Source organism: Streptomyces geranii (assembly GCF_002954775.1).
GTDB lineage: Bacteria > Actinomycetota > Actinomycetes > Streptomycetales > Streptomycetaceae > Streptomyces > Streptomyces geranii.
In genome coordinates, this window is the sequence record NZ_PJME01000064.1 from 1 (window position 1) to 48,180 (window position 48,180).

The window sequence follows — 48,180 nt, forward strand, 5'->3', positions numbered from 1 at the left end:
CCCCCGAGCCCTCACTCGCCTGTCCCCCGACCCCGTCGTTCTCCACCGTCAGCACCACACACCCGTCCCCCACCCGCACCCGGACCCCGCACCACCCCGCATCCCCGTGCCGCAGCACATTGGTGGTCGCCTCCCTGACCACCCACCCGAGCGCCGACTGCACCTCGCCCGGCAGTCCTACCGCCGACCCGGTCACCTCGCAGGAGATGCCGGCGGCCGTCAACACGCCCTGTGCGCCCAGGAGTTCCGTGCCGAGGTCGGCCTCCCGATACCCCCGTACGACATCCCGTACCTCCCGCTGCGACTCGCGCGCGATCCGCTGCACCTCGATCATCTGGTCGACGGCCTCGGGGCGTTCGCGGCGGGCGAGCTGGACCGCCAGTTCGCTCTTGAGGGCGATCACCGCGAGGTTGCGGCCCATCACGTCGTGCAGGTCGCGGCCGAACCGGAGGCGCTCCTCGGCGACGGCGAGGCGGGCCCGGGTCTCGCGGGCCTCGTCGAGTTCGTACACGACCTTGAGCAGCCAGACCGAGAGGGCGCTGGTGAAGGTGATGAACCCGGCGGTGAACAGCACCACGCCGCCCGTGAAGAAGGCTTCGTTCGCCGGGAAACCCACCAGGAGGGACATGGCGACCGAGCCGACGGCCAGGCCGGTGACCATCGCCAGCATCCGCCTCCGGCCGCTGATCCCGAGGGTGATGCTGCCCGCGCCGAAGCACACCACCCCGATGAACAGCGAGGCCGCGCCGGTCTCCAGCTCGTCGCCGCCCTCCCAGTGCCTGCCCAGGAAGAGGGCGCCGGTCCCGATCAGCGCGGTGACGGCGCCGAGCACGGCCAGCAGCCGTACGGGCTGTTCCCGGGTCCCGCAGATCCAGTCCAGCGCCCGGGAGGCGGTGACCGCGCTCAGCACGGCGTGCGCGCACACCAGCAGCGACAGCCAGAGCGCGAGCCGCAGGTCCAGCAGCCCCAGCACGGGCAGCCCGATCGCGCTGACCTCGACGAAGGCGATCATGTGGAACGTCCAGCGGGTGTACGTCTCCACCTTGGCCGGCGTGCTCTTGCGCCGCCACCAGCTCCCGGGCCTGCGCATGTCCTGTGCTCCCCGTCCCGTCAGTGCCGAGGTTCCCAGCGGAACCACCGTCGTACAGCAAACACCGACAACACGGTCCAGGCCAGGCCGGTCAGTACGGCGCCCAGGGCCTCGTACGCCGACAGGTCACCGGTCCAGGCGCCGCGTACGAGGGTGATCGCGGGCGTCAGCGGGAGCAACTCGCAGAAGGACGCGAGCCGTTCGGGCAGCACCTCCAGCGGGACGGTGATCCCGGAGCCGAGGAACGAGACCAGCATCAGCGGCAGCGAGGTGACCTGCGCGCTCTCGGTGGTCCGGCTGAGCGTGGCGGTGAGCGCGGCCAGCGCCACACAGATCGCCAGGCCCAACAGCAGCCCGATGAGCGCGAGTTGGGGCGCGGGCGGCATGCCAAGATCGAGCATGACGGCACAGCCGAGAGCCAGCAGCACACTCTGTACGAAGCCTGTCACGACCGCCGGGAGCGCCGCCCCGGTGAGTATCTCGACGTCGCGCAGCTCGCCGGTGCGCAGCCGCTTGAGGACGAGTTCCTCGCGCCGGGCGGTGTAGACGCCGACGAGGGCCGCGTACACGGCGAACAGCAGCGAGAAGCCGACCGAGGCGGGCAGGATGACCGTGCCCGCACTGAGCCCGGTCTCCTTCAGGTCCATCCCGTCGGAGGCGGACCACACGCTGAACGGCAGCACCAGCGGCACGAACAGGGCCGCGACGAGCGTCCCCTTGTTCCGCAGGAAGAGCGTGGCCTCGGCCCGCGCCAGCGCCCGCATCCGCCCCGCCGGAGTGGTCCTGCTCTCCGTCGTACCGGCATCACCGACGTCACCGACGCCATCGACAACCGTACTCACGCGACACGCTCCTCGACCACGGTGGAACCCTGGGTGTCCGCGGACGCCTCCCGCGCGATCCGCAGGAACGCCTCCTCCAGCGACGCCGACCGCACGTCAAGACCCCGCAGCTCGACCCCGGCCTCCTCGGCCCACACCAGCAACCGCGTTGCCGCGAGCTGGAGTTGGTGGGTGCGCAGCCGTACGACGCGCCCCTCCTCCTCGTACCCGCTCACGCCGAGCGAGCCGAGCGGCGGCAGGTCGCCCACGAAGTACCCGAGGGGCAGTTCGAAGGAGATCCGGGACGGCTGCGAGGCGGTCACCTCGGCGGGCGTACCGGCGGCGGCGATGCGCCCCTCGTGCAGGATGGCGAGCCGGTCGGCGAGATCCTCGGCCTCCTCCAGGTAGTGCGTGGTGAGCAGTACGGTCGTCCCGCCGGCCTGCAGTTCCCGTACCAACTCCCAGGTGTCGCGCCGCCCTTCGGCGTCGAGACCGGTCGTCGGTTCGTCGAGGAACAGCACCTCGGGGTTGCCGAGGAGAGCGAGCGCGAGGTCGAGCCGCCGCCGTTCGCCGCCGGACAGCTGCTTCACCCGTACGCCGGTCCGCCGCTCAAGGCCGACGAGCGCGAGCGCCTCCGCCTCGGGGCGTGCGCCGCTCGTGCAGCCGGCCCACATCCGCGCGGTCTCGCCGACGGTCAGGTCGGACGGAAAGCCGCCCTCCTGGAGCATGACGCCGGTGCGCGGCCGTACGGCGGCCCGCTCGGTGTAGGGATCGTGGCCCAGCACCCGCACCTTGCCCCCGGCGGGCGGCGCGAGGCCCTCCAGCAGTTCGACGGTCGACGTCTTGCCCGCGCCGTTCGTGCCGAGCAGGGCGAAGATCTCCCCGCGGCCCACGGAGAAGGACACCCCGCGCACCGCCTCGAACCCGCCCCCGTACACACGCCGCAGGTCAGTGACCTCAATCACGTGTCCGTGTTCGTTGGTTTCCATGACTTCAGCTTCCCGGCCGGGAGGCGGGGTCGGCAGTGCGTGGTGTCATCACTGCACATGACAAATGTCAGACGTAGAGGAAACGTGCACACGAAGAAGACCCCGGTCCGATGGACCGGGGTCTTGATCTGGAGCGGACGACCAGGTTCGAACTGGCGACCTCAACCTTGGCAAGGTTGCGCTCTACCAACTGAGCTACGTCCGCATTGCCTCCAGCCAGCTTTCACTGACTGGCGCGAGCACCAGCGTACCTGATCGACAAGACCGACCAGACCGGCGATGCAGAGCGGGTGACAGGAATTGCACACTGCGCCTTCCCCCTGGAAGGAGGATGTTCTGCTACTGAACTACACCCGCAAGCCTCCGTGAGCCGGGCCTTTCGGCCTTGCCCCTCGGCGTGCTCCAGACTCTAGCTGATCAGCAGGGGGGCAACGCAAGTCGGTTGCGCCGAGGGGCTCCTGAGGCACTACTGGCCTGCCACCCGCCGCCTACTGGGCGGCGGTGAAGGCCTCGTACACCTTCTTGGGGATACGACCGCGAGTCGGCACGTCCATCTTGTTGGCGAGGGCCCAGGCCCGCACCGCCGAGGGGTCGGGCGCGACCTCCGTCTGCTTGTACGCCTTGCCGGAGCGCGACCGCTTGCGACCGGCCTCCACGTACGGCTCCAGGGCCTTACGCAGTTTCTTGGCATTGGTTTGATTCAGGTCGATCTCGTACGACTTGCCGTCGAGTCCGAAGGCGATCGTTTCCGCCGCTTCCGAGCCGTCGATGTCGTCTGAGAGTGTGACCACGACACGCTGAGCCACGAATATCGGTCCCTTCGTACGGCTGTTATTGGGCAAAGTATCGGCTTTTGCCTTTTCCTTTGTACAGTGCCCGGCATTGCAATGGGAAGCCCGACTAAATCTGCCCGCGTGTCTCCCTGCAATAGACATCCTGGGGCCGAACTCGGATCTTTCCCAGAATTTTTGGCGATGACCCCGCTCTGATACCGGATCGTGATGCCTGCCACACGGCCGTCCGTAGTTTCCTACTAATCTACCCGCGTAGAAATTTTGTGCGGGTAGTCTGAACCCACCTGTAGGAACCTCGCCAGGGACCTTGCTCAGCACCACAACACCGGGAGTGCCAGTGGCACGCGTCGTAGTCGACGTCATGCTCAAGCCGGAGATCCTCGACCCCCAGGGCCAGGCGGTGCAGCGTGCACTGCCGCGTCTCGGTTTCGAAGGTGTCTCCGACGTACGTCAGGGAAAGCGATTCGAACTGGAAGTTGACGGACCGGTGGACGACGCCGCGCTCGCCCGCATCCATGATCTTGCGGAATCCTTCCTCGCCAACACCGTGATCGAGGACTTCACCGTGAAGGTGGAGGAGATGGTGGGGGAAGAGAAGTGACTGCTCGTATTGGAGTCGTCACCTTTCCGGGTTCGCTGGACGACCGGGACACTCAGCGCGCGATCCGTCTGGCGGGTGCCGAGCCGGTAGCACTCTGGCACAAGGACAAGGACCTCAAGCAGGTCGACGCGGTGGTTCTGCCGGGCGGTTTCTCGTACGGCGACTATCTGCGCGCGGGTGCCATCTCCCGTTTCTCGCCGGTGATGGAGTCGGTCATCGAGCAGGCGAAGTCGGGCCTGCCGGTTCTCGGCATCTGCAACGGCTTCCAGATCCTCACCGAGGCGCACCTCCTCCCGGGCGCGATGCTCGGCAACAACCACCTGCACTTCATCTGCCGCGACCAGAAGCTGCGGGTGGAGAACGCGGACACCGCCTGGACGGCTGATTACGAGGCCGGCCAGGAGATCCACATCCCGCTGAAGAACATGGACGGCCGGTACGTCGCCGACCAGCACACGCTGGACGAGCTGGAGGCCGAGGGCCGGGTCGCGTTCCGTTACGTCGACTTCAACCCGAACGGGTCACTGAACGACATCGCGGGCATCACCAACGCCGCCGGGAACGTCGTGGGCCTCATGCCGCACCCGGAGCACGCGGTCGAGCCGCTGATCGGCTCCGGCCGCACCGACGGCCTCCCCTTCTTCACCTCGATCCTCAAGAAGCTGGTCAACGCATGAGCCGGACGCCTCTGGACACGGTCGAGCACGCGGCCGAGACCCCCGACGTCGAGCTGCCCTGGGCCGAACTCGGCCTGAAGAAGGACGAGTACGAGAAGGTCGTCGAGATCCTCGGCCGCCGTCCGACGGGCGCCGAGCTGGCGATGTACTCGGTGATGTGGTCCGAGCACTGCAGCTACAAGTCCTCCAAGGTCCACCTGCGCCAGTTCGGCGAGAAGGCCCCGCACTCCGACGCCCTGCTCGTCGGCATCGGCGAGAACGCGGGCGTGGTCGACGTAGGCCAGGGCTACGCGGTCACCTTCAAGGTCGAGTCGCACAACCACCCTTCCTACGTGGAGCCTTACCAGGGCGCGGCCACGGGCGTAGGCGGCATCGTGCGCGACATCATCGCGATGGGCGCGAGGCCGGTAGCTGTGGTGGACCCCCTCCGTTTCGGCGCGGCGGACCACCCGGACACCAAGCGCGTCCTCCCGGGCGTGGTCGCGGGCATCGGCGGCTACGGCAACTGTCTGGGCCTCCCGAACATCGGCGGCGAGGTCGTCTTCGACGCCTGCTACCAGGGGAACCCGCTGGTCAACGCCGGTGCGATCGGCGTGATGCGGCACGAGGACATCCACCTGGCGAAGGCGTCGGGCGCGGGCAACAAGGTCATCCTGTACGGGGCCCGTACGGGCGGCGACGGCATCGGCGGCGCGTCGATCCTCGCCTCGGAGACCTTCGACGACGCGAAGCCGTCGAAGCGCCCCGCGGTGCAGGTGGGCGACCCCTTCCAGGAGAAGCTGCTCATCGAGTGCACGCTCGAAGCCTTCAAGGAGAAGCTGGTCGTCGGCATCCAGGACCTGGGCGCGGCGGGCCTGTCGTGCGCGACAAGCGAGTTGGCGTCGAACGGCTCGGGCGGCATGCGCGTGACCCTGGACGACGTACCGCTCCGCGACTCGACGCTCTCGCCCGAGGAAATCCTCATGAGCGAGTCGCAGGAACGCATGTGCGCGGTCGTGGAGCCGGAGAAGGTGGACCGGTTCCTGGAGATCTGCGACAAGTGGGATGTCATCGCGACGGTGATCGGTGAGGTCACCGACGGCGACCGCCTCGAAATCTTCTGGCACGGCGGCAAGATCGTCGACGTCGACCCGCGTACGGTCGCGCACGACGGCCCGGTCTACGAGCGCCCGTACGCCCGCCCGGACTGGCAGGACGCCCTCCAGGCGGACGACGCCAACAAGCTTGCGCGCCCGACGACTTCGGAGGACCTGAAGGCACAGGTCGTCCAGCTGGTCTCCTCCCCCAACCAAGCCTCCAAGTCCTGGATCACCTCCCAGTACGACCACTTCGTGCAGGGCAACACGGTGTTGGCCCAGCCCGAGGACTCCGGGATGATCCGCGTCGACGAGGCGACCGGCCTCGGTGTGGCCATCGCGACGGACGGCAACGGCCGCTACGCCAAGCTGGACCCGTACGCGGGTGCCCAGTTGGCGCTGTCGGAGGCGTACCGGAACGTGGCGACGACGGGCGCGAAGCCCCTCGCCGTGTCGGACTGCCTGAACTTCGGTTCGCCCGAAGACCCGGCGGTGATGTGGCAGTTCGCGGAGGCGGTACGTGGACTCGCGGACGCCTGCCAGCAGTTGGGGACGCCGGTGACGGGCGGCAACGTCTCGCTCTACAACCAGACGGGTGACGTCGCCATCCACCCGACGCCGGTGGTAGCGGTCCTGGGCGTGATCGACGACGTCGCCCGCCGCACCCCCGTCGCCTTCCAGGAGGAGGGGCAGCTGCTGTACCTCCTCGGGGACACGCGCGAGGAGTTCGGCGGCTCGGCGTGGTCGCAGGTCGTGCACGACCACCTCGGTGGCCTGCCTCCGAAGGTCGACCTGGAGCGCGAGCGCCTGCTGGCGGAAATCCTTATCTCGGCCTCCCGCGACGGCATGATCGACTCGGCGCACGACCTGTCGGACGGCGGTCTGATCCAGGCGGTCGTGGAGTCGGCGCTGCTGGGCGAGAAGGGCGCGCGTCTGGTCGTACCGGACGGCCTCGACGCCTTCACCCTCCTCTTCTCGGAGTCGGCGGGCCGCGCGCTGGTCGCGATCCCGCGCTCGGAGGAGCTGCGCTTCAACGACATGTGCGGGGCGCGGGGCCTGCCGGTGACCCGGATCGGCGTCGTGGACGGCGATTCGGTGGAACTGCAGGGCGAGTTCACGCTGACGCTGGCGGAGCTGCGCGAGGCACACGAGGGGACGATTCCGGCGCTGCTGGCGTAGTCGGCGGCGGGATCAACTCGGTTGGCTGAGGCCCCCGTTCGGACAGCTGTCCGAACGGGGGCCTCTCCGCGCGCGGGCTCAGGACGGGCGTACCGGCAGGGTGACGGTCGCCGGTCGCAGCCCCTCCGCGCTCGCCGTGAGGGTGAGGTGGCCCGGGGTCTTGGCCGGGCGGAGGATCGCGATGGCGCGGCCGTGCCAGGTGTGGCGGTAGATGCCGGGGGTCGGAGTACCAGCGGCTGTTCTGCCCGCTGCTTGCGATACCGGCAGACCCCGCCGACCGTGTACCCGGTCGAGCCGCCGTTCTGACTGCGCCGGGGGTCGAACGGGCCGATCACTGTCGGACGTTTCGAACTCCTTCGCCGACATGCGTGCGCCCGTTGCCAACCGTCACGCCGTACCTACCGTGGTTCGTCATCGGGATACGTGAAGACATACACGCCCCAGTCCGTCAGCAACTGGTACCCCAGCCGCTGGTAAAGGGCGTTGCTCGTCGGGTTGTTCGGGTCCGTGTACAGCACGACGTCCGTGGCGCCCGCCGCCAGCGCCGCCCGGGTCACCTCGGCCGTCGCGGCAGCCGCGTAACCGTGTCCGCGCAGGTGGGCCGGGGTGTAGACGGGGTCCACCCGGACCTGGCCGCCGACCAGGGGGTTCACGCCCGCCATGGAGACGGGGGTGCCGTCCGGGGTCTCCCAGTAGGTGTAGGTCTTCTCGGCGAAGCGGGTGCCGGCCCAGGTGTCGGCGTCGATGGTGACGTCCTCACCGAAGAACTCCGCTGCCTCACGGCACCACTGCATCAGGTGCTCGTGGTCCGCCTCGCCCACGGGCCGGCCCCGTCCCGCCGGTACCGGCTGCGGCGGGGTGAGTGTGCCGAGGCGGTACAGGTGGATCCGGGTGCGGAAGGTGGACGTCGAGCCCGTGTGCCGCTGCCAGGCCTCGGCGAAGGTCGTGGCGGTGTCGATCACCGCGCTGACGCCGGGCGGGCGTTGCCCCACCGCGACCAGGTGGGCGGCGAGCCCGTCGGCCTGGTCGTAGGTGAGGGGAGTGACGCTCAGGAGCCTCTCCGGGGTGAGCCGGAAGAAGGCGGCGGTTACCTCGCCGCCCTCCTCCAGCCGGCCGAAGACGGGGTCCTGGGCGACGCTCGCGCCGGGCCCGTTCGTGCGCACCTGCTCGATGGTCGTCAGGGTGGTGGTGTGCAGAGCGGGCCTTGAGCGGAGGAACTCCCCGGCCCGGTCGCAGAATTCATGGACGTCTTCGGTGAGGTGCCAGCCATCCGATCGCATGGTTCATGATTTCGGCTCCACGTGATCACCGGCAACGCGATTGTTCACGCCGAGGCGCAGGCCGCGCACGTGTACGTGGACCGGCCCGGCCCGGTGCCCTGGTCGACGGTGGACACCGCGACCAGCGGTGCGTTGCCGGGCTGCTGGCAGCGGGCGCAGATGTTGGTCTGGTGCAGGCACTGCGAACACATCCGGCCGGTGTTCTCCAGGGTGCCGTAGCGCAGGAACGGGGCGCGGCCGACCTTGCAGATGTCGCAGAGGGGCTCGGTCACGACCCTGGCGGTGACGTCGCCGGCCCGGCACTGACGTTCGGTGCAGTCGGCAAGACGAACCCAGAGGATGTCGTCCTCGCCGTCGCCCTCCGGGTAACCGGAGCCGACCTGCACGACGACACCCTCGACGGACTCGGGCGCGGCACGTCTGCCGAGGGCGGGCGGGACGTAGGAGATGCCTTGGACCTGGTCGCCCACGGCGAAGGGCTGAGGGGTTGTCATGGGGACAACGGTTCCCTCGTTCCAGCGGCGACGCAATCGAACGTAGAAATTCCACGAGAACTGGCAAATGCCGGAAAGTTGGCATGTGGCTGCGCAAGGACGGAAGTGACTGTCACACTCGGTGCACAGGCCGTGACTTGGCGGGCACAGGGCGTCAAGTGGCAGGCATAGTCGTACTGTTGGCGGGCATGACCGCAGAAGGGGCGGGCACGGTGGCAACGAAGACGGGGCCGACGATCCGGCGGATGCAACTCGGTCAGGAGCTGCGGAGGCTGCGCCAGAACGCCCTTCGGGATGACGGCGAAGGCAACGGCATGACGTTGGCGCAGGCGGTGAAGGGGCTCGGGTTCACGGAGTCGAAGCTGTACCGCGTGGAGAACGGCCTGACGGGTCTGCCCAAGGTCCAGGACCTGAAGGAACTCCTCGACCGGTACGGGGTGACCGATCCGGACGACGTCGAGTTCCTGCTGGAGATCCACAAGAACTCGCTGCACCGGGGGTGGTGGTCGCCGTACCGGAGCCTGATGCCTTCGGGGTTCGGCATGAGCGTGGGGCTGGAGGGCGACGCCAAGATCCTGCGCGTCTACCAACCGGACGTGGTGTACGGGCTGTTCCAGACGCAGGCGTACATGCGGGCCCAGTTCGAGGTCGCCAAGCCGGTGGACGAACGCACCACGGAGTTCGTCGAGCGGAACATCGAGATCCGTATGCGCCGCAAGGAAGCGATCACGCGCTCCGACCGGCCGGTGGAGGTGCACGCGATCCTCGAAGAGGCCGTGCTGCGCCGGGTGTTCGGTGACGTGGACGTCATGCGTGAGCAGTACGAACACCTGGCTGAACTCGCCGCGCTGGATCACGTGACCGTGCAGATCCTGCCGATGGCCGAGCCCGTCTACCGGGCCAGGGACAACTTCGTCCTCATGGAGTTCGAGCCGCCCCTGCCCCGGGTGGTCAGCATGGACATCCAGGACACGGTGAGTCTCACGGACAAGGACACGGACATCTGGAGGTACGCCCGCAGGTTCGATGTCATGCGGGCCGGAGCCCCCGGACCTCGGGAAACCTCAGGCGTCCTCGAACGACTAGCACAAGAGATGGAACAGAGATGAGCACCCACCACGGCGTCTGGTTCAAGTCCTCGTACAGCAGCGAAGCGGGGGGCAACTGCGTAGAAGTAGCCCCCCTGACCCCCACCCACATAGGCATCCGAGACTCCAAGCACCCCGCCGGAGGCCCCACCCTCCTCCTCCCCCCAAAAGCCTTCACCGCCCTCCTCACCCACCTCCGGAGCTGACGCCCCCCATGCCCCCCGCCAGAAAACCAAAACCCCGCACCTACGACCCCGCCAAAACCCGCGGAGCGGTCCTCACCCAGTACGCCAACATCCGCACCGCCGCCCTCACCCTCACCCCCGCCCAACTCGCCCTCCCCACCCGCCTCGGCGACTGGACCGTCCGCGATCTGGTCGCCCACATCACGATGGCCGTCGGCAGCGTCAACCGTGCCCTCGGTCAGGACGAGCCCGCGAAGGCCGACATCAGTGTCGTCGACTACCCCTCCGCCACCGCCGCCTTCGCCGAGGCCATCGCGGCGGGCAGTCACGCACTCGCCGAGCGCACCCCCGACCTCAACACCCTCCTCACCGACACCGAGGAACACCTCACCGAACTCCTCGAAGGCGTCGCCGACACCCGCGTCCTCGCGGTGCGCGTCGGCGCAGTCACCCTCACCGACTTCCTCGTCACCCGCACCGTCGAACTGGTCGTCCACACCGACGACCTGAACGACGCCGTCCCGGGACTCGACATCCCGTACGACCGCCAGGCCCTCGCCACCTGCACCCGTCTCCTCGCCGACGCCCTCGCCGCGAAGGCCCCCGGCGGCTCGACGGAGGTGCGCGTCCCGCCGTACGCCGTCGTGCAGTGCGTCGAGGGACCGAGGCACACCCGTGGCACCCCGCCCAACGTCGTCGAGACCGACCCGCTCACCTGGATCCGCCTCGCCACCGGCCGGCTCACCTGGACCGACGCCCTCGACAAGGCCCAGGTCAGCGCGAGCGGCGAACGCGCCGACCTCGGCGAACTGCTCCCCCTCATGTCCTGACGCCGAAAAGCAGCCGGACGGGAACCGCCCACCCGCCCCTTCCGTCCCAACGGCATGACAACGCAGCAGCGCGCGAAGGCGCGGCGACTCACGAGCGTGAGCCTCGGCATCCTGACCCTGACCGTGCTCCCCCTCGCCGCGGCCTGCGGCAGCGAGAAGGACGGCGGCGGCAGCCAGACCATCGGGACGGGAGCCGGGACATCGGATGTCACCGGTGTCCGCTGGACCGTCGACGACCTCACCCTCGACGGGAAGAAGTCCGAGGCCCCTTCCAGTGCCTGGCTGAAGATCGACAAGAACGGCAAGGTCAGCGGCAACCTCGGCTGCAACGGCTTCGGCGCCCAGGCCACCGTCGACGGTACCGAGGTCTCCTTCGCGCAGTTCCTGTCCACCGACATGGCCTGCGGAAACGACCCGATGACCTTCGAGAGCAACTTCTCCAAGGCGCTCAGGGACGGCACTCTCACCGCCAAGTCCACCGAGACCGCCAAGAGCACCCAGCAGCTCACCCTCACCACCAGGGCCGGCGCCACCATCCACCTCACCGAGGAGAAGGCCGCCCCCCTCTACGCCACCAAGTGGACGATCACGACACTCGGTGCCACCAGCGACAGCAGCGACACCGGGGACAGCAGCGGCACCGGCACTGACGACAGTCAGGCCGTCTCCCCGCTCCCCTCCTCCGCCGACGCCTACCTCGTCCTCGACCAGGAGAAGGGGACCGTCACCGGCAAGGCTGGGTGCAACAACGTTTCTGCCGATGCGACCGTCAGCGACGGCACTATCACTTTCGGCAGCCCGTCGACCACCCGAAGGATGTGCGACGCCTCACTCATGCAGGCGGAGAAGAAACTCCTCGGCCTCTTCGACGGAACGGCGACGTACAAGATCGACCACCGCACCCTCTCTCTGACCAGCGCAAACGGCACCACAGTCAGCGCGACGGCCGCCGACTGAGCCCCTACCGCAGCCGACGGCCCCGCACGGCCCCCGAGTCACAGTCCGGTTCCCTAATTCGGACCAGTGGTCGATCTCGCCTACACTCGGTGCCGTGCCACGTGGTGACGGTCGACTCAGTCATGATCTGCTCCCCGGCGAGAAAGGCCCTCAGGACGCTTGCGGCGTCTTCGGGGTCTGGGCCCCCGGCGAAGAGGTCGCCAAGCTCACTTACTTCGGGCTCTACGCCCTACAGCATCGAGGCCAGGAATCCGCGGGTATCGCGGTCAGCAACGGCTCGAAGATCCTCGTCTTCAAGGACATGGGCCTTGTCTCCCAGGTCTTCGACGAGACCTCGCTCGGCGCCCTCAAGGGTCATATCGCGGTCGGTCACGCCCGCTACTCGACCACCGGCGCCTCCACCTGGGAGAACGCCCAGCCGACGTTCCGCGCGACCGGCCACGGCTCCATCGCCCTCGGCCACAACGGCAACCTCGTCAACACGGCTCAGCTCGCCGAGATGGTCGCCGACCTGCCCAAGCAGCACGACGGCCGCACCCCGCGCGTCGCCGCGACCAACGACACCGATCTGCTGACGGCCCTCCTGGCCGCCCAGAACGACGACGACGGCAAGCCCCTCACCATCGAGGAGGCCTCCGCGCGGATACTCCCGCAGATCAAGGGCGCCTTCTCCCTCGTCTTCATGGACGAGAACACGCTCTACGCCGCCCGCGACCCGCAGGGCATCCGCCCGCTGGTCCTCGGCCGGCTGGAGCGCGGCTGGGTCGTCGCCTCCGAGTCCGCCGCCCTCGACATCTGCGGCGCCGCCTACGTCCGCGAGATCGAGCCGGGCGAGTTCGTCGCCATCGACGAGAACGGCCTGCGAACCTCCCGATTCGCGGAAGCGAAGCCCAAGGGCTGTGTCTTCGAGTACGTCTATCTCGCCCGCCCCGACACCGACATCGCCGGCCGGAACGTCTACCTCTCCCGCGTGGAGATGGGTCGAAAACTGGCCAAGGAAGCCCCGGTCGAGGCCGACCTGGTGATAGCGACCCCGGAATCCGGCACCCCGGCGGCCATCGGCTACGCGGAGGCCTCCGGAATCCCGTTCGGCGCCGGTCTGGTCAAGAACGCGTACGTCGGACGTACGTTCATCCAGCCCTCCCAGACCATCCGCCAGCTCGGTATCCGGCTCAAGCTGAACCCGCTGAAGGAAGTCATCAAGGGCAAGCGGCTGGTCGTCGTCGACGACTCGATCGTGCGCGGCAACACCCAGCGCGCCCTCGTCCGCATGCTCCGGGAGGCCGGCGCCGCCGAGGTCCACATCCGGATCTCGTCCCCGCCCGTCAAGTGGCCCTGCTTCTTCGGCATCGACTTCGCGACCCGCGCCGAGCTGATCGCCAACGGCATGACCATCGACGAGATCGGCACCTCGCTCGGCGCCGACTCCCTCTCGTACATCTCCCTCGACGGCATGATCGAGGCGACCACCATCGCCAAGCCGAACCTGTGCCGCGCCTGCTTCGACGGCGAGTACCCGATGGAACTCCCGGACCCCGAACTGCTCGGCAAGCAGCTCCTGGAGACCGAGCTGGCCGCGGGTCCCGCAGCCACGGCCGCGGCCGACGCGATCCGTCGCCCGTAAGCAGCCGCAAGAGCAGCCGTAAGACCTGCTCCACGAGCAGTACGACACGAAAGTTCTCACCCTCATGTCTGAGACCACTGGGACCCCTGGTGCCAGCTACGCAGCCGCAGGCGTCGACATCGAAGCGGGCGACCGCGCCGTCGAGCTGATGAAGGAGTGGGTGAAGAAGACGCAGCGCCCCGAGGTCCTCGGTGGCCTCGGCGGCTTCGCCGGCCTCTTCGACGCCTCCGCCCTCAAGCGCTACGAGCGCCCGCTGCTCGCCTCCGCGACCGACGGCGTCGGCACGAAGGTCGACATCGCCCGGCAGCTCGGCGTGTACGACACCATCGGCCACGACCTGGTCGCCATGGTGATGGACGACATCGTGGTGTGCGGCGCCGAGCCGCTCTTCATGACCGACTACATCTGCGTCGGCAAGGTGCACCCCGAGCGCGTCGCCGCGATCGTCAAGGGCATCGCCGAGGGCTGCGTACTGGCCGGATGCGCTCTGGTCGGCGGCGAGACGGCCGAACACCCGGGCCTCCTCGGTCCGGACGACTTCGACGTCGCCGGCGCCGGTACGGGCGTCGTGGAGGCCGACCGGCTGCTGGGCGCGGATCGTATCCGTACGGGTGACGCGGTGATCGCCATGGCGGCCTCCGGGCTTCACTCGAACGGGTACTCGCTGGTCCGGCATGTGCTGCTGAAGCAGGGCGGACTGTCCCTGGACGCGCACATCGAGGAGTTCGGGCGCACCCTCGGCGAGGAACTCCTCGTACCCACCAAGATCTACTCGCTGGACTGCCTGGCCCTCACCCGCACCACCGACGTGCACGCCTACTCGCACATCACCGGCGGCGGTCTGGCGGCCAACCTGGCCCGGGTGATCCCGGACACCCTCCACGCGATCGTCGACCGCTCCACCTGGACCCCGGACCCGGTTTTTGACCTGGTCGGCAGGACGGGCGCGGTAGAACGCCTGGAACTGGAAAAGACCCTGAACATGGGCGTAGGCATGATCGCCATCGTCCCCGAGGACTCGGCGGACGCAGCCCTGACCACCCTGGCGGACAGGGGAGTCGAGGCCTGGGTGGCAGGCGAAATCACCGAACGAGCCGACCACAAGACGGGCGCAGAGCTGGTAGGTGACTACGCAAGCAACTAAGCGGCCAGGGAACGGCCAGGGGACGGCCAGGCGGCGCAGCCGCCGGCCGTCAGGGGCGCGGGGAACGGCGCGAGAAACCACAACGTACCCGCACCCGCCAAACCCACAGCACCCCCCGCCCCACTGGGCGCCCCCGCCCAACCCAAGTGGAACGGCAACGCACCAGAACCCGGTCCGGCTAAACGCCCCGGACCGGGAGAGGTGCAGCTGATGCCTACAAGTACAGGATCTGTGTCGACATGTTCAGCGCGCCGCAGGCAGACGTAAGACGTCAAGCCCCACGGCGTTGTTGCGACGAGGGGCCTGAGGACTGGTCGTCCTCATCCTCATCGTCGTCGTTGTACAGATCCGCGTACTGAGCGTACGGGTCGTCTTCTTCCTCGTCGTCGTCCTCGAACGGCTCGCCATTCGGCGGCTGGCTCGAAGTCGAAGCGCCCAGCTCATTGGCCAGACGCGAGAGGTCAGTCCCGCCGCTGCTGTACTTCAGCTGGCGGGCGACCTTCGTCTGCTTGGCCTTTGCCCGGCCGCGCCCCATGGCTCGACCCCCTCGGATACGGGGCTCGGTGGCCCCAGAGTCTTGACACGCGTTCATGATCTGGAACGGGCTCTCCGCAGAGAGACCGGTCCGTAGGGCTTCCACGGTACCTGAGCCCACGCCCATACGGTACGTCGCCCGCAGCACGTGCCTGTGCACAGAACCCGCGAGGCGCCCTGTCCCCGCTGGTCAACCGCGATTTTAACCACTTCTTGGCAGCCGACCCGCCGACGGGGGTGAGAGTTCTCTCCAACACCCCGCCGGCAGGTACCTCCGGGCTCCGCGGACCTACCGCTTCCGCCGGGCCTCCGCCATCCGCTGCTCGGCGATCCGGTCGGCCGCGGCGGCCGGCGGAATCCCGTCCGCCTTCGCACGTGCGAATATGGCCAGCGTGGTGTCGTAGATCCCGGCCGCCTTCGCCCTGCACCGCTCGAAGTCGAACCCGTGCAGTTCGTCGGCCACCTGGATCACGCCACCGGCGTTCACGACGTAGTCGGGCGCGTAGAGGATCCCGCGGTCCGCGAGGTCCTTCTCGACACCGGGGTGCGAGAGCTGGTTGTTGGCCGCGCCGCACACGATCTCGGCGGTCAGCACCGGCACGGTGTCGTCGTTGAGGGCCCCGCCGAGTGCGCAGGGGGCGTAGACGGACAGCCCGTCGACCCGGATCAGCTCGTCGGTGTCCGCGACGGCCAGGACCTTGTCATGCCGCTCGGTGATCCGTCGTACGGCGTCCTCGCGCACGTCGGTGACGAAGACCTCGGCGCCCTCGGCCACCAGGTGCTCGACGAGGTGGTGCCCGACCTTGCCGACGCCCGCGATGCCGATCCGCTTGGCGCGCAGCGACGGATCGCCCCACAGGTGCTGAGCGGAGGCCCGCATCCCCTGGTAGACGCCGAAGGCGGTCAGCACGGACGAGTCGCCGGCGCCGCCGTTCTCCGGGGACCGCCCGGTCGTCCAGCGGCACTCGCGCGCGACGACATCCATGTCGGCCACGTAGGTGCCGACGTCGCACGCGGTGACGTACCGCCCGCCGAGCGAGGCCACGAACCGGCCGTAGGCGAGGAGCAGTTCCTCGCTCTTGAGGGTGTCCGGGTCGCCGATGATCACGGCCTTGCCGCCGCCGTGGTCGAGACCGGCCATGGCGTTCTTGTACGACATCCCGCGCGCGAGGTTCAGCGCGTCGGCGACGGCCTCCGCCTCGCTCGCGTACGGGTAGAAGCGGGTACCGCCGAGCGCGGGGCCCAGGGCGGTGGAGTGGATGGCGATGACGGCCTTGAGGCCGGAGGGCCGGTCCTGGCAGAGCACGACTTGCTCATGACCCCCCTGGTCCGAGTGGAACAGGGTGTGCAGTACATCAGCAGACGCGCCGGTTACGTCGGTCACTGTGGTGACTCCAGGGTAAGTAGCGGCGGTTGGGGCCGGTGCCCGTACGGGTGGCGGGCTTCCGTGGGCATGAGAGTAAAGCCCCTTACCGGCCTCCGTACGCCATCCGTCCGCGCAGTGCCGAGGATCACCCACCGGTGGCACGGGACCGTACGACGGTTTGCATAATTTTCCCGTGCTGCTGTCTGCGGGTTCGGCTCGTCACGTGGGTTTTCCTGGTCGTCCAGGGGGGAGGGAGCAGGCGTGCCCAAGGTGTCCTCGGTGATCGTTCCGTACGCGGCCTACTTGCGCGTCTACGAGCCGCTGGCGGCGTTTCCGGAGCCGGAGCGCGGCCACTGGGCGCGCTACGCCCGGCGGCCCGACCGGCCCTCGTACCAGGACGAACTGCGCCGCTCCCTGGCCGACCTGCTGCCCACGCCGCCGGTCGCGGTGCCGGTGCACGAGAGCGCCGACGCGTTCGTGACCGAGGTCGACGGCGTGCTGTGCGTCTGCCCCTGGCGGACCCGGCTGCGCGGCTGGCAGGCGCTCGGAGAGCTGGCCGGGGAGCTGCCCCTGCCGGTGCTGGACGCCGTCCTGCCGCCCCTCGTGCGCGACCAGGCGACCCAGGACTACGAGCGCTGGCTGGCCCGCAACCCGGACGCCCGTCCCTGGATCCGCACGGCGACCTGGCAGGTGCCGCTGAACTGGTTCGTGCTGGTCACGGACGAGGAGCGGGAGTACGCCAAGGGCTCGGGCGCCGACGGCGGGGTGCCGCCCGTGCTGCGCTACCGGACGCCCATGGTGCAGGCGCGGCGGCGGGTGGCGCGGGGGCTGCGGACCCTGCGGGACAGCCTCGACGAGGGGCCGCTGATCGACGGTCTGGTGGACGTGGGGCGCTGGCTGGAGGAGTTCCATCCGCGGTCGCTGGTCGAGCTGGACTACGGCGGGCTCGTGCATGTGCTGCCGGCCGGTGATCTGGCGGGCGACCACTCGGCGGCGGACGTGGCGGCGGGCATCGAGGCGCTGCGCGAGGGGGACGGCGAGGCGGCCGGGGAGGCGTACGGGCGGCTCGTGGAGCGGTGGCGTGCGGTGCGGGACCGGCGGCAGGCGAACTGACGGTTCGTCAAAAAAAGGACTCCCTGGAACGTGAGTTCCATTTGTATGGGACGCTCTTGGGGCTGCCGTGGGACGTAGGTCCCGATCCGGGCGTTTGTGTCAAGCGTGACGGACCGCACGTACAGGTGGCTTGCGTCCCTTGCCCCTCCTCGTGCCAAAATAGGACAAGGAGTCCGGGGGAGGCTCTATCTGCCCAGCTATGGGTGGAATCTCGGCATTGCGCGCTATGGGGGGTCTCGTGACTCCTGATCGCCACTGTGACTGATCGTCACAGTGGCGTGACTGTCCGCTATGGCATGGTCCATTGGCTTCCGTCGCCGATGGACGCCTGGGAGGGCAATTCCATCGGTTTGGCCTACGCGGTTGGACAGATGGTGTAGTTGTAGTGCCGAGGACAAGCCGTTCGTCCTATAACCGACTCGACCCGCGTCCGCCATTTCGGGCAACGCGGGTCAAGGTGCAGAATTTAGAGGAATGAACCGAGAAGGTTCGGTTCTCCCGAGGAGGCCGCTCATGACCGCTCGCACCCCTGATGCCGAGCCGCTGCTGACCCCGGCTGAGGTCGCCACCATGTTCCGCGTCGACCCGAAGACGGTCACGCGGTGGGCGAAGGCCGGCAAGCTCACATCCATCCGCACGCTCGGCGGACACCGCCGCTACCGCGAGGCCGAGGTTCGTGCCCTGCTTGCGGGTATTCCGCAGCAGCGCACCGAGGCCTGACCAACTGAATAGTCGGACGAACCGGCAGGTCCCCCAACTATCGGCCGAGTCGTCCGGCGGGCAAGACCAGCAACAACAGAGTCACCTGCAACACCCGAGTCACCAGCTCCACCAGCAACAGCTTCAACGACGTGGGTCTGCCCCAACAGACCTGACGCTCAAGGCAGTTCCATCAGTTCCATAGCTTCAAGCGTGCGTCGTAGAGATCGCGCTGGACTCCGCCGGGTCCAGCGCGATCTTTTTTGTGCCCATCGTGCGGGGTGGCACGGGGTGCTGTGAGCGGGCTTGTTGGAGTCTGGGGAAGGTAGTGCAATTGCACATATTAAATTGACCGGTTGTAGGAGGTCGGTAAGAACCCAGGTTTTGAAAACTCATGCAGTGACACCCGTCACAGGCCGCACGCCTTGTTAACGGTGTGGCAGGAATGCTAATGGGAGGCCCTGTTGGCACCGGGTGCCTCGTCGGTCTCGTCGGCCTCGGTGTCCTTCCCGGCGTCCGCGTCGGAGTGCTCCATGGCGAGCCGCTGTAACCGATGGCAGATCGGACAGTGCCGCGTGAGATGGCGGTACCCGCTGGCGGCCGACAGATGTGCCCGAAGCAGGGCGCGCGTCTCGTGCCGCCGCGTGGATGCCGCCATACGCCACCTCCAGAGGGGGGACAGGGCGTCGGGGCCCCTGTTCCCTGGGTACCCGGGGCGCACGGCTCCGTCAATACGGCGACAACGCGAGAGGGCCCGAGTCGTGAGACTCGGGCCCTCTCGTACTTCACTGCGGTCCTGACGGGATTTGAACCCGCGGCCTCCACCTTGACAGGGTGGCGAGCACTCCAAACTGCTCCACAGGACCAGGTTTCGCGGCACTTGATGTTGCGCTGTGCTGCGAAAAGAGACTGTACAGGAGGGGGAGCCCAGGGTCGAACTCACCCACCGTGGCGGGGGCGTTACGGCGCCTGGGCGTCGATCGCCTTCACGATCCGCTTGTCCGACACCGGGTACGCCGTGCCCAGCGCGTGGGCGAAGTAGCTGACCCGCAGCTCCTCGATCATCCAGCGGATGTCGGTCACCGCAGAGGGCACCGGGCGGCCCTGTGGCAGCTGTTCCAGCAGCCAGGCGTACTCGTCCTGCATCTCGTGCACCTTCTCCATGCGGGTGGTGTCCCGCTGGACGTTGGTGGGCATCTGCTGCAGGCGCCGGTCCACGGCGACGAGGTAGCGCATCAGGTCGGGCAGCCGGCGCAGACCGGCCGCCGTGACGAAGCCGGGCCGTACGAGGGCGTCCAGCTGCTTGCGTACGTCCGTCAGGTTCGGGAGCAGGACAGCGCTCCGTACGCCCTTCAGGCGGCGCTCACAGGCCTGCCAGGCGGCCAGCACCTGCTGCACCTGGCCGACCGCACGGACCGTCGTGTCGACGATCTCCGCGCGCACCTTCTCGTAGAGCTTCCGGTGCGACTCCTCGTCCCACGCCGGGCCGCCGAAATCGGCGATCAGCTTGTCGGCCGCGGCCATCGCGCAGTCGTCGAAGAGTGCCTGGATCGAACCGTGCGGATTCGCCGACAGCGCGAGCTTCTGAACATTCGTCAACTTCTCGGAAGCGAACTTCGCTGGATTGACCGGGATGTTGCGCAGAATGAGCCGCCGGGCGCCCTTCCACATCGCCTGCTGCTGCTCCGCCTCGGTGTCGAAGAGGCGTACGGAGACGGTGTCGCCGTTGTCCACCAGCGCCGGGTACGCCTTCACCGGCTGGCCGGCCCGGCGTGTCTCGAAGAGGGGGGTGAGGGTGCCGATCGACCAGTCCGTGAGGCCGGTGCGTTCCAAGGACTCGCCGCCCGCGCGCTCCGCGGTGGCCGCGGCGGCCTGGGAGATGGCCTGGCGGGCCTTCGGTTTGAGCTGGAGGCGCAGCACCTCAAGGTCCTTGTCCTCGGCCAGCTTTCGGCGCCGCTCGTCGACGATCCGGAAGGTGACGCGGAGGTGGTCGGGGACCCGGTCCTGGTCGAAGTCGTCGGCGGAGAAGGGGACTCCGACCATGAGCCTCAACTCGCGGGCCATGGTGGTGGTCAGCGGCTCCTGGAGGGGCTTCGCGGTGTCCAGGAAGCGCTTGGCGAAGTTGGGCGCCGGGACGTAGTGGCGGCGGATCGGCTTGGGGAGGGAGCGGATCAGCTCCGTCACCAACTCCTCGCGCAGGCCCGGGATCTGCCAGTCGAAGCCCTCGTCGGTGACCTGGTTCAGCACCTGGAGCGGGATGTGGACGGTCACCCCGTCCGCGTCCGCACCCGGCTCGAACTGGTACGTCACCCGGAACTTGAGCGGACCCTGCAGCCAGGTGTCCGGATAGTCGTCCTTGCTGACGTCCCCGGCGCGCTCGTTGATGAGCATCGCCCGCTCGAAGTCGAGGAGTTCGGGCTCCTCGTGCCGCTTGTGCTTCCACCACGAGTCGAAGTGGGCGCCGGACACCACGTGTTCGGGTACCCGCTGGTCGTAGAAGTCGTACAGCGTCTCGTCGTCGACCAGGATGTCCCGGCGCCGGGCCCGGTGCTCCAACTCCTCCACCTCGGTGAGGAGTCGGCGGTTGTCGGCGAAGAACTTGTGGTGCGTCCGCCAGTCGCCCTCGACCAGCGCGTTCCGGATGAACAGCTCGCGGGAGACCTCGGCGTCGATCCGCCCGTAGTTCACCTTCCGCTGGGCGACGATCGGTACGCCGTACAGCGTGACCTTCTCGTACGCCATCACCGCCGCCTGGTCCTTCTCCCAGTGCGGCTCGCTGTAGGTGCGCTTGAGGAGGTGCTCGGCGAGGGGCTCGACCCACTCGGGTTCGATGCGCGCGTTGACCCGGGCCCAGAGCCGCGAGGTCTCCACCAGCTCCGCCGACATCACGAAGCGCGGGGGCTTCTTGAAGAGCGCGGAGCCGGGGAAGATCGCGAACTTGGCGTTGCGGGCGCCGACGTACTCGTTCTTGCCGGAGGTGTTGCGGGGGCTGTCGCCGGTGGTCGTGGAGGCGCCCCCGGTCGCGGCCTTCGTCGGTACGTCCTTCATCCCGATGTGGGAGAGGAGACCGGCCAGGAGGGAGACGTGGACGCTCTGCTCGGGGGCGTCGTCCTCGTTCGGGTTGATGCCCATCTGGCGCGCCACCGTGCGGAGTTGGCTGTAGATGTCCTGCCACTCGCGGATCCGCAGGAAGTTCAGGTACTCCTGCTTGCACATCCGCCGGAACGACGACGAGCCGCGCTCCGCCTGCTGCTCGCGGACGTACCGCCAGAGGTTGAGGAACGCGAGGAAGTCGGAGGTCTCGTCGCGGAAGCGGGCGTGCTGCTGGTCGGCCTGCGTCTGCTTCTCGGCGGGGCGTTCGCGCGGGTCCTGGATGGAGAGCGCGGCGGCGATCACCATGACCTCGCGCACACAGCCGTTCTTCTCGGCCTCCAGGACCATCCGGGCCAGGCGCGGGTCGACGGGCAGTTGGGCGAGCTTGCGCCCGGTGTCCGTGAGGCGCTTGCGCGGGTCCTTCTGGGCCGGGTCGAGGGCGTTGAGTTCCTGGAGGAGCTGGACGCCGTCGCGGATGTTGCGGTGGTCCGGCGGGTCGATGAAGGGGAACTTCTCGATCTCGCCGAGCCCGGCGGCGGTCATCTGGAGGATGACGGAGGCGAGGTTCGTCCGCAGGATCTCGGCGTCCGTGAACTCCGGGCGGGTCTCGAAGTCGTCCTCGCTGTAGAGCCGGATGCAGATCCCGTCGGACGTACGCCCGCAGCGGCCCTTGCGCTGGTTGGCGCTGGCCTGGGAGATCGCCTCGATGGGCAGGCGCTGGACCTTGGTGCGGTGGCTGTAGCGGGAGATGCGCGCGAAGCCCGGGTCGATGACGTACTTGATGCCCGGCACGGTGAGCGAGGTCTCGGCGACGTTGGTCGCCAGAACGATCCTGCGCCCGGTGTGCTGCTGGAACACCCGGTGTTGCTCGGCGTGCGAGAGGCGGGCGTAGAGGGGGAGGACCTCGGTGAACCGGTAGTTCTTCTTCGTCAGCGCGTCGGCGGTGTCGCGGATCTCGCGCTCGCCGGAGAGGAAGACGAGGATGTCGCCCTTGCCCTCGCCCTGCAGTTCCTCGACGGCGTCGCAGATCGCGGTGATCTGGTCACGGTCGGAGTCGTCCGAGTCCTCTTCGAGGAGGGGCCGGTAGCGGACCTCGACGGGATAGGTGCGCCCGGAGACCTCCACGATGGGCGCATCGCCGAAGTGCCGGGAGAAGCGCTCGGGGTCGATGGTGGCGGAGGTGATGACGACCTTGAGGTCCGGCCGCTTGGGGAGCAGCTGGGCGAGGTACCCGAGCAGGAAGTCGATGTTGAGGGACCGCTCGTGGGCCTCGTCGATGATGATCGTGTCGTATGCGCGCAGCTCGCGGTCGGTCTGGATCTCGGCGAGCAGGATGCCGTCGGTCATCAGCTTGATGAAGGTGGCGTCCTGGTTCACCTGGTCGGTGAACCGCACCTTCCAGCCGACGGCCTCCCCGAGGGGCGTGTCCAGCTCGTCGGCGACCCGCTCCGCGACGGTTCGGGCGGCGATACGACGGGGCTGCGTATGCCCGATCATGCCGCGCACCCCGCGCCCCAGCTCGACGCAGATCTTCGGGATCTGGGTGGTCTTGCCCGACCCGGTCTCACCGGCCACGATCACGACCTGGTGATCGCGGATGGCGTCCGCGATGACGTCCTTCTTCTGGCTGACGGGCAGCTGCTCGGGATAGCTGACGGCGGGCACCCGGGAGCGCCGCTCGGCCATCCGCACCTCGCCCTTGGCGACCTCCGCCTCGATCTCGGCGAGGACGGCGGCACGGGCTTCCGGTTTACGGATCCTGCGCGCACCTTCGAGCCTGCGCCCGAGCCGGTGCGCGTCGCGCAGGGACAGCTCGGCCAGGCGGGGGGCGAGATCGCCGAGGGCGCCGGTGGCACGGGTGCCGGTGGCGGCGTGGGCGGGAATCCCGGGGGCGCCGTCGCCGGGGCCGTGGCCGGGGGCGGAGGCGGGGTGCGTAGACATACGCGGTCCAGGATCTCACCTCGGCCAAATTCCTGGCGAACCCTTTTGCCTTGTCTCAGCCGCCGGACGGGGAGGCCTGGCCGCCGGACTGCGCGGGGACAGGGGCCGCGGGCGCTGCCGGGGCGGCCGGCGCCGCCTGGACCGGCGGGGGCATCGTGCGGGCGCTGGTGTCGCCCAGGGCGATCGACTTCGCGGTGTTGGAGATGGCCTTGATGCTCAGATACGCCGTCGTCATCGTGCTGACGGCCGTGAACGCCGAGGTGAGGATGCCGACGATCACCGCCGAGTCGCCGTGCAGCCGCCATACGCCGACGATCGCGACCCCGCAGATGACGACGTTGCTGACGACCACGGCCACGAGCCCGTACCGGGCGCGGCTCGTCTCCAGCGCGTCATGGTCCTGTCTGGTTCCTGCCTCGCCCTGACTCATGCTGCCCGCCCCGCCTCATCGCTCAGCCAATACGACGAAGGCCCCGTCCAATCGGACGGAGCCTTCGGGTTGTGGCTGGGGCCGGGGTCGAACCGGCGACCTATCGCTTTTCAGGCGATCGCTCGTACCAACTGAGCTACCCAGCCACGAGGTTTCACGTGAAACATGTAACCTCAGCGGTCCTGACGGGATTTGAACCCGCGGCCTCCACCTTGACAGGGTGGCGAGCACTCCAAACTGCTCCACAGGACCTTGCTGTTGTGTGCGAAGCAAGTCTCGCACACCGTGTCGCGTGCTCCCAACGAGATTCTCGCTGTGGTGCTTACGCTGACCGCGACCCCTGAACTGCCGAAGTCGCTGGAAAAGCGTATCAGACCACGAGGGCTGCTCCGCGCACCCGACAGTACGGGTGGAAGCGCAGGTCGGGGGCAGGTTGCGGGCCTCGGGAGGCTTGTCGTGAGGGGTGGTGGGTACTCCCCGTCCCATGCGAATGAGCGTGCTTGATGTGGGTTCGAAGACGGTTCGACTGATGGTCGCGGACACCGGGAGCGGTGTCCCCCTCCCGGTGCACACCGAGAAATGGAAGCTACGGCTCTCCGAACAGCTGGAACCAGACGGAGCGATACCCGAGCAGTCCGTGCGGCAGCTCGTGAGAGCGGTCTCGGCCGCCGACGCGACCGCCCTGCGCTGGGGCGCGGGCGGGCCGATGGCCTTCGCGACAGCCGTCGTACGCGCCGCCCCGAACCGGCTCGACGTGCTGCGGACCGTCCGCGGCGAGACGGGCGTACGGCTGTGCACGCTGCCGGGGGAGGTCGAGGCGGACCTCACCTTTCTCGGTGCCCGGCGGTGGATGGGCTGGCGGGCCGGTTCCCTCGCGCTGTTCGACATCGGCGGCGGCTCCCTGGAGGTGGCCTTCGGGCGGGGCAGGCTGCCCGACTTCGCGGCTTCGCTGCCGCTCGGCGCGGGCCGGCTGACCCGGGAGTTCCTCGCCGACCAGGACCCGCCGTCCGAGGAGGACCTGAGGGCGCTGCGCCGCAGGGTGCGCCATCAGCTGCGGGATGTCGCGGCGCGGCTGCGGTGGGAGGGGCCCCGGATGGCGGTGGCGACCTCGCGGACCTTCCAGCAGCTGGCCCGCCTGTGCGGGGCTGCGCCCGGCAGACAGGGCGTGTTCGTGGCACGGGAGCTGTCGCGGAGAGACCTCCGCAGGAGCCTGCCCCGGCTCGCGTCCCTGACGGCGGCCGAGCGGGCACGGCTGCCGGGGGTCTCGGAGCCCCGGGCGCTGCAGAGTCTCGCCGGCGCGGTGGTGGGACACACGCTGATGAAGCTGACCGGCATCAAGACGCTCACCATCTGCCCCTGGGCCATCCGCGAGGGCATGCTGCTGCGCTGCGTCGAGGACGGCGGCTCCTGGTGGTCGGAGATCGCCCAGGACAGTGACGTAGAGGTGCCCATGGGCATGATTCCGGCGCAGTCGCGGGTGGTGGCGCCGGAGACCGGGGCCGAAAGCACGAAATGACGGTCATCCCACTGATCGCTCAGGGATGCCGCCAGTCGTACGCGCAAGTACCCCCAACGGGATTCGAACCCGTGCTACCGCCTTGAAAGGGCGGCGTCCTGGGCCACTAGACGATGAGGGCTGGGCCGCAAGAAGCATAGGTGATGGCGGGGAGGTTCACCAAAACGGTTTACCGGGGCGGGGCGGAGGTGCGGGAGGGGGTGAGCGCGGGGGTGGGAGCGGGGGTCGCGCCGGGCTGGTTCTCCTTCGGGAGGTGGCGGCTGACCTCGGCGGTCGTGAGCCCGAGACCGCCCAGTTTGATCTCGTCCCAGGCCTGGAGGCGGCGGGTGTCGCGGTCCAGGTAGAGGACGGAGGCCTCGATCTGGTCCGGGTTGCGCTTCTCCAGCGCGCGCAGCCCGCTGCCGCCCGTCGAGCCCTCGATCCGCAGCCGGGTGCCCTTCGGCATCACCTCCATCTCCGCGTGGTGGAGGTGCCCGGCGAGGACGAGGGGGACCGTGCCGTCGGTCCGCCGGGCGGCGTCCGGCTCGTGCACCATCGCGATGTCGACCGGCGTACCCAGGGTCCGCTGGTCGCGGATCGCCGAAGCCAGCCGGTCGCCGGCCACCTCCTGGTCCGCGCCCCCGTCCTCCTCGCCCGCCGAGCGGTCCGGGGTGAACGCCGGGTCGCCGATGCCCGCGAAGCGCAGCCCGCCGACGGTGACCGAGTTGCCGTCGTCCAGGACGTGCACGTTCTTCATGCGCTCCAGATAGCGCTGGGTGAGCCGCGAGTCGTGGTTGCCCCGGACCCAGACGTAGGGCGCCCCGAGGTCCGGGATCGGGTCCAGGAAGCCGTTCTCGGCGGCGGTGCCGTGGTCCATGGTGTCGCCGGTGTCGGCGATCACGTTGATGTCGTACTGCTCCACCAGCGAAGCGATGATCTTCCAGCTCGCCGGGTTGAGATGGATGTCGGAGACGTGCAGGACCCGGATGGTCGCCGGGTCGGGCTGGTAGGTCGGGAGCGTGGACGTGGCGTCGTAGAGCTTCGTCACGTTCGTGACCAGCCGGGCCAGCTCCTTCTGGTAGACGTCGAACTCGGTGACGATGCTGCGCGCGTTGCCCACCAGGGAGGGCGCCGAGGAGAGCAGCCCGGAGAACTTCGGCTCCAGGACCGACTTGGGGTTCCAGGTCGCGTACGCCGTCGCTCCCGACGCCATCAGGAGCGTGAGGGCGAGGCCGCCGGCCGCCAGGGCCCGGCGGGGGCGGCGGTAGACGGCGAGGCCGAGGGCGGTGGCGCCGGAGACGACGGCGACGCAGGAGCGTACGGCCAGGTCGAGGGTGCCGTGGCCGACGTCCTCGGCCACCTCCCGCTGGAGGCCGGAGAGGCGTTCCGGGTGGTCGACGAGGGCCTGGGCGCGGACCGGGTCCAGCTGGTCGACGTTGACGTCGAGGCGGACCGGCGCGGTGTGGCTGCTCAGCTCCAGGGCGCCCAGCGGGGAGACGTTGATCTTCGTGCCGCCGGTGAGGGAGGGGCGCAGGGTCATCGTCGTGTCCATCGGGCCGACCGGTGTGCGTACGTTGCCGACGATCAGCAGCCCGAGCCAGGCACCCATGAGGACCACCGCGACCAGGCCCAGCGCCCGGGTCCAGGGGTGCGGCGGATGCACCAGCTCGGCGGCCGGGTGCGCGCGGCGGGCGCGGTAGCGGCCGGTGAGAGCGGTGAGGGGACGGGGCAGCGGGCGGCGGGCGGTGGTGCGGGGGCTGGCGGGGAGCGGGGAGTCGGCGGGTACGCGTGCCATTGGTCCCGTATGCCCAAGGTGCGGTGCGGCTATGCGGGGCGGGGCCGGTCGTACGGCCGGTTCGTACCGGACAATGGGCGTGTGCTGGAGATGACGCGTGAGGAGTTCGAGGAACTGGTCGCCGAGGCCCTCGACCGGATTCCGCCGGAGCTGACGCGGCTGATGGACAACGTCGCGGTGTTCGTCGAGGACGAGCCGGAGGCGGACGATCCCGAGCTGCTCGGACTGTACGAGGGGACGCCGCTGACCGACCGCGGGGAGTGGTACGCGGGGGTGCTGCCCGACCGGATCACGATCTACCGGGGGCCCACCCTGCGCATGTGCGAGACCCGGGACGACGTGGTCGCGGAGACGGAGGTGACCGTCGTGCACGAGATCGCGCACCACTTCGGGATCGACGACGAGCGGTTGCACGCGCTGGGGTACGGCTGACGGGGTGGTCGTCGGGCCCCTCTCAGGCCCCTCGTAGTCAGGTCGCGGGCCGGTCGCGGGCAAGTCGTGGGCCGGTTGTAGGCGTGTCGGTGGCCCGGGGCGCGCGGGAGCTGGTGTGGGGCGCGTGTCTTCTTGTGGGCGACGGGAGTTGAGCACGTTGACTCCTCGACTCTCCTCCGGAGGTGGCTGCCCGTGCGCCCCTTGCATGTACCTGTCCGACTGGTCGCCACCGTCGTGGCCGTCGCCGCCACCGCCGGATGCATGAGCGTGGGTGACGACGACGGCGCCCGGGTCAAGCCCTCCCACTCCGCTGGGCAGAAGGGCGGCAAGGCACCCGACGGCGGCACCGACGTGACCGGCGGCGGGGGTTCCGGGTGGGCCGGCGGGTCCGCGGGCGACGGCAAGCACGGGCACGAGGAGGGCAAGGGGGGCGCGAAGGGGGCCAGCGGGGCGCCCGCCTCGCCGGGCGCCTCACCGTCCGCCGGGCAGAGCGCCCCCGCGACGGCGCCCGCCAAACCGGGCGGTGGCAGCCCCGGGCCCGTCGAGCCAGGGGCTCCCACGCCGACGAAGGTGCAGCCCACGCCCACCAAGACCGCCGAACCCGAGCCCGAACCGCCTGTGGAATCGCCCACACCGCCGCCGGTCTCCCCGGAGCCGACGGTCGCGGAACCGTCGTCCTCGGTGCAGCCGCAGGCCCAGGCGCAGCTGATGACGCGGGAGCCGGCGCCCGAAGCGGGGGAGCCCGTCTGACGGGCGGTCGGAACCGCGCTGACCTGCGCCGACGGTAGCTGGTTTGCCTAAGGCGGTGGTGGGTGCGTATGGTGGTAGATCGTTTGATCCCATTGCCTGGCGCCTAACAGATGCGCCGCGTGTGGCGCGTACTCTCCCTTGCCGTGGCTGACCGCATTGAGGCGGTCGAATTGCGAAATCACGGAGTTGACGGGCGCGTGCCGACGAGACTCCGGAAGGTTTCGCATTCGCATGTCCATTTCCAGTACTGATCACATCGTCGTGCCCGAGAACGACGAGGTTGTCGACCTCGACGCCGTCGAGACGACCGACACCGCCGCCGACGTCACCGACGTCGACGTCGAGGCGGGCGAGCCGCAGGTCACCTTCGGTGACCTCGGTCTCTCCGAGGGCCTCGTCCGCAAGCTCACGCAGAACGGTGTGACCAGCCCCTTCCCGATCCAGGCGGCGACCATCCCGGACGCCCTGGCCGGCAAGGACATCCTCGGCCGGGGCCGTACCGGCTCCGGCAAGACCCTCTCCTTCGGTCTGCCGGTGCTGACCCGCCTCGCCGGCGGCCAGACCGAGAAGAAGAAGCCCCGCGCCATCATCCTCACGCCGACGCGTGAACTGGCGATGCAGGTCGCGGACGCCCTCCAGCCCTACGGCGACGTCCTCGGCCTCAAGATGAAGGTCGTCTGCGGCGGTACGTCGATGGGCAACCAGATCTACGCCCTGGAGCGCGGCGTCGACATCCTCGTCGCCACCCCGGGCCGCCTGCGCGACATCATCAACCGCGGCGCCTGCTCCCTGGCCAACGTCGAGGTCGCCGTCCTCGACGAGGCCGACCAGATGTCCGACCTGGGCTTCCTGCCCGAGGTCACCGAGCTGCTCGACCAGATCCCCGGTGGCGGCCAGCGCATGCTGTTCTCGGCCACCATGGAGAACGAGATCTCCACGCTGGTCAAGCGCTACCTGACCAACCCGGTCACGCACGAGGTCGACAGCGCCCAGGGCAACGTCACGACGATGTCCCACCACATCCTCATCGTGAAGCCCAAGGACAAGGCGCCGGTCACGGCCGCGATCGCCTCCCGCAAGGGCCGCACGATCATCTTCGTCCGTACGCAGCTCGGCGCCGACCGTGTCGCCGAACAGCTCATCGAGTCGGGCGTCAAGGCCGACGCCCTGCACGGCGGCATGACCCAGGGCGCCCGCACCCGGACGCTGGCCGACTTCAAGGACGGTTACGTCAACGTCCTGGTCGCCACCGACGTCGCCGCGCGCGGCATCCACGTCGACGGCATCGACCTGGTCCTGAACGTGGACCCGGCCGGCGACCACAAGGACTACCTGCACCGCGCGGGCCGTACGGCGCGAGCGGGCCGCACCGGCACCGTCGTATCCCTCTCCCTGCCGCACCAGCGGCGCCAGATCTTCCGGCTGATGGAGGACGCGGGCGTCGACGCCGGGCGGCACATCATCCAGGGCGGCGCCGCCTTCGAGCCGGACGTGGCCGAGATCACCGGTGCCCGTTCGATGACCGAGGTCCAGGCGGAGTCCGCGGGCAACTCCGCCCAGCAGGCCGAGCGTGAGGTCTCGCAGCTCACCAAGGAGCTGGAGCGCGCCACGCGCCGCGCCGCCGAACTCCGCGAGGAGGCCGACCGCCTGACGGCGCGTGCGGCCCGCGAGCGGGGCGAGGACCCGGAGGCCGCCGTGGCCGCCGTCGCGGCGGTGGCCGAGGCCGCCGCTGTCGAGGCCGCCGCCGCTGCCGAGGCGCCGGTCCGCGAGGAGCCGCGCCAGCAGCGTGACGAGCGGGGCAACTACGAGCGCCGCGAGCGCCCGCAGGGCGGCTTCAACCGTGACCGCGACGACCGTGGCGGCCGTTCCTTCGAGCGCCGTGACGAGCGTCCCTCGGGCGGCTTCCGCCGCGACGACCGTCGTGACGGTGGCGACCGTGGCGGCTTCCGCCGGGACGACCGCCCCTCCGGCGGCTTCAACCGTGACCGCGACGACCGTGGCGGCCGTTCCTTCGACCGTCGTGACGAGCGTCCCTCGGGTGGCGGCTTCCGTCGCGACAACGACCGCCCCACCGGTGGCGACCGTGGCGGCTTCCGCCGCGACGACCGCCCGTCGGGCGGCTTCCGCCGGGACAACGACCGCCCCTCCGGCGGCGACCGTGGTGGCCGTTCGTTCGACCGTCGTGACGAGCGTCCCTCGGGTGGCGGCTTCCGTCGCGACAACGACCGCCCGGCCACCGGCGGTGACCGTGGCGGCTTCCGCCGCGACGACCGCCCGGCCACCGGCCACCGAGGCAGCGACCGCCCCTTCAACCGCGACCGCCAGGGCGACCGCCCCGCGGGCGGCGGCTTCCGCGCCGGCGGCCACGACCGCCCGTACGGCCGCCGCGACGACCACCGCGGCACGGGTTCGGGCTCCGGCTCGGGTTCGTCCGTCGGCCGCCGCGACGAGAAGCCGCGCTGGAAGCGCAACGGCTGATCGCCGGCCGACCTTCATCGGCTGATCGCTGACTGAACACCGAAGGGCCCGTACGACTCCGGTCGTACGGGCCCTTCGGCATTGCCGCGCCCGCGCCCGCACCGGACCCGTCTCCGGCAGGCCGGAAATCCCAACTCGCTTACGTGCAGCGGCTGTTACGCTCCGGCGCGGAATCGGATGATCTGGCGGGTAGCCGGATCACGGGGGAGGGAATCCGTTGAGGTCATTGAAGCCGTTGTCCCGTCATGCCTTCGTACGGTGCGGAGTCGCCGTGGCGCTCGCGTCGTCGGCGGTCGTCGGCACGCCGTGGGCGGCGTCCGCCGCCGCGAACCAACCGCCTTCCCAGCCAGCACAGTTGGAGCTGACCACCGGGGGCAAGGCGTGCGCCGACGGCGCGGACCGGCCGTACGTCGGTACGCGGCCGACGCTCACGGCGGTGCTCCGCGACCCGGACGGGGGCCGGGTGAGCGCCGGGTTCGAGGTGTCCTGGACGGACGCCTCGGGCGTACGGCAGGTGCTCGACTCGGTGCAGACGACCGCCAAGTCCAGCGGTTCGACGTTCAGTTGGACCGTGCCGGCCGAAGTACCCGCGTTCACCGAGGTGAGTTGGCGGGTGCGGGCGAACGACGGCACGCTGTGGGGGCCGTGGAGCTCCGAAGGCGGTAGCGGGGCCTGCGAGTTCGTGTACGACACCGAGGCGCCCGCGAAGCCCACGGTGACGTCGCCCGAGTACCCGGACGACAACGGCACTTGGCACGACGGGGTGGGCGTGTACGGCACGTTCACCGTCGACTCCGCGTCGGAAGACGTGGTCTCGTACGTCTACAGCTTCCTTGGCGGGCCGCAGCGCAGAGCCGTACCCGAAGAGCCCGGCGGGCCGGTGGAGCTGAGCTGGCTGCCGCAGTCGGCGGGCCGCTATCTGCTGGACGTCCAGGCCGTCGACCGGGCGGGCAACGTCAGCGCGTCGGCCACCTACTCGTTCCTGGTGGGCGAGGGCCGTACGCCCGTCGCCGCCTGGAGGCTCGCCGACGCGGCCGGTTCGAGCGAGGCGTCGGCGGAGGCGGGCGGCAGGTCCGCGGTCGCGGGCGACGGGGTCGCCTTCGGCGCGGCGGGTCCGGCGCGGACCTCGGTGCCGGGGGCGGTCGTCCTCGACGGTTCGGCCGGCGCGTATCTGACGAGCGGCGCACCGGCCGTCGACACCGGCGGGGCCTTCGCGGTGAGCGCCTGGGTGCGGCCGGAGACGGCCGACGCGGACATGACCGCCGTGAGCCAGGGCGCCGGCGGGGCGGCCGGGTTCGGGCTCGGGACGGCGGGCGGTGCCTGGTCGTTCGGGGTGGGCGGTTCGGTCGTACGGGGTGGGGTCGCGGAGGCGGGTGACTGGGCGCAGCTCACCGGGGTGTTCGACCCGGTGGCCGGTACCGCCCGGCTGTATGTGAACGGGCGGGAGGCGGGCGTGGCCGAGAACGTCACCGGGGCCTCGGCGCCCGGGGACCTCCAGATCGGCCGCACGCTCTCCGGTGAGAGCGGGAACTGGCGCGGGGCGCTGGCCGGCGTACGGGTGTGGGACCGGATCGTCGTGGGCGCCGAGGCGGCCGGGGCGGCGAGGCGGGCCGCCGTGAGCGAGGGCTACTGGGCGCTCGACGAGGCGGTCGGCGGCGGCAGTCCCGAGCGGGACGGCGGGCTGCCGCTGACGCTGGGCGGCGACGCGTCGATCTACCGCGACGACGAGCCCTGCGACTGGCTGGACCCGGACTGCCTGCCGGGCCAGTCCCCCCTCTTCGGCGCAGGCCACCTCCTGCTGGACGGCGAGGGGGACTACGCGGAGACGGGCGGTCGGGCCGTCGCCACCGGGGAGAGCTTCTCGGTCGCCGCGCACGTCCGGATCGACGGGGCGGCGCAGGACCGGCCGATGACGGTGCTGTCGGTGCCGGGGGCGGACAACTCCCTTGCCGAGGTGCGCTATTCGGGGGCGACACAGCAGTGGGAGGTGGGCCTGACGGACGCGAACGGCGAGTCGGTCACCCTCACGGCGGACGCCGCGTGGGCCTCCCCGGACGACGTCCACCACCTCGCGCTGGTGTACGACGACGAGGCCGACGAGATCCTGCTCTACGCCGACGGCCAGCTGTCGGCGCGGGCGTCGTCCTACCGGCCCGGCTGGACGGCCGCGGGTGAGCTGCAGATCGGCCGGTCGCGGGGCGAGTCGGGCTGGGGCGGTCATCTGCGGGGGGCGGTCGACGAGGTGCATGTCTACGCGGGCGTACTGAGCGCGACGCAGGTGGCTCAGCTGGGGGCGGGCGCGACGGACGTCTGACGGCGCGGCGAGGGCAGATACGTTTTCGGCCAAATGAATTGGCCTGTGACGCATGTCATACCCCCAGTCAGGGAATTGCTGGGGGCATGACAGATGACGCCAGAACGACCGGGCTGTCGGACGAGGAACGGCTTGCCCAGCTCGGTTACACCCAGGTCCTCGCCCGCCGTATGTCGGCGTTCTCCAACTACGCGGTCTCCTTCACGATCATCTCGGTCCTGTCGGGCTGTCTGACCCTCTACCTCTTCGGCATGAACACGGGCGGCCCGGCCGTGATCACGTGGGGCTGGGTCGCGGTCGGCCTGATGACGCTCTTCGTCGGCCTGGCGATGGCCGAGATCTGTTCGGCCTACCCGACGTCGGCGGGCCTGTACTTCTGGGCCCACCGCTTGGCACCACCCCGTTCGGCCGCCGCCTGGGCGTGGTTCACGGGCTGGTTCAACGTGCTCGGCCAGGTGGCCGTGACCGCCGGCATCGACTTCGGGGCGGCGTCCTTCCTGGGCGCCTACCTGAACCTCCAGTTCGACTTCGAGGTCACGCCGGGCAGCACGATCCTGCTCTTCGCCGGCATCCTCGTCCTGCACGGCCTCCTCAACACCTTCGGCGTCCGCATCGTGGGCCTGCTGAACAGCATCAGCGTGTGGTGGCACGTGGTGGGTGTGGCGGTCATCGTCGGGGCGCTGACCTTCGTACCGGACGAACACCAGTCCGCCTCCTTCGTGTTCACCGAGTTCGTGAACCACACGGGCTGGGGCAGCAGCGTCTACGTGGTCGCCCTGGGCCTGCTGATGGCCCAGTACACCTTCACGGGCTACGACGCCTCCGCCCACATGACGGAGGAGACCCACGACGCGTCGACGGCGGGCCCGAAGGGCATCGTCCAGTCCATCTGGACGTCATGGATCGCGGGCTTCGTCCTGCTCCTGGGCTTCACCTTCGCCATCCAGTCGTACGACGGCGCCCGGGAGTCCCCGACGGGAGTACCGCCGGCGCAGATCCTGCTGGACGCGGTGGGCGCGACCGGAGGCAAGCTGCTCCTGCTGGTGGTCATCGGCGCCCAACTGTTCTGCGGCATGGCGTCGATCACGGCCAACTCCCGCATGATCTACGCCTTCTCCCGCGACGGCGCCCTCCCCTTCTCCCACATCTGGCACACGGTCAGCCCCCGCACCCGTACCCCGGTGGCGGCGGTCTGGCTGGCGGCGTTCGGGGCACTGCTCCTGGGCCTCCCGTACCTGATCAACCTGACCGCGTACGCCGCCGTGACGTCGATCGCGGTGATCGGCCTCTACATCGCGTACGTCATCCCGACCCTGCTGCGCCTGCGCAAGGGCGAGGCCTTCCAGCGGGGCCCGTGGCACCTGGGCCGCTGGTCGCGGGCGATCGGGGTGGTGTCGGTGGTGTGGGTAGCGGTGATCACGGTCCTGTTCATGCTGCCCCAGCTCGCTCCCGTCACCTGGGAGAACTTCAACTACGCCCCGATCGCGGTCCTGGTGGTACTGGGCTTCGCTGCGGCGTGGTGGGCGGCATCGGCACGGCACTGGTTCCTGAATCCCGAGCATGAGCGGACGCGGGCGCGGGAGGAGGCTCGGAAGGGGGTGGGCAACGGGGTGGCCAAGGGGGTGGATCCGTAACGGGGGCGCTGTTTTCTCAGGTTCCCCCTGCCGGACTCCGATACCCGATCGGAGTCCCGGCCGGGGGCGGCTATGCTCGGGGAAGCAACATCGCCAGGGCCCTTAGCTCAATTGGCAGAGCAGTGGACTTTTAATCCATTGGTTGTGGGTTCGAGTCCCACAGGGCCTACGGCTCGACCCCAGGTCAGGGACTATCCGACCTGGGGTCGATGCGTGTTTCAGGGGTGGCGGGAGCCGAGGAAGATCACGAAGGGCTCTCGATGTTCCGTCTCCGGTGTGCAGGACGATGGGGACCTGTGGTCGCTCATCAGTGCAGCGGCAGATACAACTCCCATGGCCATACCAGCCCGTATGCGTGCAGGGCGTAGGTCAGCAGGTGCCAGAGTGGCTCGATCGCCACGGCAGCCGGAAGCGCGCAGAGCATCGCGATGCCCCACTCCTGCCACCAGGACGGCGTCGTACGTCGGACGTGCCTCTTCATGAGTGCCGCACTTCCTTCATGTCTTCATGGCCGGGGATCGTCCCCGTCGCCATAGACGGGGCGGCCTTTCTGCGCGTTACCGACGCCACCCCTTCCGCCGATCTTCGCCCGAATGGGTGATGGCGGAGCAATCCGGTAACGCTTCGCGGTACGGGCGCGTCATGGGTGGAGTCGATCGGGTCACTGTCAGGCAAGGAGCAGCGCGCCCATGACTCCAGTTCCCCGTAAAAGAGCGCGAGGTAAACCAATTGCGACGTGGGACGACTTCTTCACCGAATACGCCGAGTCGTTGTACCGGTATGCAGGCTATCTGTCGTACGGCAGCGATGGATTCGAGGGCGAGGGGCAGATGAACGTGATTCTCGCCAGGATAAAGAACGACTGGGACAGCATCGACCCGGTGACGGCGAGCGGTTATGCCCGGCGGGCGCTGCTCAATGCCCTGATCTCGTACAAGCGTGTGAACCGCCCTCATATGGTTCCGCTCCAGCAGACGTCGCGGAGCGGCCAGGTGTACTCCGTTGACCTTCCTGATCCGGCCCCCACGCCGGAGGATTTGACGGCCAGCAACGACCTGCTCGCTCGCGCCCTGGAGGTCATTCACGGACTGACCCCCGAGCACAAAGAGGTGCTGATCATGATCTACGCGGGACATACCTCGAAGCAGATCGCCGAGTTGCTCGAACAGAAGCCGGGCACCATTCGCCAGCGGCTGCGCCGGGCCCGTCAGGAGTTCGACCAGGCCTGCGACAGCGAGCTGCTGCGGACCCTGACGCAGAAGGTCACGAAGGGGGTCCGATGATGGCGCCCCGGAACACGGCACGGCCGTCCGCCGATCTCGGCTCCGCCAAGCGATGGGGATGGCGGTTCTCCCGGCTGGAGAGGGCGGTGCGGGCAGCCGAGAAGAGGTACGCGGTCGACCGGGCGGAGTCCCGGCGCAGGCGGGATCAGCTGCTCTCGGAGGCGCTCGGGTCCGGGGTCAGGACATGGGGGGCGGCGGAGTTGGAGCGCAAGCGCGCCGAAGTGAACCTCATGGCCGACCTGATGGCGACGGTGAAGGATCCTGCGACGGCAACTCAGGAAGAGCCGGTCACCCAGGCGTTGCCCTCCCGGCGGAGTTCGGCGGCCGACCGGCAGAAGGTGTCGGCGGGGTCGCCTCCCGCCACTGGGGCCCGGTCGAATGTGGGTGTAATCGACCAGGACTCCCCCGACCGGGCCGAGGAGATGACGAGTGCGCCTGCGGAGAAGTCGTACAAGCCGCGCCGGCATCTGATTTCCGTGATGGCCATCGCAGCCAGTCTCCTCAGTATTCTCTGGGTGACTCACCAGGGAAAGACCGCACGCCACGAGGGTTCGACGCCGAGCGACTCGCCGGGTTTCGCGGTCCGCCCCTACGAGCGCATTCCGATCTCGAACCATGTCCTGGAATTCTCGGCGACCCAACGCCCAGGTCCGGCAGGTGCCTACGCGGCGGCCCTGCAGATCCAGAACGCCGAATACCAGGGCGCGAGCCGAGTGTGGTGCGTGCTCGCTGACCCGAGGTCGAGGGACTGCGCGCGGACCATGAGTCAGAGTTTCCGAACTCACGAGGACTCCCGCCGTACGGTCTTCCTCGTCACCACGTCGGTCGGAAAAATGAACCCCGACCGCACTTCCGCCGAAATAATGCTCCGGCTGGGAGAAGCGGAGCGCCAGGTTTTCCCGTTGGAATGGATCGATGGGCGCTGGCAGGCCGATCCGGTGATCATTCCAGCCGCCAAGGAGAATGGCGGAATTTACACCACGGTCGTGGCGCACGCGAGGTTCAGCCTTTGCGTAGCAGCGGATTGCTAGGCGGTTTCTTCGAACGATCGTGATCGGTGGATCACGGGCTGGGGATCTGTTGCCCTGTCCCGGAGTCGGTCCCTGGCATCGGCTGTCCTGGTGGGGTCCACGCATGGCGCCTCCACCCGTGTCCGCAGCTCCTCGGCAGTGGTCGGCGGGGGCGGGGGTACCCCTGTCCCCGTCTCACCCCGCCGCCGCACCCCCCTGCCGAGCCAACTCCGCGTCATACTCCAACCCCAGCAGAATCGCCAGATTCGTGATCCACAGCCACACCAGGAAGATGATCACGCCCGCGAAAGCCCCGTAAGTCCGGTTGTACGAGGCGAAGTTCGCGAGGTACACCGCGAAGCCCGCCGATGCTGTCAGCCAGATCAGGAGGGCCAGGAAGCTGCCCGGGGTGATCCAACGGAAGCCTCTGCCCTTTGCGTTGGGTGCTGCCCAGTACAGGATCGCGATCATCACCGTCACCACCACCGCCAGCACCGGCCACTTCGCGAACGACCAGACCGCCAGCGTCCGTTCGGAGACGCCCAGGGCCGTGCCGAGCTGTCTGGCCAGGCCGCCCGTGAAGACGACGATCACCGCGCTGACCACCGCCAGCACCATCATGACGGCCGTCACGCCCACCTGGACGGGCAGTGCCTTCCAGGCCGGGCGGCTCTTCGGGACGGCGTAGACCACGTTGGCGCTTCTGAGGAACGCGGCGACGTAGCCCGACGCCGACCACACCGCCAGCAGCAGGCCCACCGCCGCCATCACCGAGCCGATCCCGGAGGCGCCCCGCATCTGGGAGACCGCGTCCCGCAGGATGTCCCGTACCGAACCCGGGGCCAGGTTCTGGATGTTGTTCAGCACCCGTTGCGACGCCGACGGGCCGATGAGGCCCAGCATGGAGGTCAGCAGCAGCAACGCCGGGAACAGCGCCAGGATGCCGTAGTAAGTCAGCGCTGCTGCTCGGTCGGTCAGCTCGTCGTTCCTGAACGCCCTTGCCGTGCCCTTCAGTACCGTCCACCAGGAGTGGCCGGGCGGCACGGCTGTGGTGCGAGGGGCAGGCGCCTGCTCTTCCGTCTCCTCGTGCGTTCGTCGCATCCCGTACAGGTATCCGGCCGGGCGCCGGACATACCCGTACGGCTCGAACTGGGCTCAGCCCACGCTGAGTTCGGTCAGGCCGCCCAACTCCCCCAGCGGCAGCGTGTGCTGGGTCTGCAGGACCTTCGCGCGGAGGTAGCGGACGTTCGCCGGAGTCGTGAACACGCCCGTCGGGACGCGGTCGTGGACGTCCATGCCCAGCGAGCGGAGCTGGTTCGCCTTGTCCGGGTTGTTGGAGAGGAGGTCCAGGGAGTCGATGCCCAGGGCCCGCAGCATCTGGGCCGCCGCCGTGTAGTCGCGGGCGTCCTCGGGCAGGCCCAGGGCGGCGTTCGCGGCGTAGGTGTCGAGGCCCTCGTCCTGGAGGGCGTACGCGTCGAGCTTGTTGTAGAGGCCGATGCCCCGGCCCTCCTGGCGGAGGTAGAGCAGCACGCCCCCGTGCTCGGCTATGCGTTCGACCGCCTCGCGCAGCTGCGGGCCGCAGTCGCAGCGGGCCGAGCCGAAGACGTCGCCCGTGAGGCACTCGGAGTGCAGCCGGACCAGCGGGGTGGTGCCGGGCGCGGGCTCGCCGAGGACCATCGCCACGTGCTCCAGGCCGTCGGTCAGGCCGTGGAAGGTGACCAACTCGGTGTCGACGCTGTAGCCGTCGTGGAAGCGAAGCGGCACCTTGACGCGGGAGCGTGTGGTGGCTGCGGGGAAGTCGGGCATGCGGGTCTCCCGGGGTGGTCCTTGGTCCTGGCCTCTGAAACCTCGGATCTGCTTCAGTTTTGAAGCAGATCCTCACTCGAACAGTGACCCTACCTCATGCTTCAAAGTTAAAGCAATCGATTTCCGGTGCGGCTCACGACCCGCACGACGACGACGGCGGCGATGACGACGATGGTGGCGATGGCGGCGACGATGACGACCGGCGCAGCCATGGCAGGCCCTCCGGCGCCGGTGCCGCCTCCGACCCGTCCCCCTGCAACGCCCGCTCGACCGCCGTGCAGATCTCCTCCAGCTGGCTCACCTGCTCCGGCGTCAGATGGTCGAAGAGCGTCGCCCGGACCGTGGCGACATGCCCAGGCGCGGTCCGCTCCAGCACCGCCATGCCCTCGTCGGTCAGCGCGGCGACGGTGCCCCGCTTGTCCCACTTGCAGGCCTCACGCCGTACGTGACCGTCCTTCTCCAGCCGTGCCACCGCATACGTCAGCCGACTGCGCGTGATCTTCAGCTTCTCGGCGAGATCGGTCATCCGCAGCCGTCGCTCGGGCGTCTCGGAGAGGTACGCCAGGATCGTGTAATAGAGGTGCGGCATCCCGGCGTCCTGCTGGAGCTGCCGGTCGAGCGTGTCCTCCAGCAGCAGGGAGGCCGCGACGTACGCGCGCCACGCGCGCTGCTCCTCGGGGGTGAGCCAGCGGGTCGTCATGCGACCAGTGTAGGTTGTTTAAAACTTGAACCAAAGGTGCCGGGAAAACCGGCACCGGAGGACCGGAAGAGCCGGAGGAAAGCGCGCCCATGCCCCTTCCCTACGTCCTGTTGTCCGCCGCGGTCTCCCTCGACGGCCACCTGGACGACACCGGCCCCGATCGGCTGCTGCTCTCCAGCCCCGCCGACTTCGACCGGGTCGACGAGGTACGGGCGGCCAGCGACGCGATCCTCATCGGCGCCGGCACCATCCGCGCCGACAACCCCCGCCTCCTGGTCAACTCGCCCGAGCGGCGGGCCGCGCGCGTGGCGGCCGGGAAGCCGGAGTACCCGCTCAAGGTGACCGTCAGCGGCTCGGGCGAACTCGACCCGGCCGCCAACTTCTGGCACACCGGCGGCGGGAAACTCGTATACACGACGGACCAGGGCGCCGAGCGGGCCCGGCGCACGGATCTCGGGCCCGACACGGATGTCGTCTCCCTGGGGCCGGGGGCCCTCGACTGGCGGGCGCTTCTCGAACATCTGCACGACATTCGTGGCGTACGGCACCTCATGGTCGAGGGCGGCGGCACCGTCCACACCCAGCTCCTCCAGCAGGGCCTCGCTGACGAACTCCAGCTCGTCCTCGCGCCCCTCCTCGTCGGCGACCCCGCCGCGCCCCGCCTCTTCGGCCCCGGCGCCTACCAGGGCGGACGCCTGCGGCTGACCGGCACCCGGCGGATCGAGGACGTCGTCCTCATGCGGTACGAGCCCACCGCACCCGGCACCGGCCCGCTCCCCGTCGCCGCCGACCGGCACTGGCTGGCGCTCGCCTGCGAACTGGCCGAGCTGTGTCCGCCCTCCCGCACGGCCTTCAGCGTCGGCGCGGTCGTCGTCGCGGCCGACGGTACGGAGCTGGCGCGCGGGCACTCCCGGGAGGGCGGCGACCCCGTCGTGCACGCCGAGGAGGCCGCCCTCGCCAAGCTCGACCCGGCCGACCCCAGGCTCCCCACGGCCACCGTCTACAGCAGCCTCGAACCCTGCGCCCGCCGAGCCTCCCGCCCCGCGCCCTGCGCCCGGCTGATCCTCGACGCGGGCGTCCGCCGGGTGGTGACCGCCTGGCGCGAGCCGGACACCTTCGTGGTCGCGGCCGACGGGAACGGCCTGCTCACGGACGCCGGCGTCGAGGTCGTCGTACTCCCCGAGTACGAGGAGCGGGCCAAGGCCCCCAACACCCACCTCCCCGGCTGATGCGCAACCAGCTGATCGACCGGGTGATCAATCGTGGTGATGGGGATCCCGCAGATGGCGTATAGTTGTGTTCAGCGGCGCGGGGTGGAGCAGCTCGGTAGCTCGCTGGGCTCATAACCCAGAGGTCGCAGGTTCAAATCCTGTCCCCGCTACTGAAGGCCCAGGGCCGGAAACCAAGAAATTGGTTTCCGGCCCTGAGTCATTTCCGGACCCGCCCCACTTTTCCCCCACTTTTCTCCTTAGCCCGGTCGGTCCACCCGGCTCGCCCGCCGTACCCGCGCCCGAAAGCCTGGACGGACGGTACGGAACGGGACGGGTGATCCGGCGGGAGACGAGACGAGTGGCGCGGTCGGGAGAACCGGAGGCGGAGGCCGAGACCGAGGCGGTCGCGGTGTCCCGGGTGCGGACCCTCGTCCGCGTCCTGCCCGCCTTCCTGATCGTCACCGGGGTCGTCTACGACGTCGCCACCCCGCGCGACTTCACCGCGGTCCCCTTCTTCACGGCCGCCCCGCTCATCGCCGCCCCCCTCTCCTCGCTGCGCACCACGGTCGTCACCGGCGTCGCCGCGCTCCTCGCCGAGTACGGCGTCCACACCCGCTTCGGTTTCTCCCTGGACGCCGACACGCTCACCGAGACGTTCACCGTGGCCACGGTCGTCGTCCTGGCCGTCGTCATCAACCGCGTCGTACGCCGCGGTGACCGCCGCCTCGCCACGGCCCGCGAGATCGCCGAGGCCGCGCAGCGCGCCGTACTGCCCGAACCGGCCGCGCGCATCGGCGGGTTCGAGATCGCCGCCCGGTACGAGGCCGCCCAGGAGGGTGCCTTCATCGGCGGCGATCTGTACGCCGTGCAGGACACCCCGTACGGCGTGCGGGTCGTCCTCGGTGACGTGCGGGGCAAGGGGATGGGGGCCGTGGCCGCCGTGGCCGTCGTCATCGGGGCGTTCCGGGAGGCCGCCGAGCAGGAGGTGAGCCTGGAGGGGGTCGCGCAGCGGCTGGAACGGGCGCTGGCCCGCGAGGCCGCCCGGCGCGGCGGGCTGGAGATCAGCGAGGGCTTCGCCACCGCCGTGCTCGTCGAACTCCCGCACGGCGACGGCACCGGGCGGACCGCCGGGATCGTACGCATCGTCAACCGAGGCCACCCGGCGCCCCTGCTCCTCGCCGCCGACGGCACCCTGCGCGTCCTCGCCCCGGCCGAACCCGCGCTGCCGCTCGGCATCGGCGACCTAGGGGATCCAGGGGATCCAGGGGATCCAGGGGATCCAGGGGATCCAAGGGGCCCAGAGTGCCTCGGAGGGGGCCTCGGGGGCCTTGGGGGCATCGGGGGCCTCGGCGGGTGGCCCGGCCGGGCCGAGGAGACCCCCTTTCCCGGAGGCGCGACCCTGCTCCTCTACACCGACGGGCTGTCCGAGGCCCGCGACGGGCGCGGTGTCTTCTTCGATCCGGCCGCCCGGCTCACCGGACGGGTCTTCCGTGACCCGGCGGCCCTTCTCGCCGCCCTCGCGGCCGAGGTGCGCCGGCACTCGGGTGGCGGCACCACGGACGACATGGCGCTGCTCGCCGTACACCGTCTCTCATCAATTGTCACCAAGGGTGAGTGAACGATCCCGCTCCGCATAACATCTGACACACAGTCAAAACTCAGTAGTCACTTAGGGCACGGCCAACTCGCCCGATTTTCACCGGTGGTGACCCGGAACGTCCTCGGGAAAAGCGTTAACGATCAACAGGAACAGCTTGGAATCCGGTGCTCAGGTCTATTAACGTTCGATAACGCAGCGCGGTTGTCCCAGCCGTCACAAGAGTCGGCTCCGTGCGCATGCGCCGAATCCCGCGAGGGAACCGGGGAACCACCAACTTGGGGTGAATCGCTCGTCCGCCCGCCGTGGCAGCACGGTGGGTATACGCGCGTAGGAGACCTTCCTGCTCCGAACCCGTCAGCTAACCCGGTAGGCGAGAAGGAAGGAAAGGAGCACGCCCACGTGGCGTCAAACCCGGCTGCCCCAGAAGCCCCCTTCGTGCCGAGTCAGCGCGGCAGCGACACCGAGGACGGGAAGATCCCGACCTTCGGCTTCGCGAGCCGCCGCACCGACGAGGGCCCCTGGGAGGAGTGGAATCCCAGCGCGGACACCACTCGTCCGGTTCGCGGCCGGCACCGCGTCGGCAAGCAGCGCGGCGGCGGACTCGCCCGCAGCTCCACCGTTCTGGGCGTCGGTGTCATAGCCGCCGTCGGCGGGGCCGGCATGGCCACCGCGCAGACCGGCAAGCCGCCCGTCTCCATCTCCATCCCCGACCTGCCGTCCGTCGGCTCGCCCTTCACGAGCGACGACTCGGACGACGAGCCCCAGGGCTCCCCGAACGCGCTCAGCAGCGTCGGGGTCACCCCCGAGGAGACCGAGCAGGGCACGAGCGACGCGGGTGAGGCCCTGCGCGCCCGGATCATCCTCCAGGCCGAGCAGCAGAAGGACCAGGCCGAGGCCAAGGTCCAGCAGGCCGCCCAGGACGCCGCCGCGAAGAAGGCCGCCGCCGAGGCCGCCAAGGTGAAGCGCGAGGCCGCCGAGAAGGCCGCCGCCGCGAAGAAGAAGGCGGCGGACGAGGCAGCGGCGAAGAAGGAGGCCGCGCGGCTCGCCGAGCTGTCCACCCAGTACACGCTCCCCACCTCCTCGTACACGATCACCTCGACCTTCGGCCAGGCCGGTTCGCTGTGGTCCTCCGGCTACCACACCGGCCTCGACTTCGCTGCTCCCACCGGTACCCCGCTGAAGGCGGTCCACACCGGCACGATCACCGAGGCGGGCTGGAGCGGCTCGTACGGCTACCGCACGATCCTCACCCTCGACGACGGCACCGAGATCTGGTACGCCCACCAGTCCTCGATCAACGTCAGCGTCGGCCAGAAGGTCGCCACGGGCGACGTCATCGGCCGCGTCGGCGCCACGGGCAACGTGACCGGGGCCCACCTCCACATGGAGGTCCACACCAGCAGCTCCGACACGGCGGGCATCGACCCGGCGGCGTGGCTGCGCAGCATGGGCCTCAACCCGTAACTGGTATCCGGGCATCCGGCAACCCGTAAGCGGTACCCGGGCATCCGGTAACCCGTAAGTCGTACGTTCTCTGATTCCGGCGTTCACACGATGTTCGTGAACCGCCGGAATCAGTGCGTCCGGGGTCGTTGTTGACGTTGAGCATGACTGCTACTGCTCTTCGCAAGCTCGGATCATCGGACCTCGAGGTCTTCCCGCTCGCCCTCGGCGGCAACGTCTTCGGCTGGACCGCCGACGAGAAGGCGTCCTTCGAGGTGCTCGACGCCTACGCGGCGGCCGGCGGCAACTTCCTCGACACCGCCGACTCCTACTCGGCCTGGATCGAGGGCAACTCGGGCGGCGAGTCCGAGACGATCATCGGCAAGTGGCTCAAGTCGCGCGGCAACCGCGAGGACGTCGTCGTCGCGACGAAGGTCAGCCAGCACCCCGACTTCCCCGGCCTGTCGGGCGCCAACATCAAGGCCGCCGCCGACGCCTCCCTCCGCCGCCTCGACACCGACCACATCGACCTCTACTTCACCCACTTCGACAAGACCGAGGTGCCCGTCGAGGAGATCATCGGCGCCCTCGACGAACTGGTGACCGCGGGCAAGGTCCGGTACATCGCCGCCTCGAACATCTCGCCCGAGCGGCTCCAGGCCTCGCTGGAGTTCTCCGACCGCGAGGGCCTGGCCAAGTACGTCGCCCTCCAGCCCCACTACAACCTGGTCTCGCGCGACACCTACGAGGGCCCGCTGCGCGACCTCGCGTCCCGTACGGGCCTGGCCACCGTCCCGTACTTCGCGCTGGCCTCCGGCTTCCTCACGGGCAAGTACCGGCCCGGCGCGACGGTCGAGGGCGCCCGGGCGGCGGCGGGCGCGGGCAAGCACGGGGAGACGGAGCGGGGCAGGAAGGTACTGGCGGCCCTGGACGAGATCGCCGAGGCGCGCGGGGTGGCGGTGGCCACGGTGGCCCTGGCCTGGCTGGCCGCCCAGCCGACGGTAGCGGCCCCGATCGCCTCGGCCCGCACGGCGGAGCAGCTCCCGCCCCTGCTCGCGGTCGCGGAACTGGAACTGACGGAGGGCGAGGTGGCCGGCCTTACGGCGGCTTCGGCGTGAGGCGCGTGTGACGCCCTGCCGGCGGCTTGGGTTGGCGTGGGCTTGGGCTTGGCGGGCGGGTGACGTCTGGCGGCTGGGGGCGCCGTGCGGGTTGCGGCGGCTTGGGGCGGCTTGGCGTTGCGGGGTGCTTGCCTGCCGGTGGGGGCGTGGTGCGGCTGCGTGACGGGGGTGGGCTGCGGGCCGCGCCCCTGGCTCAGGCGGGATCCGGACGGCGGGGGCGAAGGGTTGCTTGGCGGATGAGGTCGCGGGGACTCATGGGCGCCGTATCCGTGCTGGTGAGCGGGGTGTGGTGCGTGCGGGCGGCTGTGGCGGGGCGGGGGCGTGAGTCGGGCGGCAGGGGTGAAGGGTGTCCGGCGGATGGGGTCGTGGGGACTCATGATCGCCGTAACCGTGCCGGTGAGCGGGGCGTGGTGCGTGCCGGTGGCTGTGGGGCGTGGGCGCATCGCCCGCCCGCCACGCCCTGTGGTCTAGGCGCGATCCGAACGACAGGGACGAAGGGTTGTCCGGCGGACCAGGTCGCGGGGGAATCACCGGCGCCCCATCAGCTCAGGTGAGCGGAGTGTGGCGCGTGCAGGCGCCTACGAGGCAGGGGCGGGACGCGCAGCAGCAGCGGACCTGAGCGAGGCGTGGTGCGTGCACCCCGCGACGCGGCGGCTGGCGTCGACGCGTAGGCGAGTCGGCGACCACGCCACCGCCATCGCCCCGAGGCCCCCTCCGGCGGCGGGCAGACGAGCTGCCGGACCGGCGTGTGGTCCTACGACCGGTACGGGTTGTAGGTCGCCGGGTACGGCGTCGTCGGGCCATAACCCTGGTGGCCGTACGGCTGCTGTACGTAGGGCTGCGGAGCGTACGGCTGTGCCGCGTAGGTCTGCTGTCCGTACGTCGGCCAGGTGGCCGGCGGCAGTGGCAGCGGAAGCGGAGCCGGAATCGGAACCGGGGCCGTCGCGCGGGCCGCGTGGTCCAGGGCCGGGCGGGCCACCGCCCGGCGCTCCCACAGGGCGCCCAGCAGCTCCCGCTCCCGGACCACGAAGTCGGCGCGCGCCCGGCCCAGCCGCCCCCGGTGACGGAGGAACGCCAGCGAGGTGGCGTACGCCTCGTACTGCGCCACCGCCCGCGCCGCCTGCCTGCCCAGATGGCGGCGGGCGTACTCGCGGGCGAGGCGGCGGGCGCGCATCGAGCCGAGGGCGTAGGGCTCGCCGGGGGCCAGCCAGCCGGCCAGCGCGTACGCCGGCAGCTCGGCGCGCACGGTACGCAGCTCGCGCTGGCGGGTCCAGATGACCAGCCAGGTCAGCAGCCCGAACGCGGGCACCATGAAGGCGGCGTACACCGCGAAGAACCCGTACTCCCCGAAGGACGACGAGCCGTTCCAGAAGGCGTGCATGCTCATCGCGAGCAGCAGTCCCGACAGCGGCAGCAGCACCCGGCGGACGTGCTGGCGCTCGCCCGACAGCGCGGAGATGCCGAAGCCGATGCCGGTGAGGACGGTGAACAGGGGGTGCGCGAACGGCGACATGACGATGCGTACGAAGAAGGTCGCGGCGGTGACGGACGCGATACCGCTGTCGCCGGTCAACTGGTCGGTGCCGAAGGCGGTGCCGAGGTAGAGGATGTTCTCGGTGAAGGCGAAGCCGGTCGCGGTCACCCCGGCGATGACGACCCCGTCGACGATCCCGGTGAAGTCGCGCCGCCGGAAGAGGTAGATGAGCAGTACGGCGGCTGCCTTCGCCGACTCCTCGACGATGGGCGCTATGACCGTGGCCCCCAGGGTGTCCGCGCTGGACGGGTCGGCGGTGGCCGTCGCTATCCATCTCGTCGCGAAGCTGTTGGCGACGATCGCTATCAGCGCCGCCGCACAGGCGCCCCAGGCGAAGGCGAAGAGCAGGTTCCGCCAGGGCCCCGGCTCGACCCGGTCCAGCCAACGGAACGCGGCCACGAGCAACGGCACGGGGAACACGGCGAGCCCGAGCCCGACCAGGAACCCCTCGGTGCCGGTCTGTTCACGGACGAGGGCGAGGATGACGAGCCCGGAGAGCGAGAGCAGGCTGATGAGCGCGCCGTAACGCACCCACGACCGCTGCCACCAGTGAGCGTGCCGCAGCGCCCCGCCGGCGGGTCCCTCGGTGGGACCGCTGGGGTGCGTCGGGTACGGGGGAAAGGTGGCCACGGCATCGACCTTAGCGGCGGGTGCTCCACAAATGTTCTACGAGTGCTGTACGCGACGGAACAGCAGGTCGTTCACGACATGTCCCTTCTCCAGTCCCTGGCCCTCGAAACGGGTCAGGGGCCGGAACTCCGGACGCGGCGCGTATCCGCCCCCGGGCAGGGTGTTCTCGAACTCCGGGTGCGCGTCGAGCACTTCGAGCATCTGTTCGGCGTACGGCTCCCAGTCCGTGGCGCAGTGCACCAGCGCGCCGGGCCGCAGCCGGGCGGCGGCAAGATCGAGGAACTCGGCCTGGATCAGCCGCCGCTTGTGGTGCCGCTTCTTCGGCCAGGGGTCGGGGAAGTAGACGCGGAGGCCGTCGAGGGAGTCGGCGCCGAGCATCTCGCGGAGCAGGATGATGGCGTCCCCGTTGGCGACGCGGATGTTGGTCAGACCCTGCTGGTCGGCGAGGTTGAGCAGGTTGCCCTGGCCGGGGGTGTGGACGTCGACGGCGAGAATGTTGACGCCGGGATCGTCGGCGGCCATCCGCGCGGTGGCCTCGCCCATCCCGAACCCGATTTCGAGTACGACGGGCAGGTCGTCCCCGAACAGCTCGCCGAGCCGGAGTTCGTGCCCGTCGATGTCGAGCCCCCACTTGGGCCACAGCCGCCGCAGCGCGTCACCCTGCCCGGCGGTGACCCGGCTCCGCCGCGGCTGAAAGCTCCTGATCCGCCGCTCGAAATGCGACCCGGCGGGATCGGCCTGCGGCCCACCGGGAAACCTGGGGGTGCCCTTGGGGCGAGAAGAGTCAGACACAGTGCCCTTAATTTACCGCCCCGGTTTCCTCGCCCCCGCCGCCCCTACCCGTTCCCATCCCTGGGGGGTGCCGGCCGGCGCTTGGTTTTTCAGCCCGTCCGGCGTTTGAGGACGAAGGGGGGTCTGGGGGCGCAGCCCCCAGGGATGGGA

General features: G+C 69.7%; 42 protein-coding genes, 8 tRNA genes and 1 riboswitch. Of the genes, 25 read left to right on the forward strand and 25 right to left on the reverse strand.

Annotated elements, in window-relative coordinates; genetic code table 11:
• The 6 genes from CW359_RS40275 to CW359_RS40300 form a co-directional block, all read right to left on the reverse strand.
• Positions 1 to 1,090: sensor histidine kinase (locus tag CW359_RS40275; RefSeq protein ID WP_105975214.1), on the reverse strand; the 1,090-nt coding region annotated here is incomplete at its 3' end.
• A 20-nt stretch (positions 1,091 to 1,110) separates the two neighbouring features.
• Positions 1,111 to 1,854, reverse strand: coding sequence for an ABC transporter permease (locus CW359_RS40280; RefSeq protein ID WP_105975251.1), 744 nt, complete (start codon positions 1,852 to 1,854; stop codon positions 1,111 to 1,113).
• A gap of 74 nt (positions 1,855 to 1,928) precedes the next feature.
• Entirely contained in the window at positions 1,929 to 2,900 is a 972-nt protein-coding gene (locus CW359_RS40285; protein ID WP_105975215.1) for an ABC transporter ATP-binding protein, read from the reverse strand.
• 129 nt (positions 2,901 to 3,029) lie between these two features.
• Positions 3,030 to 3,105: transfer RNA gene (locus CW359_RS40290), tRNA-Gly, on the reverse strand.
• Between the two features lie 80 nt (positions 3,106 to 3,185).
• A tRNA-Gly gene (locus tag CW359_RS40295) sits at positions 3,186 to 3,257 on the reverse strand.
• A 131-nt stretch (positions 3,258 to 3,388) separates the two neighbouring features.
• Positions 3,389 to 3,706 (reverse strand): histone-like nucleoid-structuring protein Lsr2, encoded by a 318-nt coding sequence (locus tag CW359_RS40300; protein ID WP_105975216.1) that lies wholly within the window; start codon positions 3,704 to 3,706, stop codon positions 3,389 to 3,391.
• A 325-nt stretch (positions 3,707 to 4,031) separates the two neighbouring features.
• Here CW359_RS40300 and purS point away from each other — a divergent pair, with 325 nt between their 5' ends.
• From purS to purL, 3 genes are read left to right on the forward strand one after another with little or no spacing between them, the layout of a single operon-like run.
• Entirely contained in the window at positions 4,032 to 4,295 is a 264-nt protein-coding gene (gene purS, locus CW359_RS40305; RefSeq protein ID WP_006377276.1) for a phosphoribosylformylglycinamidine synthase subunit PurS, read from the forward strand.
• The gene (purQ, locus tag CW359_RS40310; protein ID WP_105975217.1) at positions 4,292 to 4,972 is read left to right on the forward strand and encodes a phosphoribosylformylglycinamidine synthase subunit PurQ; all 681 of its coding nucleotides are present in this window, start codon (positions 4,292 to 4,294) and stop codon (positions 4,970 to 4,972) included. The genes purS and purQ overlap by 4 nt, the downstream gene beginning before the upstream one ends.
• Positions 4,969 to 7,227: a phosphoribosylformylglycinamidine synthase subunit PurL gene (purL, locus tag CW359_RS40315; protein ID WP_105975218.1), complete on the forward strand. Its 2,259-nt coding sequence runs from the start codon at positions 4,969 to 4,971 to the stop codon at positions 7,225 to 7,227. The genes purQ and purL overlap by 4 nt, the downstream gene beginning before the upstream one ends.
• Positions 7,228 to 7,305: 78 nt before the next feature.
• Here purL and CW359_RS47730 read toward each other — a convergent pair whose 3' ends face one another.
• From CW359_RS47730 to CW359_RS40330, 3 genes are read right to left on the reverse strand one after another with little or no spacing between them, the layout of a single operon-like run.
• The gene (locus tag CW359_RS47730; protein ID WP_105975219.1) at positions 7,306 to 7,593 is read right to left on the reverse strand and encodes a hypothetical protein; all 288 of its coding nucleotides are present in this window, start codon (positions 7,591 to 7,593) and stop codon (positions 7,306 to 7,308) included.
• A gap of 32 nt (positions 7,594 to 7,625) precedes the next feature.
• Positions 7,626 to 8,507 carry a GNAT family N-acetyltransferase gene (locus CW359_RS40325; protein WP_105975220.1) on the reverse strand — a complete coding sequence of 294 codons (882 nt, stop codon included), beginning with the start codon at positions 8,505 to 8,507 and terminating at the stop codon, positions 7,626 to 7,628.
• A gap of 44 nt (positions 8,508 to 8,551) precedes the next feature.
• Positions 8,552 to 9,001 (reverse strand): hypothetical protein, encoded by a 450-nt coding sequence (locus CW359_RS40330; RefSeq protein WP_105975221.1) that lies wholly within the window; start codon positions 8,999 to 9,001, stop codon positions 8,552 to 8,554.
• Between the two features lie 188 nt (positions 9,002 to 9,189).
• Here CW359_RS40330 and CW359_RS40335 point away from each other — a divergent pair, with 188 nt between their 5' ends.
• The 6 genes from CW359_RS40335 to purM all read left to right on the forward strand — a co-directional run bounded on the left by CW359_RS40335 (position 9,190) and on the right by purM (position 14,829).
• Positions 9,190 to 10,110, forward strand: coding sequence for a helix-turn-helix domain-containing protein (locus CW359_RS40335; RefSeq protein ID WP_198655565.1), 921 nt, complete (start codon positions 9,190 to 9,192; stop codon positions 10,108 to 10,110).
• The gene (locus CW359_RS40340; RefSeq protein WP_105975223.1) at positions 10,107 to 10,295 is read left to right on the forward strand and encodes a DUF397 domain-containing protein; all 189 of its coding nucleotides are present in this window, start codon (positions 10,107 to 10,109) and stop codon (positions 10,293 to 10,295) included. The genes CW359_RS40335 and CW359_RS40340 overlap by 4 nt, the downstream gene beginning before the upstream one ends.
• An 8-nt stretch (positions 10,296 to 10,303) precedes the next feature.
• Positions 10,304 to 11,104 (forward strand): maleylpyruvate isomerase family mycothiol-dependent enzyme, encoded by an 801-nt coding sequence (locus tag CW359_RS40345; RefSeq protein ID WP_105975224.1) that lies wholly within the window; start codon positions 10,304 to 10,306, stop codon positions 11,102 to 11,104.
• Positions 11,105 to 11,158: 54 nt separating this feature from the next.
• Positions 11,159 to 12,061: an META domain-containing protein gene (locus CW359_RS40350; protein ID WP_105975225.1), complete on the forward strand. Its 903-nt coding sequence runs from the start codon at positions 11,159 to 11,161 to the stop codon at positions 12,059 to 12,061.
• A gap of 94 nt (positions 12,062 to 12,155) precedes the next feature.
• The gene (gene purF / locus CW359_RS40355) at positions 12,156 to 13,685 is read left to right on the forward strand and encodes an amidophosphoribosyltransferase (RefSeq protein WP_105975226.1); all 1,530 of its coding nucleotides are present in this window, start codon (positions 12,156 to 12,158) and stop codon (positions 13,683 to 13,685) included.
• Positions 13,686 to 13,749: 64 nt separating this feature from the next.
• On the forward strand, positions 13,750 to 14,829 hold the full coding sequence (gene purM, locus CW359_RS40360; protein WP_105975227.1) for a phosphoribosylformylglycinamidine cyclo-ligase: 1,080 nt from the start codon (positions 13,750 to 13,752) through the stop codon (positions 14,827 to 14,829).
• A gap of 271 nt (positions 14,830 to 15,100) precedes the next feature.
• Here the strand turns inward: purM and CW359_RS40365 are convergent, their stop codons facing one another.
• Both CW359_RS40365 and CW359_RS40370 read right to left on the reverse strand, forming a co-directional pair.
• Complete coding sequence (locus tag CW359_RS40365; RefSeq protein ID WP_105975228.1) at positions 15,101 to 15,364, reverse strand: DUF3073 domain-containing protein; 264 nt, start codon at positions 15,362 to 15,364, stop codon at positions 15,101 to 15,103.
• A 288-nt stretch (positions 15,365 to 15,652) separates the two neighbouring features.
• Positions 15,653 to 16,747, reverse strand: coding sequence for a Leu/Phe/Val dehydrogenase (locus tag CW359_RS40370; RefSeq protein WP_105975229.1), 1,095 nt, complete (start codon positions 16,745 to 16,747; stop codon positions 15,653 to 15,655).
• Positions 16,748 to 16,990: 243 nt separating this feature from the next.
• Between CW359_RS40370 and CW359_RS40375 the strand changes: the two genes are divergently transcribed.
• Positions 16,991 to 17,842, forward strand: coding sequence for a DUF8083 family protein (locus tag CW359_RS40375; RefSeq protein ID WP_105975230.1), 852 nt, complete (start codon positions 16,991 to 16,993; stop codon positions 17,840 to 17,842).
• A 513-nt stretch (positions 17,843 to 18,355) separates the two neighbouring features.
• Positions 18,356 to 18,562, forward strand: coding sequence for a developmental transcriptional regulator BldC (gene bldC, locus CW359_RS40380; protein ID WP_033321412.1), 207 nt, complete (start codon positions 18,356 to 18,358; stop codon positions 18,560 to 18,562).
• 427 nt (positions 18,563 to 18,989) lie between these two features.
• Here bldC and CW359_RS40385 read toward each other — a convergent pair whose 3' ends face one another.
• From CW359_RS40385 to CW359_RS40410, 6 genes are all read right to left on the reverse strand, one after another.
• Positions 18,990 to 19,199: a DUF6274 family protein gene (locus tag CW359_RS40385; RefSeq protein ID WP_105975231.1), complete on the reverse strand. Its 210-nt coding sequence runs from the start codon at positions 19,197 to 19,199 to the stop codon at positions 18,990 to 18,992.
• A 133-nt stretch (positions 19,200 to 19,332) separates the two neighbouring features.
• A tRNA-Asp gene (locus tag CW359_RS40390) sits at positions 19,333 to 19,407 on the reverse strand.
• A gap of 94 nt (positions 19,408 to 19,501) precedes the next feature.
• Positions 19,502 to 23,575, reverse strand: coding sequence for an ATP-dependent RNA helicase HrpA (gene hrpA, locus CW359_RS40395; RefSeq protein WP_232838815.1), 4,074 nt, complete (start codon positions 23,573 to 23,575; stop codon positions 19,502 to 19,504).
• A gap of 55 nt (positions 23,576 to 23,630) precedes the next feature.
• On the reverse strand, positions 23,631 to 24,005 hold the full coding sequence (locus tag CW359_RS40400; RefSeq protein WP_105975232.1) for a hypothetical protein: 375 nt from the start codon (positions 24,003 to 24,005) through the stop codon (positions 23,631 to 23,633).
• Between the two features lie 72 nt (positions 24,006 to 24,077).
• Positions 24,078 to 24,151: transfer RNA gene (locus CW359_RS40405), tRNA-Phe, on the reverse strand.
• A gap of 31 nt (positions 24,152 to 24,182) precedes the next feature.
• Positions 24,183 to 24,257, reverse strand: a tRNA-Asp gene (locus CW359_RS40410).
• A gap of 232 nt (positions 24,258 to 24,489) precedes the next feature.
• Between CW359_RS40410 and CW359_RS40415 the strand changes: the two genes are divergently transcribed.
• The gene (locus CW359_RS40415; protein WP_105975233.1) at positions 24,490 to 25,521 is read left to right on the forward strand and encodes a Ppx/GppA family phosphatase; all 1,032 of its coding nucleotides are present in this window, start codon (positions 24,490 to 24,492) and stop codon (positions 25,519 to 25,521) included.
• 48 nt (positions 25,522 to 25,569) lie between these two features.
• Here the strand turns inward: CW359_RS40415 and CW359_RS40420 are convergent.
• A tRNA-Glu gene (locus tag CW359_RS40420) sits at positions 25,570 to 25,642 on the reverse strand.
• A gap of 48 nt (positions 25,643 to 25,690) precedes the next feature.
• Positions 25,691 to 27,295, reverse strand: coding sequence for a metallophosphoesterase family protein (locus tag CW359_RS40425; RefSeq protein WP_105975234.1), 1,605 nt, complete (start codon positions 27,293 to 27,295; stop codon positions 25,691 to 25,693).
• Positions 27,296 to 27,376: 81 nt separating this feature from the next.
• Here CW359_RS40425 and CW359_RS40430 point away from each other — a divergent pair, with 81 nt between their 5' ends.
• From CW359_RS40430 to CW359_RS40455, 6 genes are all read left to right on the forward strand, one after another.
• Positions 27,377 to 27,727: a metallopeptidase family protein gene (locus tag CW359_RS40430; RefSeq protein WP_198655566.1), complete on the forward strand. Its 351-nt coding sequence runs from the start codon at positions 27,377 to 27,379 to the stop codon at positions 27,725 to 27,727.
• A gap of 192 nt (positions 27,728 to 27,919) precedes the next feature.
• Complete coding sequence (locus CW359_RS40435; RefSeq protein ID WP_105975236.1) at positions 27,920 to 28,477, forward strand: hypothetical protein; 558 nt, start codon at positions 27,920 to 27,922, stop codon at positions 28,475 to 28,477.
• 231 nt (positions 28,478 to 28,708) lie between these two features.
• Positions 28,709 to 30,955, forward strand: coding sequence for a DEAD/DEAH box helicase (locus CW359_RS40440; protein WP_105975237.1), 2,247 nt, complete (start codon positions 28,709 to 28,711; stop codon positions 30,953 to 30,955).
• A gap of 271 nt (positions 30,956 to 31,226) precedes the next feature.
• Complete coding sequence (locus CW359_RS40445) at positions 31,227 to 33,269, forward strand: LamG domain-containing protein (protein WP_198655567.1); 2,043 nt, start codon at positions 31,227 to 31,229, stop codon at positions 33,267 to 33,269.
• 86 nt (positions 33,270 to 33,355) lie between these two features.
• Entirely contained in the window at positions 33,356 to 34,903 is a 1,548-nt protein-coding gene (locus CW359_RS40450; protein WP_105975239.1) for an amino acid permease, read from the forward strand.
• Positions 34,904 to 34,999: 96 nt separating this feature from the next.
• A tRNA-Lys gene (locus tag CW359_RS40455) sits at positions 35,000 to 35,072 on the forward strand.
• A gap of 138 nt (positions 35,073 to 35,210) precedes the next feature.
• On the opposite strand, the gene CW359_RS45620 is transcribed toward CW359_RS40455, so the two are convergent.
• A complete protein-coding gene (locus CW359_RS45620) occupies positions 35,211 to 35,384 on the reverse strand; it encodes a hypothetical protein (protein ID WP_157968734.1) in 174 nt (57 codons plus the stop codon).
• Between the two features lie 208 nt (positions 35,385 to 35,592).
• Here CW359_RS45620 and CW359_RS40460 point away from each other — a divergent pair, with 208 nt between their 5' ends.
• Positions 35,593 to 36,186 carry an RNA polymerase sigma factor gene (locus tag CW359_RS40460; RefSeq protein WP_105975240.1) on the forward strand — a complete coding sequence of 198 codons (594 nt, stop codon included), beginning with the start codon at positions 35,593 to 35,595 and terminating at the stop codon, positions 36,184 to 36,186.
• Positions 36,187 to 36,386: 200 nt separating this feature from the next.
• Positions 36,387 to 37,217 (forward strand): hypothetical protein, encoded by an 831-nt coding sequence (locus CW359_RS40465; RefSeq protein ID WP_157968735.1) that lies wholly within the window; start codon positions 36,387 to 36,389, stop codon positions 37,215 to 37,217.
• A 174-nt stretch (positions 37,218 to 37,391) separates the two neighbouring features.
• On the opposite strand, the gene CW359_RS40470 is transcribed toward CW359_RS40465, so the two are convergent.
• The 3 genes from CW359_RS40470 to CW359_RS40480 form a co-directional block, all read right to left on the reverse strand.
• Positions 37,392 to 38,297, reverse strand: a complete 906-nt coding sequence (locus CW359_RS40470; protein ID WP_105975242.1) for a YihY/virulence factor BrkB family protein — start codon at positions 38,295 to 38,297, stop codon at positions 37,392 to 37,394.
• 54 nt (positions 38,298 to 38,351) lie between these two features.
• Positions 38,352 to 39,002, reverse strand: coding sequence for a GTP cyclohydrolase II (locus CW359_RS40475; RefSeq protein WP_105975243.1), 651 nt, complete (start codon positions 39,000 to 39,002; stop codon positions 38,352 to 38,354).
• Positions 39,003 to 39,135: 133 nt separating this feature from the next.
• Positions 39,136 to 39,702 (reverse strand): MarR family winged helix-turn-helix transcriptional regulator, encoded by a 567-nt coding sequence (locus CW359_RS40480; protein WP_105975244.1) that lies wholly within the window; start codon positions 39,700 to 39,702, stop codon positions 39,136 to 39,138.
• Positions 39,703 to 39,791: 89 nt separating this feature from the next.
• On the opposite strand from CW359_RS40480, the gene CW359_RS40485 reads away from it, so the two are divergent.
• The 5 genes from CW359_RS40485 to CW359_RS40505 all read left to right on the forward strand — a co-directional run bounded on the left by CW359_RS40485 (position 39,792) and on the right by CW359_RS40505 (position 45,074).
• Positions 39,792 to 40,931, forward strand: a complete 1,140-nt coding sequence (locus CW359_RS40485; protein ID WP_105975245.1) for a dihydrofolate reductase family protein — start codon at positions 39,792 to 39,794, stop codon at positions 40,929 to 40,931.
• A 78-nt stretch (positions 40,932 to 41,009) separates the two neighbouring features.
• Positions 41,010 to 41,083 (forward strand) — tRNA-Met (locus CW359_RS40490).
• Positions 41,084 to 41,271: 188 nt separating this feature from the next.
• Positions 41,272 to 42,531, forward strand: a complete 1,260-nt coding sequence (locus CW359_RS40495; RefSeq protein ID WP_105975246.1) for a PP2C family protein-serine/threonine phosphatase — start codon at positions 41,272 to 41,274, stop codon at positions 42,529 to 42,531.
• 211 nt (positions 42,532 to 42,742) lie between these two features.
• A riboswitch (cyclic di-AMP (ydaO/yuaA leader) is annotated at positions 42,743 to 42,901 on the forward strand.
• Positions 42,902 to 42,912: 11 nt separating this feature from the next.
• Positions 42,913 to 43,977, forward strand: coding sequence for a M23 family metallopeptidase (locus CW359_RS40500; protein ID WP_105975247.1), 1,065 nt, complete (start codon positions 42,913 to 42,915; stop codon positions 43,975 to 43,977).
• A gap of 143 nt (positions 43,978 to 44,120) precedes the next feature.
• The gene (locus tag CW359_RS40505) at positions 44,121 to 45,074 is read left to right on the forward strand and encodes an aldo/keto reductase (RefSeq protein ID WP_105975248.1); all 954 of its coding nucleotides are present in this window, start codon (positions 44,121 to 44,123) and stop codon (positions 45,072 to 45,074) included.
• A 754-nt stretch (positions 45,075 to 45,828) separates the two neighbouring features.
• Here CW359_RS40505 and CW359_RS40510 read toward each other — a convergent pair.
• On the reverse strand, positions 45,829 to 47,238 hold the full coding sequence (locus CW359_RS40510; RefSeq protein ID WP_105975249.1) for a PrsW family intramembrane metalloprotease: 1,410 nt from the start codon (positions 47,236 to 47,238) through the stop codon (positions 45,829 to 45,831).
• A gap of 36 nt (positions 47,239 to 47,274) precedes the next feature.
• Positions 47,275 to 48,030: a tRNA (guanosine(46)-N7)-methyltransferase TrmB gene (trmB, locus tag CW359_RS40515; RefSeq protein ID WP_232838816.1), complete on the reverse strand. Its 756-nt coding sequence runs from the start codon at positions 48,028 to 48,030 to the stop codon at positions 47,275 to 47,277.
• Between the last annotated feature and the right edge of the window lie 150 nt (positions 48,031 to 48,180).

What these genes read in the sequence shown, in the direction of transcription:
- hrpA (WP_232838815.1), bottom strand. Translation starts at nt 23,575, where the DNA reads ATGTCTACGCACCCCGCCTCCGCCCCCGGCCACGGCCCCGGCGACGGC.
- CW359_RS40335 (WP_198655565.1), top strand. Translation starts at nt 9,190, where the DNA reads ATGACCGCAGAAGGGGCGGGCACGGTGGCAACGAAGACGGGGCCGACG.
- CW359_RS40475 (WP_105975243.1), bottom strand. Translation starts at nt 39,002, where the DNA reads ATGCCCGACTTCCCCGCAGCCACCACACGCTCCCGCGTCAAGGTGCCG.
- CW359_RS40330 (WP_105975221.1), bottom strand. Translation starts at nt 9,001, where the DNA reads ATGACAACCCCTCAGCCCTTCGCCGTGGGCGACCAGGTCCAAGGCATC.
- CW359_RS40450 (WP_105975239.1), top strand. Translation starts at nt 33,356, where the DNA reads ATGACAGATGACGCCAGAACGACCGGGCTGTCGGACGAGGAACGGCTT.
- CW359_RS40285 (WP_105975215.1), bottom strand. Translation starts at nt 2,900, where the DNA reads ATGGAAACCAACGAACACGGACACGTGATTGAGGTCACTGACCTGCGG.
- CW359_RS40280 (WP_105975251.1), bottom strand. Translation starts at nt 1,854, where the DNA reads ATGCGGGCGCTGGCGCGGGCCGAGGCCACGCTCTTCCTGCGGAACAAG.
- CW359_RS45620 (WP_157968734.1), bottom strand. Translation starts at nt 35,384, where the DNA reads ATGAAGAGGCACGTCCGACGTACGACGCCGTCCTGGTGGCAGGAGTGG.
- CW359_RS40385 (WP_105975231.1), bottom strand. Translation starts at nt 19,199, where the DNA reads ATGGCGGCATCCACGCGGCGGCACGAGACGCGCGCCCTGCTTCGGGCA.
- CW359_RS40340 (WP_105975223.1), top strand. Translation starts at nt 10,107, where the DNA reads ATGAGCACCCACCACGGCGTCTGGTTCAAGTCCTCGTACAGCAGCGAA.
- CW359_RS40440 (WP_105975237.1), top strand. Translation starts at nt 28,709, where the DNA reads ATGTCCATTTCCAGTACTGATCACATCGTCGTGCCCGAGAACGACGAG.
- CW359_RS40470 (WP_105975242.1), bottom strand. Translation starts at nt 38,297, where the DNA reads ATGCGACGAACGCACGAGGAGACGGAAGAGCAGGCGCCTGCCCCTCGC.
- CW359_RS40425 (WP_105975234.1), bottom strand. Translation starts at nt 27,295, where the DNA reads ATGGCACGCGTACCCGCCGACTCCCCGCTCCCCGCCAGCCCCCGCACC.
- CW359_RS40460 (WP_105975240.1), top strand. Translation starts at nt 35,593, where the DNA reads ATGACTCCAGTTCCCCGTAAAAGAGCGCGAGGTAAACCAATTGCGACG.
- purL (WP_105975218.1), top strand. Translation starts at nt 4,969, where the DNA reads ATGAGCCGGACGCCTCTGGACACGGTCGAGCACGCGGCCGAGACCCCC.
- CW359_RS40485 (WP_105975245.1), top strand. Translation starts at nt 39,792, where the DNA reads ATGCCCCTTCCCTACGTCCTGTTGTCCGCCGCGGTCTCCCTCGACGGC.
- CW359_RS40480 (WP_105975244.1), bottom strand. Translation starts at nt 39,702, where the DNA reads ATGACGACCCGCTGGCTCACCCCCGAGGAGCAGCGCGCGTGGCGCGCG.
- CW359_RS40400 (WP_105975232.1), bottom strand. Translation starts at nt 24,005, where the DNA reads ATGAGTCAGGGCGAGGCAGGAACCAGACAGGACCATGACGCGCTGGAG.
- CW359_RS40505 (WP_105975248.1), top strand. Translation starts at nt 44,121, where the DNA reads ATGACTGCTACTGCTCTTCGCAAGCTCGGATCATCGGACCTCGAGGTC.
- CW359_RS47730 (WP_105975219.1), bottom strand. Translation starts at nt 7,593, where the DNA reads ATGTCGGCGAAGGAGTTCGAAACGTCCGACAGTGATCGGCCCGTTCGA.
- CW359_RS40325 (WP_105975220.1), bottom strand. Translation starts at nt 8,507, where the DNA reads ATGCGATCGGATGGCTGGCACCTCACCGAAGACGTCCATGAATTCTGC.
- CW359_RS40365 (WP_105975228.1), bottom strand. Translation starts at nt 15,364, where the DNA reads ATGGGGCGCGGCCGGGCAAAGGCCAAGCAGACGAAGGTCGCCCGCCAG.
- purM (WP_105975227.1), top strand. Translation starts at nt 13,750, where the DNA reads ATGTCTGAGACCACTGGGACCCCTGGTGCCAGCTACGCAGCCGCAGGC.
- bldC (WP_033321412.1), top strand. Translation starts at nt 18,356, where the DNA reads ATGACCGCTCGCACCCCTGATGCCGAGCCGCTGCTGACCCCGGCTGAG.
- CW359_RS40350 (WP_105975225.1), top strand. Translation starts at nt 11,159, where the DNA reads ATGACAACGCAGCAGCGCGCGAAGGCGCGGCGACTCACGAGCGTGAGC.
- CW359_RS40415 (WP_105975233.1), top strand. Translation starts at nt 24,490, where the DNA reads ATGCGAATGAGCGTGCTTGATGTGGGTTCGAAGACGGTTCGACTGATG.
- CW359_RS40345 (WP_105975224.1), top strand. Translation starts at nt 10,304, where the DNA reads ATGCCCCCCGCCAGAAAACCAAAACCCCGCACCTACGACCCCGCCAAA.